The following is a 57,671-nucleotide window of genomic DNA, read 5'->3' as shown; positions in this document are numbered from 1 at the left end:
CAGTAACTAATACCAATTTACCGTTAGGTTTGTTTGGTTTGGTTTTAAGAATGGATAGATCAACTTTTGCCACATGCTTGCCGTAAGGCAGGACAAATTCTTCTGGAATGTTGCATTGTTTAGCTATTTCGGTAATTGGATGTAATGGCATATTAATTCTCATCTAACAGTAATTTGGGTTATCAGTATAAATAATTTGATTTGCCGAATAAAGCGACAATTTTATCTTTATCGTTTTTCGGCACAATTCGCAATTATCTTGTTATAATTACTAAATCTATTCAATCAACATATATTTCATTAAAGGATAATAATTAAATGAATTGGTTTTCTGAGTATTCACTTTTTTTAGCTGAAACAGCAACAGTTGTTATAGCAATTTTAGCTGTACTTGTTTTTATATTAAGCCAACGCCGTAAATCAGCAACGGTGGCAGGGCGGTTATCGGTTAAAGATATTAGCCAAGAATATGAACAAGTTAAAGACGACATGTTAATGTCAAGCATGGACGAGTTAGAAGCTAAGCTGTTTATGAAAGATCTTAAAAAACAGAAAAAAAATGAGAGAAAGCAAGCGAAATTAGCAGCTAAACAAAAAAAGAAACAAGCTAAAAATCAAGAAAAATCTGCCGAACAAACTTCGGCAGATTCAGATAATGTAGCGAAACCAGTAGAAAGTAATACAAACCAACAAGTTAAACCTAAATTATTTGTATTATCTTTCAATGGCAGCATGGATGCACACGAAGTTGAAGAATTACGCCAAGAAATCACTGCTGTGTTAGCTGTTATTAAGCCTGAAGATAAAGTTGTCATTAAGCTTGAAAGTCCAGGTGGCGTGGTTCACGGTTATGGTCTTGCTGCATCGCAATTATTACGGTTTAGACAGCGTGATATACCTTTCACTGTAGTGGTTGATAAAGTTGCGGCAAGTGGGGGATATATGATGGCTTGTACCGCTAACAAAATTGTGGCAGCACCATTTGCAATTGTGGGTTCAATTGGTGTGGTTGCGCAGATCCCTAATTTTAACCGCTTACTCAAAAAACATGATGTAGATATTGAATTACAAACGGCAGGTGCGTATAAGCGTACATTGACGATGTTTGGTGAAAATACCGAAGAAGGACGTCAAAAATTCAAACAAGAATTAGAAGAAACTCATCTTTTATTTAAAGACTTTGTTAAAGAGTATCGCCCAAATGTTGATATCGAACAAGTTGCAACAGGCGAACACTGGTTTGCAAAACAAGCTAAAAATAAAGGCTTAGTTGACGAAATCAGTACAAGTGATGACTTTATTTTATCTCACTTAGAAACACATAAAATTATCTCAGTCTGCTATCAACGTAGGCAAAAGCTATCGGAAAGAATTTCGAAGAACGTGATGAAAAGTGTAGAAAGATTGTTTTTCAGACAAGAAAACGGGCTGTAATAGCCCTTTTTTGTTTAGCAAATACTTATATCCTCTTAGACCTAAAATTCAAAAATCATAAATTAAGCTCACTTTTGACGTAAAAGTTTATCAGCAACTGATTAATTTTTAACGATAGCATTAATTGTCAAAACTGAATATCCATTATTCTAAATGGGTTTAATATATAAACAGTCCATGAAAATTAATGGATAAACTCTTTCTTTAATCGCATTTCTTTATGTTTCTCCTTGAGGACAATTAATATGTTTCAATGGCTTTCAAATTGGGTTTTAGATGGACTTAAACACTCCCCAGAAATTCTATTATTTTTATCGTTAAGTTTAGGGTATTTAATTGGTGGCATTCGAATGGGTAAATTCCAACTCGGTGGTGTTGCCGGTTCGTTACTTGTCGCTGTTGCTTTAAGTGTTTTTGGCGTTACTATTGATGCTGGGGTTAAGTCGATTCTCTTTGCACTATTTATTTATGCTGTGGGCTATGAAAGTGGTCCTCAGTTTTTCCGTTCACTAGGCGTGAAAACATTACGCGAAATATTCTTAGCATTATTTATTGCTGTCGCAAGCTTTGTGACTGTTGTAATTTTAGCTAAAATATTCAATTTAGACAAAGGCCTTGCTGCTGGTTTAGCTGCAGGAGGATTGACCCAATCTGCCATTATGGGCACAGCCTCTGATGCATTAAGTCAGCTTGGATTAAGTGCTGAAGAATTAAGTAAAATGCAAGCTAATGTCACTATTGGTTATGCAGTGACTTATATATTTGGTTCACTAGGTGCCATTATAGTGTGTGTCAATATTCTACCAAAAATAATGGGTAAAGATATTGGCGATGATGCAATTAAAGCACAAGCAGAACAGCTTCATGGTTCGCTCTTATTGGGCAATGATCAAAATTTAGCTTTATCTGATATTAGTGGTCGTTTGTATCGTATTACCAACAAAATCAACCAAACTGTTTCCCATATTGAACAGACTGTAAATGGTATCAGTATTGAACGTATTAAACGTGGCAATAAAGTAATAGAAGCAACCCCTGAAACAGTATTAAAGTCAAAAGATATCATTCTGGTTGTGGGTCATCGTGACGCTATGATTAAAGCACAAGATCTACTTGGTAGCGAAGTAAATTCAGCATCAGGTATGGATGTAGTGATGAACAAACTAGATGTTGAAATGCGTAATAGCCGTTATGTGGATCAAAATCTTACTCAAGTACTTCAATCTGACGAAGTTATGAAATTAAAACATGGAATATACCTTTTGGCTATTCATCGTGATGGACAATCCCTTCCTCTTACTAACGATATTAATTTAAAACTTGGTGATGTTATTACTATTTATGGTGCTGATGGTGATCTTCGTCGTGTTGTGGATAAAATTGGTGCTCCAATCACTAAAAGTGAAAAAACTGACTGGATATTTCATGGTTTAGGGCTTGTTGTTGGTCTTATTATTGGTTTAATCGTTATACGTGTTAGTGATATTCCTATTACATTAGGAGCTGGCGGCGGTGCACTTTTATCGGGATTATTATTCGGCTGGTATCGCTCTGTTCATCAAACTATCGGTAACATACCAACTGGTGCTGTGCAACTTTTAAAAGATTTTGGCTTGGCTGGTTTTGTGGCGGTTGTTGGTTTAAGTTCTGGCCTTCAAGCGATTAATACTATTAAAGAACAAGGTTTATCCCTATTTTTAATTGGTGTTGTTGTTACTTTATTGCCAATGTTACTTGCCATTTATTTTGGTAAATATGTATTAGGCTATAAAAATGTAGCGGTGTTTGCCGGTGCTTTAGCGGGTTCGCGTAGCGCTAATCCTGCTTTTGGTGAAGTGCTAAATAAAGCCGGTAACTCAACACCAACCAACTCTTTTGCCATTACTTATGCTTTAGCTAATGTTTTCCTAACTTTATTAGGACCATTAGTTGTTGCTTTTGTTTAATTGATCCATCAAATTAAGGATACAAATGTATGAAAAACAAAACAGAATACAGTCAATATGCTAATTTAAGTCCTTTTGAATTAAAAGATAACTTAATTAAACTGGCACAAAGTCATACTGATCGAGTAATGTTAAATGCAGGTAGAGGTAATCCCAACTTTCTTGCTACTTGGCCTCGTCAAGCTTTTTTCCAATTAGGTGTATTTGCAACCCAAGAATCCGAAATGTCATTTTCATATTTAAATGAAGGTATCGGTGGCATGCCAATTAAAGCAGGACTAACCGGACGCTTTGAACATTTTATTTGCCAAAATTACAACACTCCTGGTGTTGCCTTTTTAGGTAAGGCATTTTCTTATATTCGTGATCAACTAGGGCTTGACGAAAACGCCTTTTTACAAGAAATGGTAGAAGGTATTTTAGGATGTAATTATCCAGTACCAGATAGAATGCTACATTTTAGTGAAGATGTGGTTAAAGCATATGTTTTACAACAAATGGGTGCTCAATATCTGGATCGTAATGATATAGATTTATTTGCTGTTGAAGGTGGCACAGCTGCCATGGCTTATATTTTTAACTCAATGAAAGAAAATGGATTAATCCAAAAAGGTGACAAAATTGCCATTGGCGCACCTATATTCACGCCTTATCTCGAAATTCCTGAACTTAACGATTACCAATTAGTTGAGGTATTAATTAATTCTGATCCTAACTCAAATTGGCAGTATCCTGAGTCAGAATTGCGTAAATTAGAAGATCCAGCAATTAAAGCCTTTTTTGTTGTTAATCCTTCAAATCCACCATCAGTTAAAATTGATGACAAAAGTTTAAAAATCATTGCTGAGATTGTTAAAAAACGTCCTGAATTGATCATTTTGACTGATGACGTTTATGGCACATTTGCTGATGACTTCCAATCTTTATTTGCAATTTGCCCTCAAAATACTATTTTAGTTTATTCATTCTCTAAATATTTTGGTGCTACAGGTTGGCGTTTAGGTGTTATTGCAACAGCACATGATAATGTAATAGATAAAGCCATTAAAGCGTTACCAAGCAAAACCAAACAGATCTTAAATAAACGATATAGCTCAATTGTTACTGACCCTGAAAATCTAAAATTTATAGACCGCTTAGTAGCCGATAGTCGTGCGGTTGCATTAAACCATACTGCTGGACTATCAACACCACAGCAAGTACAAATGGTATTATTTGCATTATGTGAAATGATGGATAGCGATCAAAGTTATAAAACAGCATTAAAATCGTTAATTCGACGCCGTGCAATATCACTTTATCAACATTTAGGTCTTAAACATCAAACCGATGAAAACAGTGTAGATTATTACACTCTAGTGGATCTTGAACATATTTGCCGAGAATTATATGACGATAAATTTGCTAAATGGATCCTAAAAAATAAAAATCCATCTGAAATGTTATTCAGAATTGCTGATGAAGCAGGTGTTGTACTACTACCGGGTAAGGGATTTGCTGTACAACATCCTTCTGCTCGAGCATCGTTAGCAAACTTAAATGAATATCAATATGCCGCAATTGGATTATCAATGCGTAAATTAGCAGAAGAATATTATGCTGAATATAAAGCGAAGAATTAATAGTTAAATATTTAAATCAATAAACTTAATTAATACCCTAGCTAGTCTAGGGTTTTATTCAACCAAAATGTTGTAAATTTTCTACTACTGATGTATCCAAAAGTAACAGTATTACAACAATCTATCTTTTGGGAAAAATATAAAATCAATATACTACCTGAGTTATGTAAAACGAAAAATAGACCTATCTTTATAACGTTAAAAGGTTAATATAACCATTTATACGTCGTCAAAATATGCCGACAAATAAGCGAGCGTAACACGTCAAACAAGCATTTTGGAAGCGGAAGTGTTAGGTATTTTGTCAAGAATAAAATATAGCTGATTTGTCAAAAGCGAAATAAAGTCAAATATTATCATTCAACTACTTTGATCGTTTTTGATAAGTTAACACTAAACTTCTATCTTTAATTTATATATAATGTTGGCTCAATACTTAGATTGTAGATATCAATTTCGGAGCCTTTCATGCAGCAGTTTCGTCCTATCCGTCGTGCTTTACTTAGTGTGTCCGACAAAACCGGTATTTTAGAATTTGCAAAAGCCTTATCAGAACGTAATGTGGAACTCCTTTCGACTGGGGGGACAGCAAAATTATTAATGGAAAACCAAATACCTGTTATTGAAGTATCAAATTACACTGGTTTCCCTGAAATGATGGACGGGCGAGTTAAAACCTTACATCCTAAAATTCATGGGGCAATTTTAGGGCGACGGGGTATTGATGATGATATTATGCAACAACACCAAATTGCACCGATTGATATGGTTGTTGTTAATCTTTACCCCTTCGCACAGACTGTCGCTAAACCAGATTGTACGTTAGATGATGCGGTTGAAAACATTGACATTGGTGGCCCGACAATGGTTCGATCTGCGGCCAAAAATCATAAAGATGTTGCCATTGTAGTTGATTGTGGTGATTATGAAAATATCATCAATATGATGGATAGTAACCAAAACTCCCTTTCATTTAAATATCGTTTTAACCTTGCAATTAAAGCCTTTGAACATACGGCCAAATATGATGGTATGATAGCCAACTATTTTGGGCAATTAGTGCCACCTTACATGGGTGAAACCAATCAACCATCGGGCGAGTTTCCTCGAACTTTAAATCTACAATTCATTAAAAAACAGAATATGCGTTACGGTGAAAACGCACATCAGCAAGCGGCTTTTTATGTTGAGCAAGATATCAAAGAAGCCTCGATTGCAACAGCAAACCAATTGCAAGGTAAATCCCTTTCTTATAACAATATTGCTGATACAGACGCTGCGCTTGAATGTGTAAAATCATTTGATGAGCCAGCATGTGTGATTGTAAAACATGCTAATCCTTGTGGTGTAGCGGTTAGTGATAATATTTTACATGCTTATGAAAAAGCCTTTAAAACTGATCCAACTTCAGCTTTTGGTGGCATTATAGCCTTTAATCGACAGCTTGATGTAGATACCGCAAAAGCCATTGTTGATAAACAATTTGTAGAAGTAATTATTGCCCCATCAGTTAGCCAAGAAGCTTTAGCCATTACTCAAGCTAAAAAAAATGTGCGTGTACTTGAATGTGGTGAGTGGTCAACATCAGCATCAGTAAGTTTAGATTTTAAACGTGTCAATGGCGGTTTATTAGTGCAAGATCGCGATCTAGGTATGATATCGCCAAATGAATTAACTGTAGTAACCAAACGTAACCCCACTGCTCAAGAGCTTTCAGATGCGCTATTTTGTTGGAAAGTGGCAAAATTTGTTAAGTCAAATGCCATTGTCTATGCAAAAGATAATATGACAATTGGTATTGGAGCAGGGCAGATGAGTCGTGTTTACTCTGCTAAGATAGCGGGAATTAAAGCTAAAGATGAAAATTTAAACGTTGCTGGATCAGTTGTTGCTTCAGATGCGTTTTTCCCATTTAGAGATGGCGTCGATGCCGCTGCAGCCGCAGGTGTGACTTGTGTGATTCAACCTGGTGGCTCGATTCGAGATGATGAAGTGATCCAAGCCGCAAATGAGCACAATATCGCGATGATCTTTACTAAAATGCGTCATTTTAGGCATTAATTGTGTGATCACTTTGTTAGTTTTTAAAAAGAGTTATCTATATATATCTTTATATTATGAAAGGCATCTTAAAAGGATCTTTTATGAAAGTATTAGTAATTGGTAATGGTGGGCGTGAACATGCGCTTGCTTGGAAAGTAGCACAATCTCCATTGGTTTCTAAAGTTTTTGTTGCCCCCGGCAATGCTGGTACTGCACTGGAACCAAGTTTAGAAAATATTAATATCAAAGTCACCGATGTGAGTGGACTGCTTAATTTTGCCCAGCAACAGCAAGTGGATTTGACCATTGTTGGTCCTGAAGCACCACTGGTTATTGGCATTGTTGATAGCTTCCAAAAAGCAGGATTGAAAATCTTCGGTCCAACAAAATCGGCCGCTCAACTTGAAGGCTCAAAAGCTTTTACTAAAGATTTTTTAGCACGTCATAAAATTCCAACAGCTGAATATCAAAACTTTACTGAAGTGGAACCAGCAATTGCTTATATCCGTGAAAAGGGCGCACCGATCGTGATTAAAGCCGATGGACTTGCGGCTGGTAAAGGCGTTATTGTTGCCATGACACTAAAAGAGGCCGAAGACGCCGTTCGTGATATGTTAGCTGGAAATGCCTTTGGTGATGCAGGTCACCGAGTAGTGATTGAAGAGTTTCTCGAGGGTGAAGAATCTAGCTTTATTGTCATGGTGGATGGTAAACATGTAGAGCCAATGGCAACTAGCCAAGATCATAAACGTGTTGGCGATGGCGATACAGGTTTAAACACGGGTGGCATGGGCGCGTATTCGCCAGCTCCTGTTGTAACTGATGCGGTTTTTGCAAAGGTAATGGATGAAATCATTTATCCAACGGTCAATGGTATGGCGCAAGAAGGCAACGTCTATGTCGGCTTTTTATATGCTGGCTTAATGATTGACAAAAACGGCAATCCCAAAGTTATTGAATTCAACTGCCGATTTGGCGATCCTGAAACACAGCCGATAATGATGCGAATGCAATCAGATTTGGTCAAACTTTGCTTAGCGGCGGTAGAAGGCAAATTAGATACGGTCAAATCAAAATGGGATCCAAGATCCGCATTAGGTGTAGTGCTAGCTGCAGGCGGTTACCCGGGTGAATATCATACCCAAGATATAATTCTTGGACTACCGGCAGAATCAACCGAAGATTGCAAAATTTTCCATGCAGGTACTAGTTTAGAAAAAGGGCGAGTCTACACCAATGGGGGACGAGTATTATGTGTAACTGCACTTGGCAACACAGTACTTGAAGCTCAACAACGTGCTTATCAGCAAGCCAAAGACATCTATTGGCATGGTTGTTTTTATCGCCATGATATTGGCTACCGTGCAATTGAGCGGGAAAAAAATAAATAAAAATTCAATAAAATCAATAATCTACCTGAGTGTTTTTGCCTTGGGTAGAGTGTTTAATAGTAATAGCGCTAAGTGTTTTATCATTTTGATATAAAATAGCCTAAATCGGATGATGTTACCGTTGCGGTTTGTTACTCTCAAAGCTCAAAATATCAGAAATCTTGCTAAGTTTTTAAATAAAAAATGTATCCTAAAAGCTGTCATAAAGCCAAAACAATAACACTTATTCTTGACAAAAATTAACCAAAATTTATCTAAAAACTAGCAAAAATTTACATAAACGTCTATAATTTCACCAATTTAAAATTAGTTAATTTAATTATAAGGTTAATATAGAAACCAATAAACTTAATCGACAGGTGGAACGTAATGCAGTATCATTTTAGACACAAGCAGAGGCAAGCCAATGTCTTAAATTTATTAAATAACCAAGTTAGATGTAGTGTTACACAAATCTTGTTTATCTTATCAAAGTTATCTTTAAAATTTTTATCGAAATCACTTGCTAAATTTCCGTTTTCATTGACACTACTACTATTATTGCCGTATTCATTGGAATCGCAGGCATTATCGGCCACGACTTCTAAACGTATTAATGGTACTGTACCTTATTTAACTTTTGAGGATGGTACTACAAAAGTGACTACAACAGATGACTTATTAAGTATTAGGTTATCAGATGGTCGTACACTCACACCGCAAAACAATTCTTCATCATCAACAAATCCCATTGAGCTACCCGCATCAGGTCAAAGTTTTGAAAATATTGACATGATAGTACCGACATCAACCAATTCTGTGAACCTTAGCGATTTAGTCGCACAAGGTAATTGGGGTGATGATGATGGTGATGGCCAAGATGGCGGGGTAATGGCAGAAGGAAGTATAACGCTTAGTATCACAGATAAAAATAACCAAACGGTTAGTCGTAATGAAGTATTAACGATAAGTAATGCACCTTATAAAGTAAAATTAAGTAGTACAGGGGGATCTTTAAGCACACAATACGGGGAACCAAAAGCTAATACCTTCACAGAAGGTAGTGAAACATATTACATCAAACCAAAGGTTACAGTAGGTGTCAATTTCGTAAGGCCGAATTTGCAATTAGGAACAGACATTTTCGCAGGTCCAGCTTACGAATGGAACCCTGATAAGGGATTTCTAGTTCAATCAACCAATTCAGTATCATACGCGTTAAATTTTCCGACTACGGGTGCTGATGGTTTGTATTTTGATTTAAATATAGTTGGAGTAGATGCAAGTCAGTTGACTTGGGAGCCAGTCACGCATGAAGGAATAACCGCTACGGTGACAAGGACAACCGCTAGCGATAGTTGGATTCCTAATGGTTCAGAAACAGTAACGCGTGTTACTCTAACGGGCCCAGAGGCTAAAGCACAATGGGATAGTGCTAATCCAGATCCAATTACAATCCCAAATTTACCGAAAGAATTTGAATTAAAAGGCAAGGATAGTAGTGGTAATGTGGTGGTAAAATATGGATTTGTTTTGCAAAAGTGGTTTGTCAATGGAGGAACTAGATTTGATATCTATTCTAATAGCGTATCTTGGTGTAGTAGTTTAGGTTATCGAATTCCACAAATAAGGGATCTTACTAATACATACAGTTCTGCTTGGGGAAATGATTGGCAAGGAGCTGTACCGCCATCCTCTAATAATGGTTCTTACCAACGACGAATAGGGGCTGGATTAGCCACAGAGTGGGGTAACATGATGTATTATACTAATACAGGTTTTGAATACAGCATGTACAACTGGACTAGTGATAGTATGGGAGGAACAGGCTACTATATGTACACAGTGGGTTTGTCGAATGGTATTGTTAACTACTCCACAAGCTTCTCTTCTATTGTTTGTGTCACTCCTTAGTTTTTTGTATTTAAACCTAAACTGAGGACACTCAACCAAAGAACAAGGTCCTGTGTAAGACCAGACGATACGCACAATAGATTTTAAAAGCTTGCGCTTTTTCTAATAAATAGCAAAAGCGCTTTGCAAAAATAAAAAACAAAATTTAACTTAACAAACGAAAAATAATCTATAACTATTTGATTTTATTAAAAAAGAAAAAATAAAAATTAAATAAAATCAATAGTCTACCTGAGTTTTTTTTATAAGGTCATCTTAATAAATATTTTCAATGATTTTCTTAAAGACTTAATTTTTTCTCTATTGATGAAATCTTATCTCGCATACGTAAGGCTTTCTCTATTCATTATCAAAGTTTTTTGGATCACTATAGGTAATTTATGTATTGCATATAGTGAGTAATTACTTTCGCATCATCATATCACTAATTTAAACTAATAATAGAAACTAAAGTTTAATTTCCTTTTTTGCCAATGAAATAAAACACAATAGCGAAGCAAATGTTAGAATGGTTACAGTGCCCCATACTGCTCGCCATCCGTAGATATGGGCGATATCAGCAATAATAATAGGAGTTAGAAACGAAGTGATAAATACAGTAGTGCCAATCATACCCAAGGCTGTTCCCGTACGTTCAATGCCCGCTTTCACTGCTACCTCGGTATAAGCAATACCGTGCCACGCATGGCCAAATAAACCTGTTAACACAATAAATATAATCCCCATATATGTATTATTCACCGTTAAACAAAGCATTAAAGATGCCATTCCACCAAGTATGGCGTAATATTTTAATAAGGCAATACGATTCTTTTCTTTGTCTGTATAGTAACCTGACCAGATCCTGAGCACCCCACCGCCAATCTGAACACCAATAAGAATAATAGCAATTGATGCTAAATCAATATGTAGGTTATCACGCATATAGATGCTGCCAAATGTGAGTACTGCCATTTGAGGTACCGTTAGAAAACCCGCAGCCATAACGACCCTCCAAACTGCCCCAGTTTTTAGTGGGGAGGGGATAGTGAGGGTTGATTTTGGTGTATATTTTGATTCACTCTGTTTAGTGTTGATAAACAATACAACTACAAGACCAACGCTAAAGCCTGTGGTAGCTAATACAATAAACATCAGTTCAAATCCATATGAATAGGATAACCAAGGCAGTAGTCCAGTTCCAATCGCACCGCCAACTGGGATTGCGGTTTGACGAACACTCATAGCAAATCCACGTTCACTATCATCAAACCATGACATCACAGTTCTGCCAGATGATGAGTTAATACTACCGCTGAAAGCTCCTGTTACAACTAGGGCTGCTCCCAAGTGTAAATATTTAACACCACCACCAAGTGAAGCTTCTGGCGTGAGTGATATGGCGATTAAGGCATACATTATAGCTGATGACCATAACCCAAGAATCAAAACCTTCTTGTCACCTAATTTATCTGTCAAGATCCCCCAAATTATCTCTGAAGCTGCAACACCTAACCCCATTGCTCCTAAAACGAAACCAAGTTCGTATAATGAAAAATGATAAGCATCTCGCATTAAAATTCCAGTAATGGGTATGCCAGCAAAACCCATCGCAAATGTTGCTTGTGCCAGAACACCAATTCCAAGCACAAACCAACGATAATTATTTTTTTTATCCATTTAATTTTTCCTTACTTAATTGCATACCAATTGGTATGTTTTGATTTATAGTATTCTATTTATTTGTATAAGTAAAATTAAATAAATTTCATTAAATTATTTGCATTTATTAATTATTTTAATTTTAATTAGTATATAGGGTGTTTTTGTGTTAACGTACCAATTAGTATGTTTTATTAATATAATTGGAGGTAATAATGACTAATGTAGCAATTAATGGTTTTGGTCGTATTGGGCGTAGTTTTGTCCGTGCATTGCAGGATTGTTCACACGACATAAAAATTGTTGCGATCAATGATCTGGGTTCAATTGATCAGCTCGCTCATCTTTTAAAATATGACACAACTTTTGGACGTTTTGCTAAAAGTATTGATGTAAAAAAAGGTTGCTTAATTATTGACGAACAAGAGATTGCGATATATCAAGAACGTGATCCTGAGGCTTTCCCATGGGCTAAACATCAAGTTGATGTGGTATTAGAATCAACTGGTGTATTTAATGATGGCACAAGAGCACAGTCTCATATTAAAGCTGGAGCTAAAAAAGTGCTCATTTCTGCTCCAGCAAAAAATGTCGATTTAACTATTGTTCAGGGGGTGAATGAGCACTTGTATAACAAAGATGAACACCACATTATTTCTAATGCTTCATGTACAACAAATTGTTTAGCCCCTTTAGTTAAGGTGTTACATGAGAATTTTGGAATTAAATCAGGTTTTATGACAACGATTCATGCTTATACGCAGGATCAAAATCTTCAGGACGCACCGCATAGGGATATGAGGCGAGCACGAAGTGCAGCGCAAAATATTGTTCCAACTTCAACTGGTGCTGCGCAGTCAATTGGACTTGTTTTTCCTGAATTAAAAGGCAAATTAGATGGTGGTTCGGTGCGTGTTCCTGTCATTACTGGATCCATGATAGATCTTACATTAAATCTAGAGAAAGAAGTGACAGTACAATTAGTAAATGATACTATCAAAAAAGCTGTAAACTTGAAAAAAATGGATGGTATTCTTGCCTATACAGAAGATGAAATTGTTTCTTCTGATATTATTGGCAATCTAGCTTCCTCTATTTTTGATGCTAAGCTAACTAAAGTGATGGATGGTACTTTACTCAAAGTTGTCAGCTGGTACGACAATGAATGGGGATTTTCAAATCGTTTGGTGGATACCATTTTACAAATTAAATAATTAGTTAATTAAATATACCGTCAATTGATGGTGTGTTGAGTTATAGCAATATGAATAACGAACAAAAAACTAAACAAAATTCCAGAGAAAAGCTCATTATTGCTATGGCTGATCTCTTATTAGAAAAAGGTCTAGCAAATACTAGCCCTAAAGATATTTTAAAGCGGTCAGGTGTTGGACAAGGTAGTCTTTACCACCATTTCAACGGTAAAGAAGATTTGGCTTTATATGCTATAACTTATAATGTAGAACAGTTAATAAGCATAAATGCTTCAGTACTAAATACTGATACAAATGCTTATAATAAACTGTCAAATTTGCTATTAAAACCTCGTAATATACAACGAGGCTGTTTAGTTGGTCAAATGGCACGAGATAGGTCTATTATGACAAATCCTCATTTAGCGGCAGAAGTTACACGCGGATTTTTGACAATGAAACAAACGTTAGAAAATCTTATAAGAATGGGAATTTCTGATGGAAGTATTTCTAATATTCTTGCACCGTTAGAAGCAGTAACACTGATCATATCTACTTTGCAAGGCGCTTATATTTCAGCAAAAGGATTGCAAGATGAATCCTATTTTCACCTAACAATCAATTCACTATTGAAAATATTTACGCCAAAATCATAGTTTATTTTTGTTTAATTTGTGTTGAATTACAAACAATAAAACAGTCAAACCGTCATTTATAGCTCAATAAAGTAGCTCATTTTTCTTTATTGTTTTTTCTATTTCACAATGGACATAAACCACTCCACCGTTTTTGGATCCTGATGCGAGAAGAATAAGCTATGACCTGTATCTAAAGCCGCTATACTTGCCATTTCTTGATTTGAAAGTGAGAAGTTAAATACATCAAAGTTTTCTTCCATTCGTTCTTTTCGGGTCGATTTAGGAATGACAACAATACCATTTTGAATCAGAAAACGCAGTGCAACTTGTGCAACTGATTTTTGATGTTTTTTGCCAATTTCAATAAGTACTGGGTTTTCAAAAAAATTGTTTTTACCCTCGGCAAATGGTCCCCATGATATTATTTGTGTATTTAGCTTTTGCATCACTTCGCGTGCTACTTTTTGTTGTTGAAATACATGTGTTTCAACTTGATTAGCCGCTGGTTTTATACGAACAAAATGGTTTAAATCAATAAGGCGATCTGGATAAAAATTGCTAACGCCGATGGCTTTAGCCTTGCCTTGTTCGTAAGCTTCTTCCATTGCGTGATAAGCACCGTAGTAGTCATTAAATGGCTGGTGAATTAATAGTAAATCAATATAATCTGTCTTTAATTTGCGTAATGACTCTTCTATTGATTGTTTGGCTTTGTCATAGTTAGTGTTGGTGATCCATATTTTTGTGGTAATAAATAGTTCTTGACGGGGGAATGCTACATTTTTGTATGGCATTGCCAACCTGACGTATTTTAAAAATTAAGACCTGTTTTAGATGGACGGTAAATCCATCTAACATTCATTATTTAGCCAAATTTAAAATATTAGCAATGACCTGCTTGCTATAAATGTCACTAACAGCAAAAAAGGGGCGTTTTGTGCCCCCTTTTATAATATTTTTATATAAAATTTATAGTCGATTTCTATCAATTCCTCAAACGTATAATAGGTAACAAATTAATGCTTGTTGAGAACTTCTAAAAAAGGCATGACACTACTGTTTGGCATAAAAACTCGATCATTGTTTTTTTCTTTGTCAAGGATAACTGGATCAATCTCATAACCTAACAGATTAGAAAGAATATATTTATTCATAAGCCCACTTAAATAGCCATCTGGTCCTCGAAATGATTCAATAAATTGACAATTATATCGTTGATTGGTTGATATAAACATAAAAGGGATTAGGAACTGGTCAACGTTGTCACCTATACCATGCCCAACATTCACAATTTCGCCATGATCCGAGGTATAAATAACGGTATAGTTGTTACTATATTTATTAATAACATCATATAATGCTTTGATTGCACGGTCGGTGTGATGAATAGTTAAATCATATTCTTCGACATCAGGTAAAGCCAACTTATCAACTTCATCATAACCTTTTGTATAGGGTTGATGGCTACCGCGCAAATGTACAAAAATAAATTTTTTTGGAGAATTATCTTTTTGTAGGGTGTCTTCTAATAATTGACTTAAATTAATATCCAGAATATCTTCAGTAAAAGTGATAACATCGCTTTTACGTGCAATAAAACCAAACTTAGTATTAAATGTACCTTGAATTTGTTGCCCAGCCGATGCTAACCAATAGGTTTTGTAATGATTGAACTTAGCCATCTCAATAATCGATTTATTATCAAATAAATTATCATCACTTTCGGGCACATTGAATGAAAGTGTCATAGGTATAGAATCCCGAGTAAAGGCTGCCGCTGAGTGGCTATTTGGGATAATACATCCGCCATTTTGACTAAAAATATTGGTCATAAAAGGCGTAGTTTGTTTATGATAACCGTAAGTGCTATAGCGGGAAACTAAAGATGATTCCCCCATGATAAATACGATCAAGTCGTTATCAGGCTTACTAGGCGGCAAAAGAATAGCCTCATTAAATTTTTCAATTTCATTGGTACTTGAATAAATATCTGTTGATGCATAACTAGCCAAAAGATAGGATAAATTACCCAATGCCGCTGGATAAATTCGACGAACTATCTCAGCAGTAGTTTTATAGTTGCCTCTCTCGATTTCAGACTTCTCTGCTAAATTTTGTGAAAAAACAATAAAAAAAAGTAAAATTAAATACAATATTAATGGAATAACAGGTCTAAATTTAACAGTAATTGCTTTTCTAAAAATAAATAAAATAAGAAAAGTTGCAATAAATGCGGGGCCAGCTATGATTAAAACTTGTTTAGACATTGACAATATTTCATAAGAACTGGTTTCTACTATAGAGTCGAGCACGGTATCAGATATTACTTGCCCGTAATAAATAAAATAACTTATTTCTAGTAAAAACAGAAATAGAAATAACGAGCCAAGAGCAAATATAAAATAATTAGGGCTAAGAATACTAGTATGTAAAAGAATAATAAAACATAAAGTTGTTATCAAAACGGCATAAAATATAGGTTCATTAAAAATAAATTTGCCGCCAATAACATCAAATGTTAAGTAAGAAAAAATAGCACTAAAAACGATATAAACCAACAATAAAATGAAAGAAAGATTCCATTTAATTTTAAAAAATTTCATTATATTACCTTATTATATTTTTAACATATTAGGTTAACTTATTGTTCTATTTGTGTGATTGTTAGCTTGTACTGAATCAATTTTTTTAACAACTTAATGTATTTATTAAAAAACATAATGATGATAAAAAATTTTTCAACGTATAGTAAGTAACAAATTAATGTTTGTTAAGTACTTCTAAAAAAGGCATGACACTGCTGTTTGGCATAAAAACTCGATCATTGTTTTTTTCTTTGTCAAGGATAGCTGGATCAATCTCATAACCTAACAGATTAGAAAGAATATATTTATTCATAAGCCCACTTAAATAACCATCTGGTCCTCGAAATGATTCAATAAATTGACAATTATATCGTTGATTGGTTGATATAAACATAAAAGGGATTAGGAACTGGTCAACGTTGTCACCTATACCATGCCCAACATTCACAATTTCGCCATGATCCGAAGTGTAAATAATGGTATAGTTGTTACTATATTTATTGATAACATCATATAATGCTTTGATTGTACGGTCGGTGTGATGAATAGTTAAATCATATTCTTCGACATCAGGTAAAGCCAACTTATCAACTTCATCATAACCTTTTGTATAGGGTTGATGGCTACCGCGCAAATGCACAAAAATAAATTTTTTTGGAGAATTATCTTTTTGTAGGGTGTCTTCTAATAATTGACTTAAATTAATATCCAAAAGATCTTCACTAAAAGTGATAACATCGCTTTTACGTGCAATAAAGCCATATTTAGTATTAAATGTACCTTTAATTCGTTGCCTAGCCGATGCTAACCAATAGGTTTTGTAATGATTGAACTTAGCCATTTCAATAATCGATTTATTATCGAATAAGTTATCATTACTTTCGGGTACATTGAATGAAAGTGTCATTGGTATAGAATCCCGGGTTAAAGCGGCTGCTGAGTGGCTATTTGGGATAATACATCCGCCATTTTGACTAAAAATATTGGTCATAAAAGGCGTAGTTTGTTGATGATAACCATAAGCGCTATAGCGGGAAACTAAAGAAGATTCGCCCATAATAAATACGATCAAGTCGTTATCAGGCTTATTAGGAGGTAAAATCACAGCTTGATTAAATTTCTCAATTTCATTGGTATTTGAATAGATATCCGTTGATGCATAACTAGTTAAAATATAAGCTAAATTAGCAAGTACAGCAGGATAACATTTACGAATTATGCTATCACTAGTTTTATAGAAACCTCGCTTAATATCAGGTTTTAATGCTGTGTAATTTACTAGACAATAAATAAGGTAGAACAATATAAGCACATAAATAGTTATGGGAATAAAAAGTTTAAATTTAATACGAACAATTTTTTTAAGAATCAATAAAATAAAGAAGTCTGCAATAAGCGCAGGAATTATTATGATTGAAGCTTGTTTAGCCATTGACATTGCTTCATAAGAATTAGTCTCAATAATAGAATCAAGTACTCCTTCTGATATCATTTCTCCATAAAAAATAAAATAACTAATTTCGGATAAAAAAAGAAATAATAATGAAAAGCCAAAGACAACAATAAGCTTATGACAGCTGCAAATACAATTATGTACTATCATAATAAAAATTAAAGTTGTTATTATTGTAATATAGAAAAACAAATCCCCAAAAATAGATTCGGTAGATTTTTCATGATAGCTATTATTAAAGCAGTAAGACCAGATAACACTGATAAATGTATAAACTAATAACAATAACATTAAGGGCAGAACTCTTTTTATCCCACATAATTTCATAAAATATGACCTCATCCTATATTTGTGTATTTACTAGTTAAAGGTAACAGTTGATTTTGTTACTCCAGTCCTTAAATATCCTCTAGAATATCTCGCCACGTACAGCTACCGCGTATTCAATATAAAACATTTTCTAGTCTGTTTCTATATGCTTGTTTATTTTTATTTTTTCTTATTTATTTACAATTTCTGTTTTTTCCCAGTAGTTATCTGTTACAGATGTTCTACATATAGCGTGCTGTTATTGCCCATTTTGGCAAAACTATATCATATACAATATCTTTTTATTTTCTTTTTATTGAAAGATCGATAGCCTCTAGTATGTAATAACAAAAAGGAGCTATATTTTTACGGCCCATTTAATATTTTGTATAAAATTCATAGTCTATCTCTATCAATTTCTCAACGTATAATAGGTAACAAATTAATGTTTGTTAAGTACTTCTAAAAAAGGCATGACACTGCTGTTTGGCATAAAAACTCGATCATTGTTTTTTTCTTTGTCAAGGATAGCTGGATCAATCTCATAGCCTAACAGATTAGAAAGAATATATTTATTCATAAGCCCACTTAAATAGCCGTCTTGTCCCCGAAATGATTCAATAAATTGGCAATTATATCGTTGATTGGTTGATATAAACATAAAAGGGATTAGGAACTGGTCAACATTGTCACCTATACCATGCCCAACATTCACAATTTCGCCATGATCCGAGGTATAAATAACGGTATAGTTGTTACTATATTTATTAATAACATCATATAATGCTTTGATTGTACGGTCGGTATGATGAATAGTTAAATCATATGCTTCGGCATCAGGTAAAGCCAACTTATCAACTTCATCATAACCTTTTGTATAGGGTTGATGGCTACCGCGCAAATGCACAAAAATAAATTTTTTTGAAGAATTATCTTTTTGTAGAGTGTCTTCTAATAATTGACTTAAATTAATATCCAAAAGATCTTCACTAAAAGTGATAACATCGCTTTTACGCGCAATAAAACCAAATTTGCTATTAAATGTACCTTGAATTGCTTGCGCAGCCGATGCTAACCAATAGGTTTTGTAATGATTGAACTTAGCCATCTCAATAATCGATTTATTATCGAACAAATTATCATTACTTTCGGGCACATTGAATGAAAGTGTCATTGGTATAGAATCCCGGGTTAAAGCGGCTGCTGAGTGGCTATTTGGGATAATACATCCGCCATTTTGACTAAAAATATTGGTCATAAAAGGCGTAGTTTGCTGATGATAACCATAAGCGCTATAGCGGGAAACTAAAGAAGATTCGCCCATAATAAATACGATCAAGTCGTTATCAGGCTTATTAGGAGGTAAAATCACAGCTTGATTAAATTTCTCAATTTCATTGGTATTTGAATAGATATCCGTTGATGCATAACTAGCCAAAAGATAGGATAAATCGCCTAGCACAGCAGGGAATATTGTTCGAATTACACTAACACTACTTTTAAGATGACCATTTTTAATGTCAGACTTTAGTGATGATTTAGTTACTAGGAATAAAAGAACAACGGATAGTATAAGTATATACAAAGATAGGGGGACAAAAATCCTAAATTTAACAAAAATTAATTTTTTAAGAACAAATAAAAAAAGAAAGGTTGTAATAAATGCTGGACCTATTATGAGCAAAGCCTGTTTAGTCATTGACGTTACTTCGTGAGAATTAGTCTCAATAATAGAATCAAGTACTCCTTCTGATATTATTTCCCCATAAAAAATACAATAACTAATTTCAGATAAAAAAAGAAATAAAAATAAAAACCCAAAGACAACAATGGGTTTATGACGACTACTAATACTTGTATGTACTAACACAATAAAACATAAAGTTGTTATTGTAATTAGATAAAAAAAAGGATTTTCAAAACAAAATCCATCCCTTTGTGCTCCAGACTTAGTAAGGTAAATAAAAGCAAAAATAACACTAATAAAAGTATAGATTAACAGTAAAATTAAGCGGGAACTTCTTTTAATTCCATATGATTTCATAATATATCTTAGTTATCTTATCGTTATTTTGTAAAAATTATAATAATCAATTATATTTTTTCAATTAAATTTTATTAAACAGAGTGCATTATTGAATTTTTAAAAATACATGTTTTTGAAAAAAAAGAAGTAATATAATTATGTTAATGGTGAATATTTACACAATAATAATGATGTGAATTATTAAAATACAATTTTCGATCGATAGCTAGTCATTTTAATTTTATTAGTGTAAGATATGTACACTTCTTGATAAAGAAGTATAAATTTTTAGTAATAATTAAAAAGTATTTAAAAGGAGAAAATAATGATGTATTTATCAGCAATTCGTGCTCAAACAAGAAATTTTTTAGGTAAATTTGTTAAAAATGAAAAAGGTGTAACAGCAATTGAATATGCAATTGTTGCAGCTGGTGTTGCTACTGTTGTATTCGTTGTCTTTAAAGGTGATGGTCCAGTAGCTTCAATGTTAAGTAATGTTTTTAGTACTTTAAAAACTAAAGTAATTTCTACAATCAATACTGTATCTACTGGTGCTTAATTTAGTTTGAAGATAATGTATTATTAATCTTTGTTAAGTCAAAGTTGCTAGCACGAGTTAAAGTGCTAGTAACTTTTTTGTAATGTAAAAAATAATATAATAAATGTTATGGCTAATGGACAATCTAAGTTTTCTGATGAATGGGGTAGAGTTCGTGACTTGGTTTTTCAAGTACTTGATCTTGATTTAATTGAGCAATTAAAAAACGAACCCAATCGAGTTTTGCGTGAAATTCAAACAATAATCAGAGATATTGTTAATTCTGGCAATGCTTATATTACTGCCGATGAATCGGGTGTATTGGCAGGTATGATTTGCGATGAAATTATTGGTTATGGTCCAATTGACTCATTAATGAAAGATGAAACGGTTAATGATATTTTAGTCAACGGTCCTTATAGTATTTATGTTGAACGGGGCGGGGTCCTTGCCAAAACGGATAAGTTTTTTATAAACGAACGTCAACTACTTGATATCGCAAGACGTTTAGTCAATAAAGTCGGTAAAAATATTGATGAGGCACATCCTTTAGTCGATTCACGGATGCCCGATGGTAGCCGACTTAATGTTGTTATTCCTCCAGTTGCCATTGATGGAACGTCGATGTCAATTCGTAAATTTGGTACTGGCCGTCGAACATTTCATGACTTGATCAACTATGGTTCACTAAATGAGGACATGGCTAATTTTTTAGTTATTGCTGCTCGATGTCGAATGAATATTATTGTTTCAGGTGGAACAGGTTCTGGTAAAACAACAATGCTTAATGCATTGTCTGGATTTATAGGTGAACATGAGCGAACTATTACACTTGAAGATGCCGCTGAATTAAAGTTGCAGCAAGATCATGTGCTTAGACTGGAAACCAAATCAGGTGGTGAAGATGGTCGTGGAAGAGTAACTATGCAAAATCTCTTAGTTAATGCATTGCGTATGCGACCAGATCGAATTATTTTAGGGGAGTGCCGTGGTGAAGAAGCTTTTGAAATGCTTCAAGCTATGAATACGGGTCACAATGGTTCAATGTCGACATTACACGCCAATACTGCTAAAGATGCTTTATCTCGATTAGAAAGTATGATCATTATGGCTCAACCTGAATTACCTATTGTTGCAATTAGACATTATATTGCTTCTTCCGTTAACTATATTATTCAGGCTTCACGCCTTCCAGATGGACAACGTAAAGTAATGAGTATTACTGAAGTTATGGGATTAGAATCCGATAATATTGTTACTCATGACGTTTTTAAGTTTAAAATTCATGACGAAAGAGACGGAAATGGTAAGATTCAAGGTGAATTTGTCTGTAATGGATTAGTTAGGCGATCTGCACTTTATGATAGTGCTCAATATTATGAAATGTCAGATGTGTTAGAAAAACTAATGTTAAATGCAGTAGGTTTAAAAACATGATTCTACTTCTTTCGCTGGTGCTTATTTTTGTTGCCATTATAAATATTTTTGCATTGCATCGCCGTAGTGGGCGATTACAAGTATTTTATAATGTCGAAACTAAAAATACTTCGTTATCAAGTTTGGTCGAAAGACAATTATCTCAAAAAAAGCAATCCTCTTGGGAACGCATCAGCTTTAATATTAAAATGATGATTAGAGCTGATTACAATTTTCTTGTAATAGGGCAATCAAAAAGTCGGTTGTTTGTTTATATTTTTGCAGGTACAGTTGCAGGTATCATATTGAATGAAAAGTATATTAACTATAATAGCTATTTTGCTACTTTAGTTAGTATTATTATCACAATTGTTATAATTATTTATATAAAAAAAAGAAAGTTAAAAAAAGAGTTTTACGATACATTTCCTGAAGCATTAAACACTATTACAGGTGTTGTGTCATCTGGTGGTGCAATAACAACAAGTTTTAAAACGTGTGGAAATTCTATTGGTGGAATTGTTGGTGAAGTAATGAAGGATGTGGATAGCCGAATTGAAATTGGTGAAAATATTGAGGATGTGTTAATAAGATCTTATTTAAGGCTTCCATTTCCAGAATATTATTTTTTTATTTTGACAGTAATGGTTAATCTAGATAGTGGTGGAGAATTAAAAGAAGTTCTTAGTCGGTTAACAAAAATGTTAATAAACAATCGAATTTTAACTAAAACTAGAGACGGTAAAACGGCTGAATTAAGAATGACTATGAAAATACTAGGTGGTATGCCTTTTGCTTTTATTTTTATTCTTAAATTTGCTTCACCAGCAAATTATGAACAATTGGTTGGCACAACAGCTGGTCATTATGTTTTATATTATATATTTGGTAGTGTGGTTATTGGGCTTTTCATTATAAAAGGAATGGTTAATAAGGTCATTTAAATTATGATGAATTTATTAAATATATTAATTCCCATTATTTTAATTTTTATAGGTAGTAGAGAATTAGTCTGCTTATATTTGTTGCATCAAAGAAAAGAAAAACTTAATTTGTTATTAAGTAATGAAAATGAAGAAAAGAGAACACCTAAAAAGCATATTAACCAAAGAAATCTTGCTTTTGAGAGACTCGCTGAAAAAAATAGTATAAGCTTAACTTTTTTGCGCCGTTTTCAAGAACAAAATAGTTGGAAGATTTACGCTATCATTATCGGATTTTCATTTTTTTATCTTGTGAATCAAATATTTTCTTTTATTGAACTTAGTTCAAATATATTACTAATTGTATTATTCCTTATTATTATTATAGTCATTATTCTGCCTGATAGATTGGTAAAAAAACAAACAGAAAAAAGAATTAAAAGAATTTCACAAGATTTACCATTGATCATTGATATGATGGCAATTATGGTGAAATCAGGTATGACAGTCGAAAATGGTTTTAGATATTTAAGCACAAGAGTAAAACCAATTAATAGGGATGTGGCAACTATTTTAGAAAGAGCTTGTTTAATGATGGATGTTAATGGTATCGAGCTCGCTATTGATTTAATTTTGAAAGAAGTACCGTGTAAAGAAGTCAGAATGTTTTGTATTACTTTAAAAAGGAGTATTAGTTATGGTAATTCGATTTATGACGCTTTATTAGAATTATCAGCTGAAATCAGAGAAGTACAAAAATTAACAATAGAAGAAAGAATCGCTGCTATTGCAGCTAAAATGACAATGCCGATGATGGTATTCTTTTTAGTTCCTGTTCTTGTTGTTGTAGTTGCGCCAGTTATTATGAATATTATATCGACATTAAGTCAGATGAATAATTAAGGATCTAGAGATAATGAATGATTTTTTAAAATTCTGTAAACCAAAAGTGTTAATAAATCCGAAATTTATTGCGGTATGTTCAATATTGTTTGTTGCTACTGGATGTCAAAATAGTACCTTAAGATATGATTTAAATGAGCAGCAAAAAATTTTCATTCATGAAACCACAAAAAATTATGGTGGTTTAATTGAGCTTTATAAACAACGTTTACAAAGATCTGATACTGAAGATACAAGATATAAACTTGCTCAAGTCTATTATTTATCTAATGATTATGAAGCATCAAAAAGAACATTAACCCCTGTTTTAAATAAAAGCAAAAATGATAATCTTTTTGTTTTGTATGGTCATGTTGAATCAAAAATGGGGAATAATGACACTGCATTAGAATATTTAGACAAAGCAATCACGATTAATCCTAAAAACGGTGAAGCGTATAATGTAAAAGGTATTGTTTTGTTGAAAAAGAAACAATACGATGCTGCACGATATTCATTCAATCTAGCTAGAGAAAACTTTTATGATGAGAACAAAGTCACAAATAATCTAGCTATGCTATCAATTTTGAATCAAGATTATAATGAGGCTTATAAGCACTTAAATATTTTATATACAAAAGGATATCGTGACCAAACCATTCTTCATAACTTGCTTTACACGTTAGTTAAATTAAATAAAATTCAATTAGCTAAGTCATTTTGCTTAGGGCATAGGTTATCTAGTGAGCCAGAAATATTAATACAAGAACTAAAACAGATCGAGCCAATTAAAGCGATTAAATTTAATGAAATTGTGCCAGCGCAAAGCGAAAATCAAAAGCAGTATACAATTGAAATATCGGCATCACAAAAGGTAGATAAAACGGACAAGAAAGTTGTTAAGCCTGAAAAAGTAACTAATTCACAAACAACTGATAAGTCGGAAGTTAGTGCTAAATTATCGAGTGTGGCTAAATTAGATTCAGAAACTGAATCCAAAACAGCTTCTCAAGCTACTGCAACTAATTCGGCAGTTGTTAATAAAACAGATTCTAAACAAAATAATCAAGTCAATCGGGCGGCGACTCAATCGACTATTTTAGCTGTTCGATCTGGCGAACATCGAAAATTTAGTCGAATAACTTTTGAAACAGTTAGTCCATTAAATAAAAATCAATACGTAATTGAAAAAATTTCATCAACAGAGTTCAAATTATCGTTATATGACGTAACCCTTCCTAGCAAAGGAATAAATTATATCATTAACCAAATATCTCGTAGTGATCGTGATTTTGCCAATGTTACAGGAACTTTAACTGCCGAAAAAACATTAGTTTTACAAATAAAAACAAAACAAGACTCAATAGTGAAGGATTTCGATGCAGGCCCTAATTCTAACGGTAAAGCTCATTGCTTTGCATTTGATTTTTATTTAGAGAATAAATAAGTGCAAAAAAAATAATAATAACAATAGATATAAAATTTTAGGGAGTTTGCATGAAACAAAAAAAAATAATTATTCTATATATATTAATGTTAGTTGTGGGACTGGCATTACTATTTACTAAATCATCGCCTGAACCTGTTGCTGAGCCCATAGTTCAGCAACCAGTTCAAGTTAAAGAAGAACCTAAAAAAGAAGAACCTAAAACAGAAATCATAACAGTAGCTGTTGCTAAGCGTGATATTAGTAAAAGAAAAATTTTGACTAAGGATGACTATTATTTTAAATCGATAGAAGTCAAAATTGGGTCTAATGACAAATCCAAATATATAGGCGATGCAACAGAAATCGATGCTTATGTTGCTAAAAATAATATTGCAAAAGATGCATTTATAGAAAGAAGTTTTATTGCTGCACCTAATTCAGAGGAATACTTAATGTCAGCGATAAAAGAAGGAAATTATATGTTTCCATTCAAATTGGATCAAATTGATTCATACTTGGTAAAAAATCTAAAGAGTGGCGATCTTGTTGATCTTTATATATTTTATAGTGATGATGAAATAGCTAAGTCTAATACTAATAGTAAAAATTATAAAGAAGATAGATTAGTTTCACCTAGTGATGATTTTGTTAAAAATCGCATAAAACCAATTATTGTTGGTAAAAAGATTCTCTATATTGATCTAGGAGATACAATAGACCAAAAATTTCAGAGAAAAGAGGTAGGTCAAGTTCAATTAGAGCTTTCAAATCAAGAAATTAAATTATTAAGAACACTAATGACCAATTCCACAGTTATGATGTATCCAAGTACTTATAAACAAAATGTTGATGATGGATTACGTTTGTTAAGTGATAAAGAAAAGAAATGGCCATTAACTGATAAAGCTATTTTCTCAAAGAAAAAACAAATTAATTTGCTAAAAGGGAATTAAGAATGCTAATAAAAGTTAAACCAATTATGAACAAAATCAAACTGCTAGCTTGTTTATTATCAATTAGCTTCTCTCCGTTGGTTTTTGCTAATACTCACAATTTACATATTGGGCAAAGTAAAACAATTGTTTTACCTGAGAATGTAGGTACGGTTTTTATTAGTCAAGACAGCGTTGCAAATTATGAAGTTGTTGATGGTAAATCACTAATTATATATGGTAAACAAAATGGTAGAACTAGTTTACTTGTTTATGATGATGCAAATAATATTATTATTAATGACACCATTAATGTCGATCCACTTTTATCTCAAATTACAAATAGGTTAGCGCAAAACTTTCCAAATAGTAGCGTAACAATAGATCGTTACGATAACGGTGACCCAAGTGGTAGATTTGTCTATGTACTAAATGGTACTGCACCCGACACTACAACAAAAGGTAAAATCATGGCGCTTGTAGGTACACTTGTTGGGCAAAATGCAGAGCGAATACGAAATAAAGTATCAGGTGAAGATTTTGTCAACCAAGAACTTACATTCCAAGATTACTATGTATATAACAATATTATTGATAATATTAGAGTAATTGAAGAGTATCAAGTTAATGTCAGATTGACTTTTGTTGAAGTTAGCAAAACTTTTACTGATTCATTGGGTATTGAGTGGCAAAGCTTAACTTTGGATAGTATGGCCAAAGGTCAAGATTTTAAGATGAACAATATTGGCGAGTTCACTCTATTAGGTCTAAAAAAAGGATTTAATATTCATAACATTACTACAATGATTCGTGCTATAAAAAATGATCGCCTAGCTAAAATTTTAGCACAACCTAATTTATCTGTATTATCTGGCGAAAGTGCTGCATTTCTTGTTGGTGGTGAGATTCCCATTGTGACTAAAGGTAAAGATGGTGATTCTGAAGTTACTTATAAAGAGTATGGTATTAAATTAAATATCAGTACTAAAGTAAACAATGACAAACGCATTAGATTATTTATTAATAACGAAGTGAGTTCGGTTGCTGGTTCATATGCTTTTAATAACTATAATATACCGACTTTACAAACTCGAAAAACAAGTTCTACTATTGATTTATCTGATGGTGACAGCTTTGTTATTGCAGGATTAATTAGTGAACAGGACTCAGAAACATTATCCCGTATCCCTTTTGTTAGTGAAATTCCTATTTTAGGAGCATTGACTCGTAGTACTACAACTGGTCGTGAAAAGACTGAAATGGTCGTATTTGCAACAGTTAATTTAGTTACACCTAATAATAGTTTTGATGGTGTAGAATTACCGGTTTTAGAGCGAACAGATGCAGTAAATAGTTTCTTTAATATTAAGAATAATATGGATAAACAACGCCGAAAAACAGTACCAATATCTAATGAAAGTGAAAAGTTTATTAACGATATGGGTTTTATTGAATAAAAAATTAGTGGGATTTTTATGCAATTATTTGGTAATAAAAAAGATAAAGATATATCAAAAGAACCATCACAAGAATTTGTGGTTGGACGCATTTCTGGTTTTCAGATCGCTATTTTAAGCAAAAGACCTGAATTGATTGAAAATATTCGTTCGGTGCTTTTCCTTTACAATGTGTTAGCCATGGAGATCTTCTCATTAGAATTATCTGAATTAAAAGAGGACCCACGTTGGAATAAATATGATGCTATTATTTTAGATATTAAAGATGAAGGTGATGCTGAGCTATTATCTGAAAATGTCAATCGTTTTTTTCCAATTCAAGCATCAACAATACTTATTGGTAGCCATGATTCAATCCAGTTTTCTGAATTTTTATTAAAAAAAGGAATTCATTTTTTATTAGAGAATACTCAATTAGAGAAAATTCCTGATATCTTACACTCAAGGAGTATTACTCCACCTGGTTCTAGCCAAAGAGTAGGTAGCGTTATTACATTTTTAGGTTGTAAAGGTGGAATTGGCACATCATCATTAGCAGTTCATACACTAAAAAAAATCAGTTCGTTAACAAATTATCCGCTTCTTTATATCCAAGGTGCAACTACAAGCCCTAATGCAGATTTTTTATTTGAAACACCAATTCCTCAAGATGGTTCAATTGTTGATATTGAAATGTCTTTACGAGTAAAAGTTGAACTTGCTGATAAGGCTTGGAAATATGATGATCTAAATTCAGGTCAATTCAATATTACTGTTATTGATCAAAATATGGGATTGCAATCTTCGTTTAAGCATTTTGATGAAATCATAAAGCTTTCAAACATTGTGTTTATTGTAATAAATAGAGATCCCTTTTCAATCAAAGTTGCTAAGAGAATTTTGGAGGAAATCGCACGTATTAGTACACAAAATACGGATTTATTAAATAAACGTTTTTTGGTTTGTTTAAATGAAAACCTTCCTTATGATAAAAAAAATGCTTTGCAAAATGAGGATATTGAAGAATTCTTAGGTAGAAATATCGATTTTACACGCAAATTTATTCCAAGATTAGATAAATTTAAAAAAGCACATACTAGCAGTGAAATAAATGAAATGGCTGCGGCTATTATTGGTAATAAAAAAGTTAAAAAAAATAAACAAAAGATGTCTTTTTCAATATTAAAGAAAAAGAAAGATTAATCGTTAATATAATAGAGTAGAGCAAAAATTATGTTTAAATATTGGAAATTATTCTTTGGTCAAAAAAATGCAAGTGTTTCGATAGAGTTTGCAATTGTTTTTCCTTATTTAATTGTTCTATTTTTATTTGTACTAGAATTTAGTCGAATTATGATTATTGGTTCGGCTTTAGATCTGGTGACTACAGAAATAACTAGAAAAACGGCGATTTCTCAAAATGCAGACTATAATCAACAGTTGCAGGAGTTGATTAATTCTGAAGTGCCTTCATGGCCTTATATAGCAGATCCACAAAAATTTGAAATAACTGTGAAATACTGTAAAAAAATTGATGAGGCAATTAATAATAATTGCCTAAATACTCCAGTTAGCGATGCTCCAATACTATTATTTGAATTGAAGTATGACTACAATGCTATATTCTCCAAGCTGTTTGGTCGTATACTTGACAGCTCTCTGGAAAAGAAGACTATTGTTTACCGTGAGTTTTATTAAAATAATTGATAATTAAAGGAATGAAATAGCAAATGAGATATTCTGATAATTTTTTTCGTAATAAAGACGGTATAATTTCAATAGAGTTTGCAGCATGTTTTTGTTTGTTTTCACTTTTAGTATTTATTATCTATGATACTTACAGTAGTATCATGTTACAAAATAGATTAGAGCGGGCAAATTATACTGTAGCTTCTATTTTTCGTGAAAGATCAGCAATTTATCCAGTTATAAATGGCTCGACAGTTCAAGAGGTGGCTGCATTATGTGCTGATTCTAACTTCTGTTTTAATTCTCATGAGTTATTTGATGGTACTCAAGTGGAAGAACTCAGCCGCCTAGCAAGTTCATTACTAAATGGACGTAATGTTACTTTAAAAGTCGATAGTTTATTTATTTTTCAAGATGTTGCTAACCCCAAAAGCTTGGCTCATGCGCAACTTGTTAATCTAAGCGCTAGTTCTTGCTCCTCTGGTGTATGTAATGATGGTGGTATTGGGGACTATTTTAATTCGTTACCCAGTATGACTGATAATTCAAATAACTCACTTACTGACTATTCCAAACTTGTTCCGTATGTTGAACGTGCTGCTGATCCCACAACAGGGTTAGCAGGGCGTTGGATTCCCTTATATCGAGTTAGTATGTGTATAGTTAACGAAGAAAGCCTTTATTTAAAATGGTTTAATTCAAGCAGAAAAGCTACTGATACTTTACCAAATTTATGTAGCAATATTGTAGTGTTATCACGTTGTAATGATATTTCAAGCTCTGATGGAAATTGCCCAATTTATTATCGGTAATCAACACACTTTTGAGAGTATTATATGAGCCATAACAGACATAAACAAATTAATCATAAGAAATCTTTTTTTAAGTGTTCTTCAGGGAGTGCTGCTATAAGTTTCGCCTTGATGTTTCCTGCAATGCTAATTTGTATGTTAGTTTCAATAAATCATACTCAAACAATGCGCGACCGTGCAAGGATCTCAGAAGCGACTAACGAAGCTTCGTTGGCGATTATCGCATTAAACAATGAAAATGCTGATAAGACAGCAATTGAACAAAATCGCAAAATGGCATTGAACTATATTAATTATTTTGTTTATCAAAAAATTAGTGATGATTTAGTAGAAGATGCCGATGCCTCTATTAATATAGAATATAATAAAAACACAAAGGTATATAGTATTGCCTATAAACAGAAAGTTGATTCCTTAACAAGTAGTAAAGACAAAGGAAAAGTTGGTGAGTTAAATCAATCTATGATTGTTAGCAATAAAACTGAAAGTTATGGTAATACAAAGAAATTTGATAGATATGACTCATTTGATATTGCTTTTATTAGTGATTTTTCAGGTTCAGCAACATGCCAATATGGCGATACAGGTTGTAATGACTACTCTCCTCAAAATGGAAATAGTGATCAGCAACGTCTTCAATATATGAAACAAGCAATAGCTAATATTATTAATAATTTTCAAGGACATTCAGAGATTAAATTTGCATTAGTTCCTTATGATATTGGTGTGCCAGTTCAGCAAGACACTAAAAACCTAGCTGGTGGTGATAGCTATGGTTGTTCAGTTATGTACAAATTGAAAAGCCCCTATGATAAAGTTGATTATAACTTTTGGGCAAATAAAAACATTGCGTATGCTAGATGGAGTAATTTAAAGGAAAGCGGAGGGATGAGTGAGAGCTATTTAGATTATGACTATTTAGGTAAATATGAAAACTCGGTTACTTATTATTTGGATTATTTTAATTATCGTTATTATTCACAAATAATTGGACCAGCGAAAGGATTAAATAATGATAGTGCCTTAGTGCACGATGGATTGTGCCGTAATAGACATCAATCTGAAACGCTTAATATGGGAAAAGCAAGGTATGCTTGCGGTGAAAATAGTCCTGATTATCCATTGCGTCCTGAAAATAGGAAAATTATTGAAAGCCAATATGGTAAAGTTGTTCAACTATATGATTACATGTTTTCGGGAAAATATTCTGATGTACATTATTCATTTGCTAACACTAGAACAGTTGATGTACAAGGTACAATTGATGCATTGTTCAGTGGTATAAAAAGCAATACAATAACATTTAATCGACCTATTTCGCCTACTGTTAGTGATTTTTCGCCATTTTTTGGAATGTGCCAATCGCCTTTATATAGTAATAACATAATGAGCGAAAAGGTGATTAATTTACCGACTAACCATCGAAGGTTTTTAGAAGCATCAAAGCATATAGGAACATTTAAAGCTGTCCCTCATTTAGTCCCTTTTAGTAAAAATGGAAATCATAATTCGGATTTACTAAATTATATCCAGAATGGGAATTGGCAACCTGGCGGAGGAACAGACACTATAACAGCCTTGTTAAGGACAGTTCCTGTAATGGCAAATGGCTCTGCTAATAATAAAATGATGATTATTATTACAGATGGTAAAGATGATGCTGGAGCAGATATTCTCAGAGATAATTTTTTGGATGAAGGTGTTTGCCAAGCAATAACGGCTGGATTAACTTCAGCAACTAATAAAAATAACGGCTATATTGAAAGAGCAGCTAATACGGCGACGATTCACTATATAAAACTCGATCCTAATGCAGTCAATTTAACAACCGATGAACAATATACACAAGTGTATGGAAAATGGTTTACTAAATGTATGAATGGCAATAGAGAATATTTACACGAGGCTCGAGATTATCAGAGTTTATTTGATACTATGATAAAAATTATTCAGACAGAGACGGGTAATTTTGTTAACAAAGACGAATCTAATCAATAATGAAATAGAGGTTACTCTAAATGAAACTAATTAAGTTAATGGTATTATTTGCATCATGTTTATGCTTTTCATTATTTGCAAACGAAAGAACGGATGCTGTTGCGTTAACAAAAAAATCAACAATAAGAGTTCCGACTGCGGCTAACTCTGTTGATACAGTTGTTACGATAGAAAATGGCGAGGTTTGGGTCTGGGGCTATAGAAATAACGGTATGCAAGGTAATGGAGAATTTGTTAATGCCAACGCTCCACCCGCTAGGGCTAGTGTTCTTGTCGATAAAGGTGTTTATATTACGCAAGTAGCTTCAGGAATTCATCATTTGATTGCACTTGATGATCAAGGTAATGTCTGGGGGTGGGGGCAAAATGGTGTTCATGAAGCAGGAGGTTATGCGACTACGCCTTGGTTTCTTCTAACTCCTAGTTTAGTTTTGGAAGGTAAAGATGTTGTTATGATTAATTGTGGAGAATATACTTCTTTTGCTCTAACTCGAAGTGGAGAGGTTTATGCTTGGGGAACTTCATTTTGGGGGCAAATGGCAAATGGCAAGACGGGTACTATTCCAACTGAAGTTCATCGTATTCCTCAATCATATTTTCACGATAGTCCAATTGTATTGATTGGGGCGGGTTATGAATCTGCCTGGGCTATAAACGATCGTGGTGAAATCTTTGCATGGGGAGATGAAGAAAATGAACAATATGGTCACCAAAAGCTTCTAGGAGGGGGATGGGGGCATGACCTTCGAACCTATCCTATACAAATTACTAGCCTGCCGCCAGGTATTAGTGGTGAAGATATAGTAACTATTACAGGAGGAAACCGTTACACTGCTTTTTTAACTTCGGAAGGTGAGGTGTATGCTATGGGAGCTGCTAATCATCTCGGTATTGGATTTGGTTATTTGGGAAATACCCTATACGAACCTGAATTGTATCTTGACGATGTAGAAGGAAAACGCTATAAGGTAAGGTTTGATTTGAGCGTCCCTATCCCTCAGCTTGTTATGGATGATGTTAATACGCTTTATTGCCGATATGGAGGATGTGTTGCTGTCACTAATGAGAATGAAATATATACATGGGGGGTAACGCTTCCTGCTTTTGAGGAAAAAGCTAGCCTTTGGCAAATAATGTATGGGTATAAGGCTATGAAAAGAGAAATTGTTGGCAATTTGACCAAAGTTGATGGTGGTAAAGAGCATATAGTTTATTGGAATGATGAAGGGAGAGCTTTTGGGGTAGGATGGAATAATCACTATAAATTTGGTAACATATCACTTCCTGTTACTTGGCCAGGCAAAGAATTAGAATTTGTTACAGACGAGATGAAAAAAGTCTATGGTAAAGATTTTGTTCCAGGACAAGGATACTAATGATTAGCCAAGAATTAATTAATGATATTATTATTTTAGCTATTTGGGCATGTTTGTTATTTTCATGTTATACGGATTTAAAATATCGAACTATCTCAAATAAAATTGTTATAATAATATTCATTTTAGTTATTTTGAATTTTGCCCTTGGCAAAGGGCATCTAGATTATATTGCATCAGCTATATTTTTAATTTGTGGTCTATTCATGTTTTATTGTCGACTTGTTGGTGCTGGAGATATAAAATTAATTACTATTCTTTTGATTTCTATTCCAATAAACAGTGTGCCGTTTTTCTTAGTCGTTATTACCTTTTTGGGGTTACCAATGGCAATTATTGCAATAATATACAGATCCTTCAAAAAAAATTCTGTTACATTGCCTTATGGGCTTGCCATTAGTGGTAGCTATTTTTTAACATCAATAACCTTATTTGAGGTTATACTGTAATAACTAACTTGTAGTTAACATCTTAAATATAATCGCATTTTTATAATAAATATCAATGTTTCCCATCCTCAATAAGCGGGTGGGAAACTCTTTTTTAACCAGCAAACACTTAATAACTGTTATTCCTTAAAAAATATTTGAAATACTCTTACACATAGCTATATAAAAATTATTATGTTTTAGTCACTTTTAATAAAAAGTTTATCCCCTTATTTTAAGAATATGTATGTATACCATTTTGGTGCATATCAGGTCTGTATTAGAGTATTATAAGTTTATTACTTTTTAATGATGAATCATTATAATTATTTTTAATTAGTTTTTTGCTCAAAAAACAGTAATTATATTAACTAACATTTATCAAACTTTGTTTAAGTTATGGCATAGTTATTGCTTATAAATAACTTTGGATAGATTTGTAATTATAAATATTTAGAGGAAACATCCGTATGGAAAATCATAGCAGTAGTACTGTTGCTTTTGTTAAAAATCGGCGTGCTTCATTAATCAGTGCTATTTTTTTAATGGCAACATCAGCAATTGGCCCAGGCTTCATTACTCAAACCGCTACCTTCACCGTTACGCTTGGTACTGCTTTTGGATTTGGTATTTTAGCCTCTATTATTATCGATTTTGTTGTTCAGCAAAATATTTGGCGAATTGTAGCATTAACCAAAATGAACTCTTCAGATATAGCTAATGCAACCATTCCATTTAGTGGTTATTTGCTAGCGGTGTTAATTATATTTGGTGGATTAGTATTTAATATTGGTAATATAGCTGGTGCAGGTTTAGGTTTAAATGCATTGGTTGGCCTTGATCCTAAATGGGGAGGGGCAATTAGTGCACTTTTAGCGGTTTACATATTTTCTTCCCGTAAAGCGAGTCATTTTATAGATCGTTTGATGATTGGTTTTGGTTTGTTGATGATTTTTTTGACACTGTTTGTGGTGTTCGCATCGCATCCACCGATTGGTCAAGCTTTAAAAGAGACAGTGCTTCCAAGCCATGTTGATTTTGCTTCAATTACGACCATAGTTGGTGGGACAGTTGGCGGTTATATTTCTTACGCAGGCGCTCACCGTTTACTTGATAAAGGTATGGTTGGTGTAGAGCATATTGATTATGTTTCAGGCGCAGCCACAAAAGGAATTGTCGTTGTTGGTTTAATGCGTTACATTTTATTTTTAGCGATTTTAGGTGTCGTGGCAAGTGGTGTGACAATTGATATTTCAAGTTATGCTGCTAACCCTGCATCGCAAGCATTTCAAGCGGCTTTGGGAGAGTTTGGATTGCGCCTTTTTGGTTTGATTTTATGGGCAGCAGCCATCACTAGTGTTATTGGGGCAGCTTATACTTCAATGACGTTTATTACTCCGTTTAAACGTACTATTACAGACAGACAACGTCAGTTTGCTACCATTATTTTTATTGTTGTTTCGCTTGCAATTTATTTAATTATGGGGACTGCACCAGTATCATTATTAGTCTTTGCTGGTGGTTTTAATGGTTTAGTTTTACCGCTTGGGTTAACTATTTTTGTTTATATTGGCTGGAGACGTGCTGATCTTATGTCTGGGTATCATTATCCAAGATGGTTATTGTTGTCAGGTTTAGTTGTGTGCGCAATTACTTGGTATATGGGCATAATGTCGGTCGCGACTATTTTTAACTATCTAAAATAGAAGGGCAATATGATAATCACCAAATGTATTGATTTAAATAGTGACCTTGGCGAGAGCTTTGGTCAATGGCAAATGGGTAATGATGAAGCAATGCTAAATGTTGTTAGCAGTGCGAATATTGCTTGTGGATTTCATGCAGGTTCGCCTGCTGGCATTTTAAAAACGTTGAATGCCGCTAAAGCCAATAATGTCCAAGTGGGTGCTCATGTTGGTTACCCTGATTTAGTGGGATTTGGTCGTCGTAATATGGATATAGCAACTGATGAGTTAACCGCTGATGTGATTTATCAAATTGGCGCACTTAAAGGATTAGCCACATCAATCGGTACCAAAGTGAGTTACGTTAAACCACATGGCGCATTATATAACACCATTGCACACGATAAACGTCAAGCAATGGCGGTGATTGATGCGCTTTGTCTTGTTGATCCCACGCTTATTTTGGTTGCGCTTGCTGGCTCAAAACTGATTGAATGGGCTAAAGAAAAGGGTTTAAACGTAGTTGCTGAGGCTTTTGCTGATAGAGCTTATCATGCTGATGGTACTTTAGTTTCTCGTAAAGAGGTTGGAGCGGTATTGCATGATCCTGATTTAGTTGCCGAACGCATGTTGCAATTGGTTAATGATGGTGGCGTGATGTCTATCGAAGGGAAATTTGTGCGTATTGAGGCAGGATCAATTTGTGTCCATGGCGATAGTGCAGGTGCTTTAGGCATGGCACAAAAAGTACGACAAAAACTACAACAAAATGGCATTCATATTGCCTCGTTTACCAAAAGTAATAATAACTAAATTAGTTAATATTTTGAAAAAAATTAATTAAATTAATAAAAAATAAAAATATGATTAGACAACACTTTACCCAGAGGGCTATAAACTTGGCCTTTAATATGACAAAACAATGTAAAATATGTATTGTTAGTGATTGGATGTTGATCATATTTCGAGGTACTTAATGCGATTTTTACCCGTTAATATCGATGCGTTTATCGTAGAATTAAACAGCCTTGAGCAAACCATGGCGCTTACTGATGTGCTTCAAGGTGTTATTGCTGATTGGCATATCAATGAAATAATTCCAGCGGCACGAACCCTATTAATCCGTTATAACCCCATTGTAACCAATGCTAATATACTTGCTGAGCAGATTGCTCAATTAGATATTTCGGCAAGCGTTATGCAATCAGGCGAACAGGTAACAATACCTGTTCGCTATAATGGTGAAGATTTACCTCAAGTGGCAGACTATCTTGGCATAACGGTTGCCGAAGTCATTGCAAGGCACACTGATAACGAGTATCAAGTGGCTTTTTGTGGCTTTGCTCCTGGATTTGCTTATATGGTATCTAAAACGGCTCAGCTTAATGTGCCACGTCGAAGTTCGCCACGAGTCCGCATTCCAGCAGGATCGGTTGCTTTAGCAGGGGAATTTAGTAGTGTTTACCCACAAGCAAGCCCTGGTGGTTGGCAATTGATTGGCATTACAGATACGGCAGTTTGGGATATTTATCGTGATGAGCCAGCGCTGTTCAAACCGGGTACTCGGGTTAATTTTATTGATGTGAGCCAATCGAAAACAACTTATCATTTACCTGCTCATTTATCAGCAGCTAAAAAACAAGATGATCTTGTTGAGCAACAAGATATAACAGTATTAACGACTGGATTGCAAACATTGTTTCAAGACAATGGCCGAATTGGGCAGGCGGCGTTAGGCATTTCTGAATCGGGAGCGATGGATAAAAACGCATTACACAGTGCCAACCGCGTGTTAGGTAACTCAATTAATGAACCAGCGTTAGAAATTACTCAAGGCGGCTTTAGTGCACAAATAAACCGCTCCATGTTAGTTGCGGTAACAGGGGCGGTATGTGATATCACCATTACCACCGCCCAAGGCGAAACATATACTTCGCCCATGTATCGGCCAATTCAATTAGAAGCAGGTGATATTATCCGTTTAGGTAATGTAAAATGTGGCGTTCGTAGTTATTTAGCGGTGCGTGGTGGTTTTCAAGTATCGCCAATTTTAACTAGTTGTGCTTATGATACGCTTGCACAAGTTGGGCCCTTACCACTAAAATCGGGTCAAATGTTGGCGATTAAGCAAGCAAAAACGTTAAATCCAGTATCATTATCAGAAACTCCTATGATTAATTACCCAACTAGTGATGATATAGTAGTGTTAGATATTGTGCTTGGACCACGTACCGATTGGTTTACTCAGCAATCGATAGCGCTTCTTACTTCACAGTTGTGGTCGGTTACTCCAGCTTCTAACCGTATTGGCTTGCGTTTATCTGGCAAGGAACCGTTAATTCGTGAAAAACAACAAGAATTACCTAGTGAAGGTACCTGTATTGGAGCAATACAAATACCAGCTAATGGACAACCTGTATTATTTTTGAATGATCACCCTTTAACAGGAGGTTATCCTGTTATTGGCGCAGTATGTAATTATCATTTAGATTTAGCAGGTCAAATTCCAGTCAATGCTAAAATAAAGTTTAATCCTATAGGGATGTTTAAAGAATTTGAAGGGAGTGATGTTGATCATGTCTGAAAATAATAAAAATATAACACATAAAGTATTGATAGCTAATCGAGGTGAAATTGCTGTACGTATTATTCGCGCTTGCCGTGATATAGGCTTGTTATCTGTTGCAATTTATGCCGATGCTGATATTGAGGCACTTCATGTACAAATGGCTGATGAAGCTTATGGATTAACAGGCAATGTACCTAGCGATACATATTTAGATATTGATAAAATTATCGCAATAGCTAAAAAATCAGGAGCCACCATGGTTCATCCAGGTTATGGTTTTTTATCTGAACGTGTTGAATTTGCTAGAGCAGTACAAGATGCAGACTTAATTTGGGTAGGCCCTAACCCTGAAACGATTGAAATATTGGGTGATAAAGTCAAAGCAAGACAGCTTGCGTTGCAAGTGGGAGCTCCTTTGGTTGTTGGTACAAAAGAGCCTGTAAAAGATGCCAAAGAGGTTATTGAGTTTGCGCATGCCCATGGTTTACCAATTGCTATTAAAGCCGCATTTGGTGGCGGTGGTCGAGGTTTAAAAGTAGCCTGGCAAATGGACGAAGTAGAAGAACTTTATCATTCCGCAGTTCGTGAAGCTACAACTGCTTTTGGGCGAGGTGAGTGTTTTATTGAACAATTTTTGCATAATCCTCGGCATGTTGAAGCACAAGTTATTGCTGATACATTAGGTAATATTGTTGTCGTTGGTACACGTGACTGTTCATTACAACGACGTAATCAAAAATTAATTGAAGAGTCTCCTGCACCTTTTATAACAGATCAATTAGAACAGCAAATTATTCAATCTTCGATTGATATTTGCGCTAAAGCAAACTATGTAGGCGTAGGGACAGTTGAATTTTTGCTTAGTCAGGATGGCAAGTTATCCTTCCTTGAAGTAAACACAAGATTGCAAGTTGAACACCCAGTAACAGAAGAAACTACAGGCGTCGATCTTGTTATTGAGCAACTGCGCATTGCCCAAGGTTTACCGCTTAGTATTAACCAAACGCCTAAACCACGAGGTCACGCCATTGAGTTTCGTATTAATGCTGAAGACACAGCTAACGGTTTTTTACCTGTAGCTGGTACTATTACACGTTTTGATGTACCAACTGGTCCTGGTGTACGCATAGACAGTGGGGTGATGGCTGGTTCAACAATTCCAGCAACGTTTGATTCCCTTATGGCAAAATTGATTATTGTTGGTAATAATCGACAACATGCCATTGCTAGAGCTCGCCGTGCTTTGGCTGAGTTTTCTATTGAAGGGGTAGCTAGTGTGTTGCCATTTGCTCGTGCGGTTATTGAACATTCTGATTTTTGTGATGATTTTAAATTACATACACGTTGGATTGAAACTGAATTTACTACAACAATAGCACCAGCCAAAAGGCAAATACCACAAAAAGAAGCAGCGTTGACACGCACATTTATTGAGATTGACGGTAAACGTTGTAAACTCGGTTTACCTGCACAACTCCTTGCAGGGTTATCCTTGCAAACGGAAGCTAATTTAGATACATCCTCAAGCGTGAAAGAAGAATTATCTGAATTGATTGTCCAGTCACCTGTTTCTGGTAGTCTTTTTAAATGGGTGATCAATGATAATCAAAGCGTAAACGCAGGCGATGTCATTGCTATTATGGAAGCCATGAAAATGGAAGTTCAAGTTATTGCACATCGAAATGGTGTGCTAAAACAAATACTCAAAGAAGGCAATTATGTTAATGCAGGATCACCTGTTGCAGAAATCATTTAGATAACGCTGATAAAACAAGAATGTTTTTCATCAAAATAGCAAAAAAACATCAAATATAGACAATATATTTTGCTTATTTTATACTCATGAGCATGATATTTTGTCTATTTTTAATGTGTTAGGATGATTTATATTGAAGTTTTCTCAGCAATCAAAACTCACTAATGGCGCATTAGCCTTAGCGTTATCGCCAGCCTTAACACCAGATGGAATTATTGACAACCCTCAATTTTTTGCTGGTTATGCACTTTACCCACAGATTCTTGCTAGATCTTTACTGGTTCTAGCTGATATTACTGCGACCCGATATTTTAAACCGGTGCCGGTGACTTTGCGTGATCCTGTTTTATCTGCGCAAGGGAATCAATTAAGAGCAGAAGTTTTTTCTGCCTGCAATAGTGTTTATGCTCGTTTAGATTTGTTACAACAAGGGTTTGATGGACAAATATTACGAGGCACAACCAATGTAGATATTGGTATTAGCTTAAGGCAAGCGCTAACTCAGGTTAATTATAAAGATAAACTTTATCTCAATATTGGCAATCAAGGTTTGGCAACGCACCATATCCAAAAACAAGATGAAGATGTAATTGGAATAAAGGCCATTATTGAGCGCCCTGTTGCAATGCCAGATAGGTGGATTCGAGCACTTGGTAATGTAGCTGAAATTCATACCAAAATGGTCGCTGTTTTTACGGTAACGGGAATACAAGCACAAACCTTTATTGCAGGATTGCCAACTGTGACTAGTAAACATCAATCAAGCTGGCTAATGCCATCTAATACTGGTATTAAATTGATGGCTCAAGGCGGTCTCGATAGTGTGTATATTTCTGGGTTACATCGGTTAAGTGCACTTAAGCGATTAACGACCAATGTTAAGCGTTTAACTTTTTATCAGCTAGCAAGTGGCGAACAAGGACCCTGCATGGTTGAAGTTGAACTCGACGGTGCAAGACTTACTTTGAGCTTAACTGCACAGCCATGGCAAGGCTATTCTGGCGAAGGTGCCTTACTTGAGCTGCTTGCACCAAAACAGCAATTACAAAATGCTCAACTTGTTCAATCTATTTTACAATTTGATTCGCTGATCGATCTGACTCAGCTAGCGATAAAAACAGGTTTAGATACTCAGCGCATTAATAGTTCGCTGGCGTATCTAGCTGTTTCAGGTAAGTTGGGTTTTGATGTACACCAGAATGGCTATTTTCATCGTCAATTGCCTGAAGCTCCTAATCGACTTATCAAAGATAATCCGCGTTTAAAATCGGCCTATAAATTGATTGAATGTATTGATCGGGTTGATGAAAACACATGGATGGTTCACTCGAATAACGAAGACTATCGTGTCCGTTTTGTTAGGCAGAATAGTAAAATGACATCACAATGTACTTGCTCATGGTATCTGAATCATCAACTCAAAAAAGGACCATGTAAACATATTTTAGCAGTACAAATTAAGGAAAATATTTATGAATGCTAACTTAGCGAAAGCCGAAGCGATTTTTACTTCTTTGAATTGGAACAATGTCACAGCTGACAATATTTTACAACAACCGCTAGGTAGCAAAGAGCAGCAAAAGATTGCACTTTTAGGATTAAAAAATGGCAAATGGGGTGACTATGTCAAAGTTGGTAACGCTTTTCAATGGCAAGATTATGTTAAGTGTAATAAAGCATATTTAGCTTTGTACGCCATTCGGATTGGGGTATCAGTGAGCCGAGCGTTAAAACTTGCTCATTATACTTATTCATCTTTGTTATTGCCGGTTATTATTGAACGAGGTGAAAATTACGCACAAAATTTTGTGCAACAAGCATCTGCACCAACAGATCTTGCTGTTCAGTTGGTTGATCGTTTAAATTTGGTTATTCCTAAAAATCAGAATTATATCGGCGGTTGGACGTTGTATGCGGCGGTTGCTATGCGTGGTGATGATGTTGTAAAGCATTTTTCAGTTGCTACTCATGATGCAGATGTTGTCAACCCTTTTTACGATAAAATTCCTCCAAATATAGCTCAATGTCAGCGTCGATTTATCGAACATATTCATATTGCTATAGCGATAAATACACCTGCTACACGGTCATTTATCGAGGTGTTTTGCTTGGGGGTAACATTAGGTTGGCTTGACCGAGAGCAAGCAAAAGAGTTACTTTTTTTAGCTTTAGATATCGCTATTCGTCCTATAGATCGTAAAGTATGGTTAGATACACTTTATGATTTAGGTATTACCGATGCTGAATTGTGCCAGCGAGTACCTGCTTTAATTCCATTACTAGCCATGGGTGAATCTGCAATAATTAATCGATTAGCACCTGTTTTAATTCCCTTTGTTGATGATGAATTATTAATCGAAGTGATGACGGCATGTTTATCATCTAAAATAAAATCGGTCAAAAAATTAGTGTTAAAGATAGCCCTAAATCGCAAAGCGCCCCAAAATACTGATTTGTTTATGCCTTTGTTAAACCTATTACTTGACCAAACTGATGAATCAATTGTGGCTTTAACTAGCAAGCTAATTACACAGTGGCATCTTGATGATCATACCGTACAATCTAATTCCTCCGAATTACAACAACTTTGGCAACCAACACCGCCACTTTGGCAATTGCCGCCTTTTGAATTAGAGCCTACTTCCCCTGATGTATTAACTGAGTTAGCCTCTGAATTAGTAAAAAGAAACATATCTGGTCATGATAGTGTGACGGAAAGATTTTTAGCTGTAGCTAATATTATTGCTTATCACGATCCTCAAGCAGCAAAAGCGAGTTTAGCGGGTATAAAATTACGGGTTGATCAGCTTCTTGGTTTTCTATTTTATTGGCGTAAAGGCGAAGAGATTCCGTATCATAAATATTTGTCTGATTTATTAACAGCACGCGATTATATTGTTTGTAAAAATTTAGGCAAAATACCTTGTTTACTGTCGACACCAAGCATGAGTGATCTTTCAATAACAGTGGATGATCTTAGTCAACGATTAGCGATTTATCAACAGTTGAAAATTGATGCATTAGAGGCGGATCTGTTTTTAGCCTTGACTCGTCTTGATGTTTCGACACAAACATCATCAACGATAGAAAAACTCAAGAAGTTAAATGTTGCAGTCGTTTTGCAATCAGGACAAAAAATGCCAATTGATGCAGGCTCTTTAGTATTACAGTATCTGGACGATCCATTAATCGAACCTAAATTAGCGTTAAATACTTATATTGAAGACGTACTGTCTTTACCACAATCATTAAATTATTTTCCTAAACGTATTGGAAATAACGGGTTTACAAAAATTCTTGCTATTTTCCCGTTATGGAACGATAGTGCAATACCGTCAGATATTGATTGGGCTACATATTACCATCAAGGTTTTGAGTTCCAGCAAATTGTTAACAGGCGTTCTCCTTTTGATTCACGTTCTGCAATGGCATTGTTAGCTATGCAACGCGCTAATTCGCCTTATGTGGCTAGCAATATGGCTCAAGCAGTAAACGATGCATGGCAAAGAGGTTTGCTTATTCCTGGTGTGGCGGATATTTTGTTACTGGAGCGATTTAGTCAGGTTCCTTGTCGTATAGCTAGTTTGGTGTCAGTATTAACCGATATTGCAAAACAAGGTATTCTTTCGGTGGTTTGGCCTATTTTTGATCAATTAATCATCGCATCATGTAAAGCACCAAGACTGTTATCTGGCACGCTTGAAACTGTTGATGCGATAGCTGAGTTTTTACCAGAAGTTCAATATGCTGTCGATCAAGGCATAGCCGATGCCAATCAATTGCAATTACTTGGCATCAGAATGTTAGCCAGTAAAGAAGGTAGTGCTAATGCGATTAAGAAAGCAAAAGCCATAGTTGAAAAACTACCTAAAATCGCCCCTTTAAAACAAGACGTATTGATGCGAGCTCCTGATGATTTTGACCAAGTATGGTCAAAACTGCAAAAGGCTAAAGTTGTGCCTGAAGATAATGTTTCAATTACTATTAGTAAGCCTGTAATAGATCAATCATCACGATTTTCTAAAGCATTGGCTAAATCACTAATGTTTACTTTAAAACTACCCAATGTGTCTAATCAAGTTTTCCACATAGTAAAAAATGATTGGTATTATGATTTAGAATACGAATTCCAATGCGAAGCTTACCCTCCATTATCAAAAGATCAACAAGTTATACCTAATTTTCAATCAAGAGTTTGGTTACATTGGTGTATTAACAAACAGTTACTTGTTGTTGAAAAAACACGTAATTGGCAAGAAAATAACGATGGACCATTATCAAGTAAATATAATTTGATTTTTTTAAACACAGATAATCTGATTTTTTCAAAATCGTTAGTGACAGTGATTATCGGATTGTTGGCTCAAGACAGTGATACTTATAAAGCAAATTTTATTTTTGAAAAAAATGTTAAAAAAGGAATCATTGATGCAGATACCATGCGCAAAGCTATTATCTTGTTTCTCGATTATCCTGATTTAAGCCCCGCTAAATTAATTCGATTACTAGAAAAAAAGCCAAGTTTATTGCCAATATTTTGTCCAGTATTAATTGAATGCATTAAGTTTGTTGGAAATCTAGTAAAACAAGGTGAAAAAATACCTGCTTGGATTAATCGGATTTTAGATATGTCATTAACCTATGCCCCTTATTTGAAAGAGGCAACTAGGCGCGGTTATCTAACTGAACCTGATTCTAAATGGCAAGGCTTAGCGGATATTGCCCAAGCAAAAGCAAAATCAGTAGCAGTAAACAAAGCAAAACAACTACTTGAATTACTTAAGTAAGATGGTTATTTTTGGGAAATGATTAGAACACTTAAAATAGGTCTAATATAAAAGCAATAAATAATTAAATTTAATCATCATGTAAAGTGATATATAAAAAAACATTATAATGATGTTTATTTTCTATAAACACAATGTTGAATTATGTTATTGTTTTACCTTTATTTTAATAAGAAAGGAATATTATGACTCATTCTTCACATCCTTTGGTGCGTTTTTATTTTAAAATAGGGCTGATACCGCAGATTTTGTTGGGTTTAATATTTGGTATTATTCTCGCTGCGGTGTCGAAAGATACCGCATTAGCGATGTCACTTATAGGTGGGCTATTTATTAATGCTTTAAAATCAGTTGCTCCTATACTAGTACTCATTTTGGTAATTGCATCAATATCAAATCATCAACATGGCAAACAAGCCAATATGAGACCGTTAATTACTCTTTATTTTGCCGGAATGATGTTAGCCGCATTATTAGCAACCATTGCTAGTTTTTTATTCCCATCACAGATTTCATTTGGTGATACGTTAAATAACCTTGAACTTACACCGCCTAGTGGTATTGCTGCTGTTTTAAAAACCTTATTAGAAAAAATGATCGACAATCCGATAAATGCACTAATTAATGCAAACTATATTGGTCTTATCATTTGGGGTGTTGGTATCGGTTTGGCATTAAGACACTCTAGCCAAAGTACTAAAACAATGATGAATGATCTGTCTTATGCTATTTCTTTTATTGTAAGAATTATTATCCGCTTTGCTCCTTTAGGGGTATTTGGATTAGTTGCCTCAACGCTAGCTGAAACGGGTTTTGGTGAATTACTGAAATATGCACATCTATTGGTTGTGTTAGTTTCTTGTATGCTGTTTGTTGCATTGGTGATTAATCCATTATTAGCTTATTTAGTTATGCACAAAAACCCTTATCCATTAATATTTACCTCTTTAAAAGAGAGTGCGATCCCAGCCTTCTTTACCCGAAGTTCAGCAGCAAATATTCCCGTTAATATGGAGATCTGTAAAAAATATAAAATGGATGAAGATACTTATTCGGTTGCTGTACCGCTAGGTGCTGCAATTAATATGTCAGGTGCTGCCGTTACTATAACAGTTTTAACTCTAGCCACCGTCAACTCAATGCCAGCTAGTGCTGGTATACATGTTGATATCTATTCTGCGGTATTACTTTGTATTGTAACTTCAGTATGTGCTTGTGGGGCATCAGGGATTGCGGGTGGATCGTTACTGCTTATTCCTGTCGCATGTAGTATGTTTGGTATACCTAACGAAATTTCAGCCAAAGTGATTGGCATTGGAATTGCAATTGGCGTTATTCAAGATTCGGTTGAAACCGCATTGAACTCATCAAGTGATGTTGTGTTTATTGGTGCGGTTTCATCAGCCGCGCAGAAGAAGAAAAATAATACGACTAAAAATTAAGTATTCAAGCCTATTTAATTGGTAACTCTGATTTATAACTGAGCATGGTAATTTGTTATTATCAGCTCAGTTTTTATTTATCCCTCACAACCAAACATATCACATTGCTTTTTCTCGAATGACTCTTTATTATTAAAAAAACATCTAATATTTAAGTGGATTATTATATTATTTAGATGTTCCGATACTATATGTGATGAGGAGACACTATGCCATTTAATGCCATTGTTTTATCGAAAGAAGAAAAAACGGGGTTTTCATGCTCCTTAAAGAGTATTAGTAAACAGCAGTTATTAGCGCAAGAAGGTGATACCTTAATCCAAATAACCTATTCAAGTATTAACTATAAAGATGCGCTAGCTTTAACTAATAAAAGTCCTGTTGTTCGACAGTGGCCAATGGTACCAGGTATTGATGGTGTTGGTATTGTGCTAGAGTGTCGTAGTGGTCGCTATCAAAAAGGCGATATAGTTATATTAAATGGATGGGGGTGTGGCGAGACTCATTGGGGATGTTTGTCACAATATGCTTATTTAAAATCTGATTGGCTAATACCCTTGCCCAACAAACTTACAAATTATCAAGCAATGGCAATTGGTACAGCAGGTTATACAGCAGGCCTTTGTGTCCAACGTATTGTTGATTTAGGTGTAAAACCACAAGATGGTATGGTTTTGGTAACAGGTGCTAGTGGTGGAGTTGGCTCAATTGCCGTTGCATTACTTACTAAACTTGGTTATCAAGTCACCGCATCAACGAGTAAAATTGAAGAAGATCATTATTTACGACAACTTGGCGCAGTTAATATTATTGATGGTCAAACCTTAAAAGAAACGGGTAAACCATTACAAAAAGAACTGTGGTCAGCTGTTGTCGATGCGGTTGGTTCGCACACTTTAGCAAATGCTTGTGCCCAAACTCAATATGGCGGAATTGTGGCGTGTTGTGGTCTTGCTCAAGGCATGGACTTACCGGCAACGGTTGCGCCGTTTATTTTAAGAGGTGTTTCGTTAGCTGGGGTGGATAGTGTGATGGCAAATTATGATAAACGTGTGGCAGCATGGAATTTATTGGCACACAATCTGGATGAAAAAGTGTTATCTCATATTAGTAATACAATCACACTAAATGATTGTGTTGAGGTGGCAAATAAAATGATTGCAGGGCAAATAAAAGGGCGTTTTGTTGTTGATGTAAACAAATGAATCTAGGTTTGACTAAACAGTAGTATTTTGATAATTACTGTTAATTACTTGTCCTACTCATTTGCTATAAAGTTAAAAAAAAACAGCGATGTAATATTTACACCGCTTTTATTTATACCACTATTTATTGTCATTGATAATGACTAAAATGTTAGCAATGAAACGATCTTTATCTATTTTTAATTGATTACTTGATTATAGCCATTAATTACACTTTTAAGTTCCCCATTCAAAGAATCAACTTCTCTTTCTACAGTATTGGTCTGTAAATTTTTTAAAACTACTTTCATTTGATTAATCAATCCAGGTAAACGATCAACAAAACCGTCATAATACATATCGTTTAAACCTTGTTGTTTAATCAATTTATTTTTGCCTTTATTCGTCATTAATTCATTGGCTATGGATTCTATTTGTTGAATTTTTTGTTCAAGGGCTGATTTATCGAGATTTTTAAACTGGTTGTCTTCGTTAAAGCTTTCATTGATTAAATCGATAACATCTTCAGATAAATCCATGATTTCCATGCAATTGTAGTTAAGTGTTAACCCTTTGTTTTTTATTTCTGATTTTTGAAATGCATGGATTTCTTTGTATAATTTACCATAAGCCGCTAAAGCCACACTTTTTGCTTCAATATATTGGTTATAAAGCGTGTTCAAATTATTTAACAGTTCAGGTAATTTGGCAAAGTCATCCAATTTATACTCATTATCTAAATAATATTTAGCTATCTGATCATAAGCTAATCCTATTTCAATATATTTATCACTTAATGCTTTGCCTGCGGCATCAAGTTCGGGTAACTCTGGTTTAAATGCTAATAACTCAGTAATCAATTGTTTATATTCATCAAGCTCTTTTGGTCCTGGGTGATAACCGATAAAAAGTTTCGTTGGATTTTTTTTCACATAATTGACATCAATTTTACCGTTTTTATCACTGATACCTCTTAAAAAACCCTCAACACTGCTATCAAGATGATAAAGAGAAGAAGTCATCCTGCCATGTCCATTCCCTCTTAATTTATCTGCAGCTTGGGAGACATTAGCATTAAAAACATCTAGCCATATGTTACCTTTACGTGCTTTCAGTGCAAATTGCCGTGAAACATCTTCAGTAGTTTTAGACTTAGAAGATTTAACTTCTGAAGCTGCTGTTGGTTGTTGCGTTTTGTTTTCAGTTGGTTTGTCATCACAGCCAATCATCAAAAATCCAGCAATCAATACGGTTAAAAAATTTTTTTTCATTGTTTATCCCTTCATTTTTGTGTTCTAAATTCATTGAATTAATACTTTATTATCTTTTAAAGATTATTTCTAATAAAATATGAAATGAAATAAAAATTGTGATATTGGGGCTTAATTTTGTAATAAGTCTTATATTGTAGGAAAACACCGAGTTGCTTATATTTCATGGTTAAAATGATTTTTTAAAAACTCATAAGGCATTTTGTTGGAAATTATTTAACCTTTTGTTTTTTATCTTTGAATGGTGAACTATTTGCTGATCATTCCATTAAGGTATGTATTATTTTTTTGATTAACCCATTTATTTGAGGAATACCTGTTTCGTGAGTTTTTAATTGATATGATGGTGATCACACGCTTTACTAAGAAGGATTCTGAGAAGTTTTAATTATCAAATGATATTGACTCCTGAATCTGTTTACAAAAATATAATCTAAAAAGTGAATATTTTTGTAAATACCCTATAGTGCTTATCTGGAAAATTACGCTTACGCTGTTTGTTTTAGTGTTTTATATTTTATAGAAGTTGTGGTATTCAATATTTAACAGCACATTTCAGCGCTTAAATGGTTGTAAGGTTAACTATAATTTTTAGTCAAATTAGTGACAGTTATTTTTTGATAAAATTGAATTTATATTTTTTTAAATTGTAGTTTATTGATTTATATTTAAAAAAGATGGAGGAAGCGCAGGAAAAGTAAAATTCGAGCAACTCAATTGTTAGGATTAATTACTCTCTAGGTCTTTTAGCTGGAAGAAATCTTTTTTATTAACTAATTCTTTTTGTAATAGTGCTATAAAACTTATACTCCACTAAACGGTTATCATCTTGCAAATGTTGTTCAATGGTTCGTGTTTACATTAGGATTCATCATTTCAGCCTTTACAGTCATAATAATAGAAAAATTAAAATACAATATTAAAATAAATAGTCTATTTTTCATGTCCAGTTGACCTTATTAATTGATTCAAAAGTTGCTCTTGTAGATAGTGTAGCACGTTGTCTAAACTAAAAAAGTTATTATACTCTGTATTAATCGCTTTGATATATCCAATTTTATTCCTTGATTTGACACTATCAAGCTAACTTATTCACATAGTGCTTTATTTACACTTTTATATTTTTTTACACTAAAATCTGTTGAAGTTCGCATTATACGCTGTATATTTATCCATGTTCGTTTTTTGTCACGATAACTAAAAAAACAGTGGTGATGTTCTTTCGTTTAGTTTTTAGGAGTATTTTCTTGCACAAATTCAGTTGTATTGTGCTTGGCTGTGTTGATACATCTATTATTAATCAACTACCGTTGGTGGATATACCAGTTAGAGCTGGTTTCCCTTCGCCAGCTGATGATTATTTAGAAGCAAAACTCGATTTAACTGAGCATTTAGTCAAACACCCTAGTGCGACCTATTATATCAAGGCAATGGGGGATTCAATGGTGGATTATGGTGTTTTTAGTGGTGATTTATTAATTGTTGATCGCTCTTTAGAACCAGTAGTCGGTGATGTGGTCATTGCAGCCATTGATGGAGAGTTAACCTGTAAATGCCTTGGCGTAATTAATGGTCAGTATCATTTATTAGCTGGTAATGCGCTTTATCCACCGATCTCATTAGCTGGTAAAGAAGTGCATATTTGGGGAGTAGTGATTCATACGATCCACTCTCTCAGAGGTCGTGGCTATTTGTGATTGGGTTAGTGGATTGTAATAATTTTTACGCATCTTGTGAGCGAGTATTTAATCCTAAGCTTGAAGGACAACCGATTGGTATTTTATCCAATAATGACGGCTGTGTCATTGCGCGATCGAATGAGTTGAAACCACTTGTTCCGATGGGTATGCCTGCTTATCAAATTTCCCCGAGTGTTCGTAAAAAAATCACCTTGTTGAGTTCTAATTATGAGCTATACGGTGATATGAGTCAGCGTGTTTTTAATACAGTGCGTGATTATACAGCAGATGTAGAACTGTATTCAATTGATGAAGCCTTTATTTCCTTAACAGGGTTCTCAGATGTTATTTCGCACTGTCAAACAATAAGAACCAAAGTCAAACGTGATACAGGTATCCCCGTCAGTATCGGTATTGCGTCAACACGAACTTTAGCCAAAATAGCCAATTATGTTGCTAAAAAACAACCCACTTATCAAGGAGTTTGTTATTTACCGAATAATAAACCTTTATTGAGTCGAGTCTTGCAGCAGTTTCCTGTGAGTAAAGTGTGGGGTGTTGGAAGGCGTATTTCAGAGAAACTACAATCGTTAGGCATCCAGACTGCATGGGATTTGCGGCAAGCAAACACTAAACAAATTAGACAGCAATTTTCCGTGATGCTTGAACGGACGGTGTTAGAGCTACTAGGTACACCTTGTATCGAATTGGATGATTTATCTATTCCTAAACAGAATATTATGGTTTCGCGTAGCTTTGGTCAGTTAACTGGTGAGCTATTTGATGTGCAAGAAGCGATTCGCGTTCATGCTAGTCGAGGAGCTGAAAAGCTCAGAAAGCAAAGTTCTGTGACTAGTGCCGTACAGGTCTTTTTAAAAACTAATCGATTTCGTGAGGATATCGTGCAATATCATCCTTCTATCGTGGTTCCACTGCATTTGCCTACAGATGATTCACGGCTCATTATTCAAGCCGCACAAAAGGGATTGCAGGCTATTTATAAACAAGGTTTTTTGTTTATGAAGGCCGGCGTGGTGTTACTTGACTTACAGGTTAAGCACACCGATACGCAGTATGAGTTATTTGAAACGTTCAATAATATAGAGCAAAAGCAAAAAAGTGATAAGTTGATGCAAGCACTGGATGCCATCAACCAGAAGATGGGTAAACATACGGTGCAATTAGGTACCGTAAGAAAGCAAGCCCCTTGGCAGATTAAACGTGAATTACTGACTCCGCGTTATACTACTCGGTGGGAAGAGTTGTTAATCGTTAAATGATTATTTTTTAGTTTGATTTAGTAAAACTATGATATTATCGATATAAATGTTTGAATTTAAGTCATTAAAGCAAACACAATTATTCTTATCTCGATTTGGCAATATCTATGATCATTTTCAATTGTGTAAGGTGCTTGTGCTCTGCTAAAACCTTTCGAGTTTTAGTCACATGTCAATTTACCGAATGGTCTCTATTACCCGAGTTTCACTCAAAATTATAAATAAAAAATTAGTTATCAAATTTAAACTCATATTAGAAAGTTAATTTGACAGTACCTTTGGAATTTATATACACAATTAATCACCTCTTGAATTTTTTTAACAACGTAGACGTAATGTACTAACAACTGATGATATTGCAGCAATCACACAAGCAATAGAAAAAATATATACACCAAATTCTGCGTTGGTACTCTCCATTAATCCATTTAATAGCGCAATTACCATAGCTACCAAAGCAGCACCGATTGACTGCCCAGTCGTTCTGGCTGTAGATAATACTCCAGACGCTGTGACTGTTCGATTTTTTGAAACATTGCTAAACATTTCCTTATTATTTGGCGGGAGAAAAAAACCATAACCAACGCCACAAATGACCACTCGCCACAAGAAGTCACTCACTGTTGCAGCTTCCGATAACAAAGCTAATGAACCTAAACCTATACAAAAAAACATCACGCCAATAGTAGATATATGGGTAGGATTAAAACGGTTTGACAGTCTTCCTGCAATAGGTGCGCAACAAGCTACAGCTAGTGGCCACGGTGAAAAGATAAAAGCAGACTCTAGCACAGAATAGTTATAAGTATGTTGTAAAACAAAAGGTAAGCTTACCAACGCAATTCCTTGAGCAACAAACATAGATAGGGAAGAGAGCACCGCAAAAGTGTATCGGCGTGAACAAAATATATCAAGCGGTAATAAAGGATGCTTTGAACGAGTCTGGACAGCAATAAATAGGATAAATAAGATCGTTGAAACCACTGCGCAAAATATCAACGAATGATTTTCCCAGCTACCAATTTGATCAACTGTAATCACCATCAAGCCTAATGCTCCTGCCGAGCTAATTGCTCCTGCTAAATCAAAGCCTTTTTCATTTTCATTATCTTTCCCTAATGAGATAAACGAAAAGATTATAGCAAACCCTCCAAGTGGAATGTTGATATAAAAAAGCCATGGCCAAGATAAATAAGAAATAATAATTCCTCCTAATGCTGGGCCGACAGCCGTACCCACCGCAAATACCATCGCATTTAGCCCAAATATTGTCCCCAACTTATAAGGTGGAAATATAACTCTGTACAGCCCCAACCCAACGCTAATCATTACAGCGTAACTAATTCCTTGTAGTATCCGCATAGTGACCAGAGCACTAAAGGTTGGAGAAAGGCTACAACCTAAGGATGAGAGCGTAAATAAAATCATACCAGCTGTATAAAAACGTTTTTCACCAATCCTCGATCCAAGCGATGCACAAATTAGCATCGTGGCTGCGCTGGCAACCTGATAGCCGTTGATAATCCAAATACTAGATGCAGAATCAATTTGTAACGTACAAGCAATGGAGGGTAATGCAATATTAACAATGGAACCATCTAATGCTGACATTAGCACCCCTATCAAAATGGCCGCAGCTGCAAAATAGCGCCTTGGTACATCAAAACCTTGCTCAAGAATACTGCTATTACTTACCAACGACATATTTACAGGTCCTTTATTATAATGAAATTATGCGCAAAGAATTTTTGTCTCTAAACTTTTGCTTTCGAGAAAGGTCATCATTCCAAGAGTCAATACTTCTTCTGGCCTAGCTATTACTGGATTACGAGGAGCTTTCCATTCCTACTTGCTACCGTTGATACGAATATTTCTGAGAAAGCAGTAAGCGGTGAGGACATAAAATAGATTGTGCATACTTTCACTAATCAGCGGAAGCATACCCGTAATCCCTCCTAAGGTCTTAACCATAGAGATCTATCTATAATGGGAATGCCCTGACTGTTTTTGCTGAATTGCACACTATTCATCAATCTCGAAAAATCGGCATCAGAAGAGGCAGCTATCGCACACCCTATCGAATCTAACAAACAAAAATGTGCCATGCGGATCGCATCATTATCAGAAATTGTTTGCTCGTAGGCATAATCAACCAGATTATTCATTACTCTATCAAACTTAGTGTGCACCATATTTTATCCTATTTACGAGTAGAAAGTTTCAATAATTAGCTGTAATTAACACTAGATAACGTATCAAAGTCTATTCGGTTTATCATGCAACTATTTGATTGTGTCACTATTACGTTATAGAATAGACAAACGATATTAATGCTAAAATCATAATTCTCAGAATAATAAAAAACCAGTGAATAAAATCGTGATGTACATCGAAAAGATTGATACCCTAATAATATTATGTTGAGACAAGCTCATGGAATAGAGTTGTTAGATATGAAGGTTTATTTTTAGCCTAGTACTATTTTTGCTGCAACTATCCTACAAAAGCCCTCTTCTGATAACTAAAAATATTGTTGAAATATTTATTCAACACTTAGAAGGAGAGTTAAAATGAAGCTAGATGAACTTCTGGCGTTCGTAACAGTCGTAGACACAGGGAATATAACCCAAGCCGCAGAACGCCTAAATCGAGTGCAATCTAGTATTTCTCATCGAATACGAAGTCTAGAGGAAAAGCTAGATGTTACATTATTAGATAGGAAAATCGAAGGATGTCTACCTACTACACAGGGTAAGATACTTTATGAATACGCACTTAAAATGCTGAACCTAGCGAATGATTGTAAAAATAACATTTCCTACTCCAAAGATGGTCAGTTGACCATAAGAATTGGAATAATTGAGTGCTTACCCCCCTATATAATTACTGCTTTGATTGATTTTGGTGAAGAGTTGGGTTGGAACATCGATATTTCAATAGGAAACACGATCAGTTTGCTCAACGCTTTTGATAAAAACGAATTTGATGCAGTCATCATTGGAGCAGGCTTTTCTAACAAACGGCATACATGTTTCACATTACTTTCCAGCGAATTAGTGATTGTCACAGAAAAAAATCATTTACCAATCACAAATATATCTAGTCTAGACGGGGAAGTTTTTTTGTTAAGTAGTAAAAAATGTGCCACATCAACTCGCAATTTCAGTGTACTGTTTAATGAAGGTAACATTACGCCTAAACGAGTAATTGAATGTGGATCTTATCCTGTTTTGTTTTCAAACATAGCCGCTGGCAAAGGGGTCTCGCTGGTTTTACGTTGCTCAATCAGTAATGAAATTAAGAACAAAATAAAAATTCATCAGCTAGCTAGAGAGTTTAATGATTTTAAAATTGAGCTTATCTACCGTGTTGATTGTCCCTATTTGGATACTGATAAATTCATTGATATGATGATATCAATATTCCAAGATCCTCGGTTGCACGATATCGGTTATTAACTGACCTGCACGCATGATACTAGCTCAGACTATGCTATTGAAATATTTTAACACGCAAACTGTTCCACATTGCTCAGATATTAAAGGAATGGGAGAGTATCTTATTGACACAATCCCTTTCTCTCACAATACTATTATCCAAATTCAGAATATAACATTTATTCCGTTTTCAAGAAGGTGTACGTATATTGACAAAGGTTCTTTCTCGAAAATTTGCCAAAATTATTTTTATCAGAGGGACCTCAAAGTATTTCCTTTAAGCGTTTGATATCCGAAGTTTCCATTCCGCCGTATTTTTCTCGTCATTTATAGAAAGTTGAATTACCCATGCCATATTTACGGCACAGTTCTTTAACCAGAATACCCGCTTCAGCTTCTTTTAAAATAGCGACGATTTGATGTTCAGTCATTTTTTTCATAATTAAATCCCCTTTTCTTTTATCATAGAGAATTTTCTACTTTTTTGCTGTACTATTTTAGGGGATAGTTACAATTGATAGCTTACAAAATTATTAAATATGATTTGAAAAAACATTAGTTAATTAATCAGTAAGTACAATTTCATATCCTCTTTTAAGCTTTTGAATATAACCAAAACCTTCACATCCAAAATGAATCCCACCAACAAGAATGTGTTTAGAACTCACCATATCAAGGATGCGAATACGGGTTTCCGCTGCCAATTTAGGATCATAATCGAAAGCAATTGAGACATTTGGTTTTAAAAGTTGGATATGTGGAAAGTGGACAATATCACCCCAAATCAATAAACTACTATTTTCTCCCTCGACTTTATAACCAGTATGTCCTGGTGTATGCCCTTTTAATGGTAATGCATGTATACCAGCAAGTACCTCACCTTCATTAACTAACCGCAGATTTTCTTGATACTGTTTTAAAACATTGCGAGCAAAAATAAAATTACCTTTGACACGATCGCTGGAAGAAAAAAACTTTTTGTCATCTTTTAGATAATCATACTCATTTTGACTAATTACTAATTCTGCATTTGGAAATACTGCCTCTCCGTAGGAGTTGATCAAGCCACCTATATGATCGGGATGAGCATGTGTGAGTAATACGGCATCAATATCATTTGGTTTCACCCCAAGTTTAGCCAAATTATTTACTATCCTTCCTCCCCATCCTTTAAAACTACCTGCGCCACTATCAATTAAGATATTTTTACCTTTGTGTTGAACTAAAAAGGCATTAATGTGCACTGAATTAGGTTCATCTTGGCAGGCGTTTTGTTGAATGAAATAACACTCTGTCTCACTAATATTCGCCAGCATTCCAAAATCAACTTTTAAGTAGCCATCACTAACAGCAGTTACTTGTACCTCTCCAAGGTCCTTCATTGGCAATTTATCATTCATACAGTTACCTTTTAGTTTTTTGCGAAAATATTATTGGAATCATAAAGAAAGCAACGAATTCTCGCAATTACGCCGAACTTTTCTCTAATTAATAAATCAACCTGACGTGAGAATTCATTCATGACTGACTCACTACGAAAAACTTCTTGTCTAAGTTTAGCCTCAAAGTATACAGATTCCCCATAACCTACATCCGCAATTAGATAAGCTATATGGATATTATTATCTTTAGCTTTCAGAATCTCTTTGGTAAGTTTGGTCAAAGAAGTAGAAAAATCAGCAAAATCACAAGTTTCTAGGTGATGATCTGATGTTGTATAAATAGTAATACTGGGCATCGAATAACTTTTCCTATATGTAAGTATTTTAGTAATTGTGTGACTATATTATCCTTGATATTAATAAACGCATGCTTTTAATAACATCTAGATACCATTCCGAATTCGGCATCACTACTCCTTAGTTGATCAACATATCCAACCTGACTACCCGATAACGCTCGGTTAATCGCGGCATTTGCAAATCCCATAGGTGCAAATCCGTTCCCAGAAAGTGTAGAAGAATCAGCGTTGTTGCATTTTCAGGACCCTGTACATCATCGATATGCTGAGTTAATTTCAGTGGTCTAATAAACATTTATACCTCATATAATTATTTTTACTTATATCATGTGGTTCCATATTGTTAATATTATTAGAATAATTTCTTTTCTTACGCTAATGGATAATTTCGATATCCGCATCGAAATGGTTGATGACCGAAAAAGAATTCATTAATTACAGTGGTACTGTCAAATTAATTTTTTCTGACTTTTTTAATAAACAGTTTAGCCGTTTTACTCTCTCTTTTTCTTGTATTAACAAATCAGAAGCAGATAATGTAAGATACTCTAACTGTGTTGATATTGCTGTTGTGCGCTTGAATCTATTGAGTGATGGAAGCATGATACATTACACTCACAAGGGAAAGAGACGGGTGTCGCCGCCAAACAGGACTATTTCATTTGTATGTTTTTTACAAAAATCCACAAAAAAACTAGCCAACTATTTTTTAAACGGCTATACTTTTACCGTTATAGGAAAACAAGCTTATTAAATAAGCAGACAATTATAAAAAATCTAAATAAAACAAAATATTACTTGACAGGT

The 57,671-nt window shown here is 34.4% G+C and carries 43 protein-coding genes and 3 pseudogenes (1 of these 46 running past the window's edge); 33 read left to right on the top strand and 13 right to left on the bottom strand.

The window, feature by feature from the left end:
* Positions 1-151, bottom strand: partial view of a formate--tetrahydrofolate ligase gene (locus tag ACGH80_RS09230; protein ID WP_202983948.1) — the beginning only. The gene continues 1,550 nt to the left of window position 1, outside the view; 151 of the gene's 1,701 nt are visible here — the first part of the coding sequence; its start codon is at positions 149-151; its stop codon lies off the left edge, out of view.
* Between the two features lie 167 nt (positions 152-318).
* On the opposite strand from ACGH80_RS09230, the gene sohB reads away from it, so the two are divergent.
* From sohB to ACGH80_RS09200, 6 genes are all read left to right on the top strand, one after another.
* On the top strand, positions 319-1,434 hold the full coding sequence (sohB, locus tag ACGH80_RS09225; RefSeq protein WP_411631017.1) for a protease SohB: 1,116 nt from the start codon (positions 319-321) through the stop codon (positions 1,432-1,434).
* Between the two features lie 245 nt (positions 1,435-1,679).
* Positions 1,680-3,380: an aspartate-alanine antiporter gene (aspT, locus tag ACGH80_RS09220; RefSeq protein WP_411631015.1), complete on the top strand. Its 1,701-nt coding sequence runs from the start codon at positions 1,680-1,682 to the stop codon at positions 3,378-3,380.
* Between the two features lie 29 nt (positions 3,381-3,409).
* Positions 3,410-5,002, top strand: a complete 1,593-nt coding sequence (locus ACGH80_RS09215; RefSeq protein WP_411578436.1) for a bifunctional aspartate transaminase/aspartate 4-decarboxylase — start codon at positions 3,410-3,412, stop codon at positions 5,000-5,002.
* Between the two features lie 468 nt (positions 5,003-5,470).
* A complete protein-coding gene (gene purH, locus ACGH80_RS09210) occupies positions 5,471-7,063 on the top strand; it encodes a bifunctional phosphoribosylaminoimidazolecarboxamide formyltransferase/IMP cyclohydrolase (protein WP_411578437.1) in 1,593 nt (530 codons plus the stop codon).
* Between the two features lie 83 nt (positions 7,064-7,146).
* Positions 7,147-8,436, top strand: a complete 1,290-nt coding sequence (purD, locus tag ACGH80_RS09205) for a phosphoribosylamine--glycine ligase (protein ID WP_411631012.1) — start codon at positions 7,147-7,149, stop codon at positions 8,434-8,436.
* 369 nt (positions 8,437-8,805) lie between these two features.
* Positions 8,806-10,329, top strand: coding sequence for a hypothetical protein (locus ACGH80_RS09200; protein WP_085165963.1), 1,524 nt, complete (start codon positions 8,806-8,808; stop codon positions 10,327-10,329).
* Positions 10,330-10,776: 447 nt separating this feature from the next.
* Here the strand turns inward: ACGH80_RS09200 and ACGH80_RS09195 are convergent, their stop codons facing one another.
* Positions 10,777-11,988 (bottom strand): MFS transporter, encoded by a 1,212-nt coding sequence (locus ACGH80_RS09195; protein WP_085165964.1) that lies wholly within the window; start codon positions 11,986-11,988, stop codon positions 10,777-10,779.
* Positions 11,989-12,182: 194 nt separating this feature from the next.
* Here ACGH80_RS09195 and gap point away from each other — a divergent pair, with 194 nt between their 5' ends.
* Positions 12,183-13,184, top strand: coding sequence for a type I glyceraldehyde-3-phosphate dehydrogenase (gene gap / locus ACGH80_RS09190; RefSeq protein ID WP_085165991.1), 1,002 nt, complete (start codon positions 12,183-12,185; stop codon positions 13,182-13,184).
* Between the two features lie 50 nt (positions 13,185-13,234).
* Positions 13,235-13,819 carry a TetR/AcrR family transcriptional regulator gene (locus tag ACGH80_RS09185; RefSeq protein WP_085165965.1) on the top strand — a complete coding sequence of 195 codons (585 nt, stop codon included), beginning with the start codon at positions 13,235-13,237 and terminating at the stop codon, positions 13,817-13,819.
* Positions 13,820-13,917: 98 nt separating this feature from the next.
* Here ACGH80_RS09185 and ACGH80_RS09180 read toward each other — a convergent pair.
* The 4 genes and pseudogenes from ACGH80_RS09180 to ACGH80_RS09165 form a co-directional block, all read right to left on the bottom strand.
* Positions 13,918-14,602 (bottom strand): annotated as a pseudogene (locus ACGH80_RS09180) (aldo/keto reductase); the annotation flags it as partial.
* 215 nt (positions 14,603-14,817) lie between these two features.
* Positions 14,818-16,404: a sulfatase-like hydrolase/transferase gene (locus ACGH80_RS09175; protein WP_174799012.1), complete on the bottom strand. Its 1,587-nt coding sequence runs from the start codon at positions 16,402-16,404 to the stop codon at positions 14,818-14,820.
* Positions 16,405-16,561: 157 nt separating this feature from the next.
* Positions 16,562-17,878, bottom strand: a complete 1,317-nt coding sequence (locus ACGH80_RS09170; RefSeq protein WP_202983949.1) for a phosphoethanolamine transferase — start codon at positions 17,876-17,878, stop codon at positions 16,562-16,564.
* Between the two features lie 712 nt (positions 17,879-18,590).
* Positions 18,591-20,192, bottom strand: coding sequence for a phosphoethanolamine transferase (locus ACGH80_RS09165; RefSeq protein ID WP_202983950.1), 1,602 nt, complete (start codon positions 20,190-20,192; stop codon positions 18,591-18,593).
* Positions 20,193-20,499: 307 nt separating this feature from the next.
* Here ACGH80_RS09165 and ACGH80_RS09160 point away from each other — a divergent pair, with 307 nt between their 5' ends.
* From ACGH80_RS09160 to ACGH80_RS09060, 21 genes are all read left to right on the top strand, one after another.
* Entirely contained in the window at positions 20,500-20,733 is a 234-nt protein-coding gene (locus ACGH80_RS09160; protein ID WP_202983951.1) for a Flp family type IVb pilin, read from the top strand.
* A gap of 108 nt (positions 20,734-20,841) precedes the next feature.
* Positions 20,842-22,149, top strand: coding sequence for a CpaF family protein (locus tag ACGH80_RS09155; protein WP_174799013.1), 1,308 nt, complete (start codon positions 20,842-20,844; stop codon positions 22,147-22,149).
* Positions 22,146-23,072: a type II secretion system F family protein gene (locus tag ACGH80_RS09150; RefSeq protein WP_174799014.1), complete on the top strand. Its 927-nt coding sequence runs from the start codon at positions 22,146-22,148 to the stop codon at positions 23,070-23,072. The genes ACGH80_RS09155 and ACGH80_RS09150 overlap by 4 nt, the downstream gene beginning before the upstream one ends.
* Before the next feature lie 3 nt (positions 23,073-23,075).
* On the top strand, positions 23,076-23,954 hold the full coding sequence (locus tag ACGH80_RS09145; protein WP_174799015.1) for a type II secretion system F family protein: 879 nt from the start codon (positions 23,076-23,078) through the stop codon (positions 23,952-23,954).
* Positions 23,955-23,967: 13 nt separating this feature from the next.
* Positions 23,968-25,380: a tetratricopeptide repeat protein gene (locus ACGH80_RS09140; protein ID WP_411631009.1), complete on the top strand. Its 1,413-nt coding sequence runs from the start codon at positions 23,968-23,970 to the stop codon at positions 25,378-25,380.
* A 50-nt stretch (positions 25,381-25,430) separates the two neighbouring features.
* A complete protein-coding gene (locus tag ACGH80_RS09135; RefSeq protein WP_174799017.1) occupies positions 25,431-26,315 on the top strand; it encodes a hypothetical protein in 885 nt (294 codons plus the stop codon).
* Between the two features lie 2 nt (positions 26,316-26,317).
* On the top strand, positions 26,318-27,751 hold the full coding sequence (locus tag ACGH80_RS09130; RefSeq protein ID WP_174799018.1) for a type II and III secretion system protein family protein: 1,434 nt from the start codon (positions 26,318-26,320) through the stop codon (positions 27,749-27,751).
* Positions 27,752-27,769: 18 nt separating this feature from the next.
* Positions 27,770-28,933, top strand: coding sequence for a hypothetical protein (locus tag ACGH80_RS09125; protein ID WP_174799019.1), 1,164 nt, complete (start codon positions 27,770-27,772; stop codon positions 28,931-28,933).
* Between the two features lie 30 nt (positions 28,934-28,963).
* A complete protein-coding gene (locus ACGH80_RS09120; protein WP_174799020.1) occupies positions 28,964-29,428 on the top strand; it encodes a TadE/TadG family type IV pilus assembly protein in 465 nt (154 codons plus the stop codon).
* A gap of 32 nt (positions 29,429-29,460) precedes the next feature.
* Positions 29,461-30,231: a tight adherence pilus pseudopilin TadF gene (tadF, locus tag ACGH80_RS09115; RefSeq protein ID WP_174799021.1), complete on the top strand. Its 771-nt coding sequence runs from the start codon at positions 29,461-29,463 to the stop codon at positions 30,229-30,231.
* A 135-nt stretch (positions 30,232-30,366) separates the two neighbouring features.
* The gene (locus ACGH80_RS09110) at positions 30,367-32,229 is read left to right on the top strand and encodes a hypothetical protein (protein WP_411578443.1); all 1,863 of its coding nucleotides are present in this window, start codon (positions 30,367-30,369) and stop codon (positions 32,227-32,229) included.
* Positions 32,230-32,249: 20 nt separating this feature from the next.
* Positions 32,250-33,605 (top strand): RCC1 domain-containing protein, encoded by a 1,356-nt coding sequence (locus ACGH80_RS09105; protein ID WP_411578444.1) that lies wholly within the window; start codon positions 32,250-32,252, stop codon positions 33,603-33,605.
* Positions 33,605-34,054, top strand: a complete 450-nt coding sequence (locus ACGH80_RS09100) for a prepilin peptidase (protein WP_174799024.1) — start codon at positions 33,605-33,607, stop codon at positions 34,052-34,054. Before ACGH80_RS09105 ends, ACGH80_RS09100 begins: the two co-directional genes overlap by 1 nt.
* Positions 34,055-34,503: 449 nt before the next feature.
* Positions 34,504-35,739 carry an NRAMP family divalent metal transporter gene (locus ACGH80_RS09095; RefSeq protein ID WP_296301270.1) on the top strand — a complete coding sequence of 412 codons (1,236 nt, stop codon included), beginning with the start codon at positions 34,504-34,506 and terminating at the stop codon, positions 35,737-35,739.
* A 15-nt stretch (positions 35,740-35,754) separates the two neighbouring features.
* A complete protein-coding gene (locus ACGH80_RS09090; protein ID WP_411578458.1) occupies positions 35,755-36,531 on the top strand; it encodes a LamB/YcsF family protein in 777 nt (258 codons plus the stop codon).
* Positions 36,532-36,694: 163 nt separating this feature from the next.
* Positions 36,695-38,302, top strand: a complete 1,608-nt coding sequence (locus ACGH80_RS09085; protein WP_296302736.1) for an urea amidolyase family protein — start codon at positions 36,695-36,697, stop codon at positions 38,300-38,302.
* Positions 38,295-40,043, top strand: a complete 1,749-nt coding sequence (locus ACGH80_RS09080; RefSeq protein ID WP_411631007.1) for an acetyl/propionyl/methylcrotonyl-CoA carboxylase subunit alpha — start codon at positions 38,295-38,297, stop codon at positions 40,041-40,043. Before ACGH80_RS09085 ends, ACGH80_RS09080 begins: the two co-directional genes overlap by 8 nt.
* Before the next feature lie 133 nt (positions 40,044-40,176).
* Positions 40,177-41,526, top strand: a complete 1,350-nt coding sequence (locus ACGH80_RS09075; protein WP_411631005.1) for an SWIM zinc finger family protein — start codon at positions 40,177-40,179, stop codon at positions 41,524-41,526.
* Positions 41,516-44,830: a hypothetical protein gene (locus ACGH80_RS09070; RefSeq protein ID WP_411631003.1), complete on the top strand. Its 3,315-nt coding sequence runs from the start codon at positions 41,516-41,518 to the stop codon at positions 44,828-44,830. Before ACGH80_RS09075 ends, ACGH80_RS09070 begins: the two co-directional genes overlap by 11 nt.
* 185 nt (positions 44,831-45,015) lie before the next feature.
* Positions 45,016-46,272 (top strand): serine/threonine transporter SstT, encoded by a 1,257-nt coding sequence (gene sstT / locus ACGH80_RS09065; protein ID WP_411631000.1) that lies wholly within the window; start codon positions 45,016-45,018, stop codon positions 46,270-46,272.
* Positions 46,273-46,481: 209 nt separating this feature from the next.
* Entirely contained in the window at positions 46,482-47,477 is a 996-nt protein-coding gene (locus ACGH80_RS09060) for an MDR family oxidoreductase (RefSeq protein ID WP_411592225.1), read from the top strand.
* Between the two features lie 179 nt (positions 47,478-47,656).
* On the opposite strand, the gene ACGH80_RS09055 is transcribed toward ACGH80_RS09060, so the two are convergent.
* Positions 47,657-48,727 (bottom strand): DUF3829 domain-containing protein, encoded by a 1,071-nt coding sequence (locus tag ACGH80_RS09055; RefSeq protein WP_065590829.1) that lies wholly within the window; start codon positions 48,725-48,727, stop codon positions 47,657-47,659.
* A gap of 1,247 nt (positions 48,728-49,974) precedes the next feature.
* Here ACGH80_RS09055 and ACGH80_RS09050 point away from each other — a divergent pair.
* Positions 49,975-50,424: a LexA family protein gene (locus tag ACGH80_RS09050; protein WP_208610499.1), complete on the top strand. Its 450-nt coding sequence runs from the start codon at positions 49,975-49,977 to the stop codon at positions 50,422-50,424.
* On the top strand, positions 50,421-51,686 hold the full coding sequence (locus ACGH80_RS09045; protein WP_065590830.1) for a Y-family DNA polymerase: 1,266 nt from the start codon (positions 50,421-50,423) through the stop codon (positions 51,684-51,686). Before ACGH80_RS09050 ends, ACGH80_RS09045 begins: the two co-directional genes overlap by 4 nt.
* Before the next feature lie 318 nt (positions 51,687-52,004).
* On the opposite strand, the gene ACGH80_RS09040 is transcribed toward ACGH80_RS09045, so the two are convergent.
* Together ACGH80_RS09040 and ACGH80_RS09035 are read right to left on the bottom strand one after the other, a co-directional pair.
* A complete protein-coding gene (locus tag ACGH80_RS09040; protein WP_174799033.1) occupies positions 52,005-53,390 on the bottom strand; it encodes an MFS transporter in 1,386 nt (461 codons plus the stop codon).
* A gap of 251 nt (positions 53,391-53,641) precedes the next feature.
* Positions 53,642-53,878, bottom strand: a complete 237-nt coding sequence (locus tag ACGH80_RS09035) for a hypothetical protein (RefSeq protein WP_065590832.1) — start codon at positions 53,876-53,878, stop codon at positions 53,642-53,644.
* A 378-nt stretch (positions 53,879-54,256) separates the two neighbouring features.
* Here ACGH80_RS09035 and ACGH80_RS09030 point away from each other — a divergent pair, with 378 nt between their 5' ends.
* Positions 54,257-55,144: a LysR family transcriptional regulator gene (locus ACGH80_RS09030; protein ID WP_034915225.1), complete on the top strand. Its 888-nt coding sequence runs from the start codon at positions 54,257-54,259 to the stop codon at positions 55,142-55,144.
* Positions 55,145-55,449: 305 nt separating this feature from the next.
* On the opposite strand, the pseudogene ACGH80_RS09025 reads toward ACGH80_RS09030, so the two are convergent.
* The 4 genes and pseudogenes from ACGH80_RS09025 to ACGH80_RS09010 form a co-directional block, all read right to left on the bottom strand.
* Positions 55,450-55,563: pseudogene (locus tag ACGH80_RS09025) on the bottom strand (transposase); the annotation flags it as partial.
* 123 nt (positions 55,564-55,686) lie between these two features.
* Positions 55,687-56,523 (bottom strand): MBL fold metallo-hydrolase, encoded by an 837-nt coding sequence (locus ACGH80_RS09020; protein ID WP_174799035.1) that lies wholly within the window; start codon positions 56,521-56,523, stop codon positions 55,687-55,689.
* Positions 56,524-56,534: 11 nt separating this feature from the next.
* Positions 56,535-56,861 (bottom strand): hypothetical protein, encoded by a 327-nt coding sequence (locus ACGH80_RS09015; protein ID WP_065590835.1) that lies wholly within the window; start codon positions 56,859-56,861, stop codon positions 56,535-56,537.
* Positions 56,862-56,994: 133 nt separating this feature from the next.
* A pseudogene (locus tag ACGH80_RS09010) lies at positions 56,995-57,159 on the bottom strand (3-oxoadipate enol-lactonase); the annotation flags it as partial.
* A 117-nt stretch (positions 57,160-57,276) separates the two neighbouring features.
* On the opposite strand from ACGH80_RS09010, the gene ACGH80_RS09005 reads away from it, so the two are divergent.
* Positions 57,277-57,618, top strand: coding sequence for a hypothetical protein (locus ACGH80_RS09005; protein WP_411630998.1), 342 nt, complete (start codon positions 57,277-57,279; stop codon positions 57,616-57,618).
* Positions 57,619-57,671: the final 53 nt, after the last annotated feature.

It is taken from the genome of Gilliamella sp. BG1 (assembly GCF_046635625.1).
Classification (GTDB): Bacteria; Pseudomonadota; Gammaproteobacteria; order Enterobacterales; family Orbaceae; genus Gilliamella; species Gilliamella bombi.
The sequence above is the reverse complement of the archived record's forward strand: the minus strand, read 5'-3'. Positions and strand labels throughout refer to the sequence as shown.

What these genes read in the sequence shown, in the direction of transcription:
- ACGH80_RS09170 (WP_202983949.1), bottom strand. Translation starts at nt 17,878, where the DNA reads ATGATATCAGAAGGAGTACTTGATTCTATTATTGAGACTAATTCTTAT.
- ACGH80_RS09155 (WP_174799013.1), top strand. Translation starts at nt 20,842, where the DNA reads ATGGCTAATGGACAATCTAAGTTTTCTGATGAATGGGGTAGAGTTCGT.
- ACGH80_RS09060 (WP_411592225.1), top strand. Translation starts at nt 46,482, where the DNA reads ATGCCATTTAATGCCATTGTTTTATCGAAAGAAGAAAAAACGGGGTTT.
- ACGH80_RS09055 (WP_065590829.1), bottom strand. Translation starts at nt 48,727, where the DNA reads ATGAAAAAAAATTTTTTAACCGTATTGATTGCTGGATTTTTGATGATT.
- ACGH80_RS09160 (WP_202983951.1), top strand. Translation starts at nt 20,500, where the DNA reads ATGATGTATTTATCAGCAATTCGTGCTCAAACAAGAAATTTTTTAGGT.
- ACGH80_RS09120 (WP_174799020.1), top strand. Translation starts at nt 28,964, where the DNA reads ATGTTTAAATATTGGAAATTATTCTTTGGTCAAAAAAATGCAAGTGTT.
- tadF (WP_174799021.1), top strand. Translation starts at nt 29,461, where the DNA reads ATGAGATATTCTGATAATTTTTTTCGTAATAAAGACGGTATAATTTCA.
- aspT (WP_411631015.1), top strand. Translation starts at nt 1,680, where the DNA reads ATGTTTCAATGGCTTTCAAATTGGGTTTTAGATGGACTTAAACACTCC.
- ACGH80_RS09200 (WP_085165963.1), top strand. Translation starts at nt 8,806, where the DNA reads ATGCAGTATCATTTTAGACACAAGCAGAGGCAAGCCAATGTCTTAAAT.
- ACGH80_RS09165 (WP_202983950.1), bottom strand. Translation starts at nt 20,192, where the DNA reads ATGAAATCATATGGAATTAAAAGAAGTTCCCGCTTAATTTTACTGTTA.
- ACGH80_RS09085 (WP_296302736.1), top strand. Translation starts at nt 36,695, where the DNA reads ATGCGATTTTTACCCGTTAATATCGATGCGTTTATCGTAGAATTAAAC.
- sohB (WP_411631017.1), top strand. Translation starts at nt 319, where the DNA reads ATGAATTGGTTTTCTGAGTATTCACTTTTTTTAGCTGAAACAGCAACA.
- ACGH80_RS09130 (WP_174799018.1), top strand. Translation starts at nt 26,318, where the DNA reads ATGCTAATAAAAGTTAAACCAATTATGAACAAAATCAAACTGCTAGCT.
- ACGH80_RS09135 (WP_174799017.1), top strand. Translation starts at nt 25,431, where the DNA reads ATGAAACAAAAAAAAATAATTATTCTATATATATTAATGTTAGTTGTG.
- ACGH80_RS09140 (WP_411631009.1), top strand. Translation starts at nt 23,968, where the DNA reads ATGAATGATTTTTTAAAATTCTGTAAACCAAAAGTGTTAATAAATCCG.
- ACGH80_RS09125 (WP_174799019.1), top strand. Translation starts at nt 27,770, where the DNA reads ATGCAATTATTTGGTAATAAAAAAGATAAAGATATATCAAAAGAACCA.
- ACGH80_RS09020 (WP_174799035.1), bottom strand. Translation starts at nt 56,523, where the DNA reads ATGAATGATAAATTGCCAATGAAGGACCTTGGAGAGGTACAAGTAACT.
- ACGH80_RS09105 (WP_411578444.1), top strand. Translation starts at nt 32,250, where the DNA reads ATGAAACTAATTAAGTTAATGGTATTATTTGCATCATGTTTATGCTTT.
- sstT (WP_411631000.1), top strand. Translation starts at nt 45,016, where the DNA reads ATGACTCATTCTTCACATCCTTTGGTGCGTTTTTATTTTAAAATAGGG.
- ACGH80_RS09175 (WP_174799012.1), bottom strand. Translation starts at nt 16,404, where the DNA reads ATGAAATTTTTTAAAATTAAATGGAATCTTTCTTTCATTTTATTGTTG.
- ACGH80_RS09080 (WP_411631007.1), top strand. Translation starts at nt 38,295, where the DNA reads ATGTCTGAAAATAATAAAAATATAACACATAAAGTATTGATAGCTAAT.
- ACGH80_RS09095 (WP_296301270.1), top strand. Translation starts at nt 34,504, where the DNA reads ATGGAAAATCATAGCAGTAGTACTGTTGCTTTTGTTAAAAATCGGCGT.
- ACGH80_RS09110 (WP_411578443.1), top strand. Translation starts at nt 30,367, where the DNA reads ATGTTAGTTTCAATAAATCATACTCAAACAATGCGCGACCGTGCAAGG.
- ACGH80_RS09145 (WP_174799015.1), top strand. Translation starts at nt 23,076, where the DNA reads ATGATGAATTTATTAAATATATTAATTCCCATTATTTTAATTTTTATA.
- ACGH80_RS09035 (WP_065590832.1), bottom strand. Translation starts at nt 53,878, where the DNA reads ATGGTGCACACTAAGTTTGATAGAGTAATGAATAATCTGGTTGATTAT.
- ACGH80_RS09030 (WP_034915225.1), top strand. Translation starts at nt 54,257, where the DNA reads ATGAAGCTAGATGAACTTCTGGCGTTCGTAACAGTCGTAGACACAGGG.
- ACGH80_RS09040 (WP_174799033.1), bottom strand. Translation starts at nt 53,390, where the DNA reads ATGTCGTTGGTAAGTAATAGCAGTATTCTTGAGCAAGGTTTTGATGTA.
- purD (WP_411631012.1), top strand. Translation starts at nt 7,147, where the DNA reads ATGAAAGTATTAGTAATTGGTAATGGTGGGCGTGAACATGCGCTTGCT.
- ACGH80_RS09005 (WP_411630998.1), top strand. Translation starts at nt 57,277, where the DNA reads ATGACCGAAAAAGAATTCATTAATTACAGTGGTACTGTCAAATTAATT.
- ACGH80_RS09100 (WP_174799024.1), top strand. Translation starts at nt 33,605, where the DNA reads ATGATTAGCCAAGAATTAATTAATGATATTATTATTTTAGCTATTTGG.
- ACGH80_RS09215 (WP_411578436.1), top strand. Translation starts at nt 3,410, where the DNA reads ATGAAAAACAAAACAGAATACAGTCAATATGCTAATTTAAGTCCTTTT.
- ACGH80_RS09015 (WP_065590835.1), bottom strand. Translation starts at nt 56,861, where the DNA reads ATGCCCAGTATTACTATTTATACAACATCAGATCATCACCTAGAAACT.
- ACGH80_RS09070 (WP_411631003.1), top strand. Translation starts at nt 41,516, where the DNA reads ATGAATGCTAACTTAGCGAAAGCCGAAGCGATTTTTACTTCTTTGAAT.
- purH (WP_411578437.1), top strand. Translation starts at nt 5,471, where the DNA reads ATGCAGCAGTTTCGTCCTATCCGTCGTGCTTTACTTAGTGTGTCCGAC.
- ACGH80_RS09185 (WP_085165965.1), top strand. Translation starts at nt 13,235, where the DNA reads ATGAATAACGAACAAAAAACTAAACAAAATTCCAGAGAAAAGCTCATT.
- ACGH80_RS09195 (WP_085165964.1), bottom strand. Translation starts at nt 11,988, where the DNA reads ATGGATAAAAAAAATAATTATCGTTGGTTTGTGCTTGGAATTGGTGTT.
- ACGH80_RS09150 (WP_174799014.1), top strand. Translation starts at nt 22,146, where the DNA reads ATGATTCTACTTCTTTCGCTGGTGCTTATTTTTGTTGCCATTATAAAT.